The sequence below is a fragment of the Cupriavidus sp. GW821-FHT07C08 genome (assembly GCF_059419025.1).
Map to the genome: position 1 here is coordinate 55332 of NZ_JBWKQZ010000020.1, position 56491 is coordinate 111822.

Genomic DNA, 56491 nt, shown 5'->3' on the forward strand with positions numbered 1-56491 from the left:
AATCATTGGCACAGGCAATGGCCGCTTCCACGCCATCCACGCGCACCACGGCCTTGACCGGCCCGAACGATTCCTCGCGATAGATCTCCATGTCCGGCGTCACGTGATCCAGCACCGTCGCCCGCATCAGCGTGTCGGTCGCCTTGCCGCCGCAGACCAGCCGCGCGCCCTTGGCCAGCGCGTCGTCGATCATCGCGTTGCAGCGCTCGACCGTGCTCATGTCGACCACCGAGCCCAGCACCGCCGGGCCGGTGCGCGGATCCGCCAGCGGCAAGGCGCCGGCACGCGCGGCAAAGCGTGCCACGAAGGCGTCCGCGATGCTGGCATCCACCACGATGCGCTCGGTGGACATGCAGATCTGGCCCGAGTTGGCGAAGGCGCCGAAGATGGCACCGTCCACCGCGGCGTCCAGGTCCGCATCGTCGAGCACCACCAGCGGCGCCTTGCCGCCCAGCTCCAGCACCGCGGGCTTCAGGTAGCGCGCGCAGGTCTGCGCGATCAGCCGCCCCACGCGCGTGGAGCCGGTGAAGTTGATGCGGCGCACGGCCGGGTGGGCGATGATGGTCTCGACTACCGCGGCGGCATCGGCCGGGGCGTTGGTGACAAAGTTGACCACGCCCGCCGGGAAGCCCGCCTCCGCCAGCGCATCGACGATCAGGCCATGCGTGGCCGGACAGATCTCCGAACCCTTCAGGATGACCGTATTGCCGCACGCCAGCGCCGTGGCCACGGCGCGCACGCCCAGGATCACCGGTGCGTTCCACGGCGCGATGCCCAGCACCACGCCCGCGCCCTGCCGCACCGCCATGGCCAGGCTGCCCGGCACGTCGGAGGGGATCACCTCGCCGTTGATCTGCGTGGTCAGCGCGGCGGCCTCCTGCAGCATGCCGACGGCAAGGTGCACATTGAAGCCGGCCCACATCGCCGACGCACCGGTCTCTGCCGCCATCGCGGCGGTGAGCGCCCCGGCCTTGCCTTCGAGTGCCTGCGCGGCGCGCATGAGCAAGGCGCGCCGTTCGCCCGGACCGGTGTCGCGCCAGGCCGGGAAGGCGCGCCCGGCAGCGTCGGCCGCGGCCAGCGCATCGGCGCTCGTGGCTGCCGGCGCTCGCGTGGCCACGCTGTGGTCAAGCGGGTTGCGGCGCTCGAAGGTGGCACCGCTGGCGGCCTGCGTGCGCTCGCCGTTGATCAGCATGGTGATGCTTTGCATCCTGGAGTCTCCTGGAAGGGGTACTTCGTCTGTCGTCTGTCGTCTGGCGCTGCGGCTCAGGCCACCTCGATCTCCACCACGGTCGGTACACGCATCCGCAGGGCTGTCGCCAGGGCTTCGCGCAATGCAGCAGGATGAGTCACCCGCACTGCCTCGCAACCATGCCCGAGCGCGATCGACACGAAACCCAGGTCGGGCAAGGCCGTGCCGACCAGCGGATCATCGCTGCCAAAGCCGAAGGTCGGCGCAAACTCCTGCAGGGCGGCGTAGCGCCGGTTGTTGAGCACGATGAACGTGATCGGCAGGCCCAGTTGCGCGGCGCTCCACAGCGCCTGGATCGAATACATGCTGGAGCCGTCGCCGACCAGGCCGATCACCTTGCGCCCCGGCTTGCCCAGCGCGACGCCCACTGCCGCGGGCAGGCCGTAGCCAAGCCCGCCGCTGCACATCGTATAGAAGGTCTCGCTGCGCAGGATGGGCAGGTGGCGATGCATCACCGGGCGCGCGCTGGGCGCTTCCTCGACCACGATGGAATCGGGGTCGCGCAGCTCCGCCAGCGTCTGCAGGACATAGGCGACGCTCATCGGCGTGCCGGGCTCGGCGCGCGGTGCCGGCACGCGCGGGCGCGGGGCTTCGCGCCGCGGCGGCGCCGGGCGCGCCAGCAGGTCGGCCACGCCCTGGCGGATGCTGCCGACTGCGGCAGTGCCCACCGGCGCCCATGCGGCGATATTCGGATCGTCGATCAGCTGCACCACCTGCGCCCCGGGCGGCGCATGAGGGCCAACCCCCTCGACGTGATAGGTGAAGGCTGCCGCCCCCAGCGCGAACACAAGGTCGTGGCCCGTGAGCAGCCCGACGATCTTCTCGCGCATCGCCGGCAGGAAGCCGGCAAACAGCGGATGGTCTTCCGGAAAGCCGCAGCGCCCCGACATCGGCGCCACCCACACCGCCGCCTGGTGCCGTTCCGCCAGCCGCACCACATCGTCCCAGGCGCCATCGCGGTCCACGGCCGCGCCCACCACGAACGCCGGCCGGCGGCTGGCATCGAGAGCGTCGCCGATCTGCGCCAGCAGTGCCGGCTGCACGCGGCTTTCAGTGCTGACCGTGCGCGGCAGCACCGGCTCGCACGGCCGGGCCCAGTCATCGGCGGGAATCGAGATCAGCACCGGCCCGCGCGGCGGCTGCATGGCGATGTAGTAGCCGCGCGCAATCGCCAGCGGCACGTCTTCGGCCCGCGCCGGCTCGCAACTCCACTTCACGTAGGGCTTGGGCAGTTCGGTGGCCTGGGCCGAGAACAGGAAGGGCTCGAACGGCAGGATCGAGCGCGCCTGCTGCCCGGCCGTGATCACCATCGGGGTGCGGTTCTTGTGGGCGGTGAAGATGCTGCCCATGGCATGGCCGACGCCGGCCGCCGAGTGCAGGTTGACGAAGGCCGCATTGCGGGTGGCCTGGGCATAGCCATCGGCCATGCCCACCACCACGGATTCCTGCAGGCCGAGGATGTAGCGGAAGTCGTCGGGGAAATCGAGGAACAGCGGCAGCTCGGTCGAGCCGGGATTGCCGAAGATGGTGGTCATGCCGAACGCGCGCAGCAGGTCCAGCACCGCGGTGCGCACGGTGGTGGGAGTGGCGGAGGCAGCAGGTGAGGCAGAACTGGCCATGGTCGAGGAAGCTCCAGTGCGGAATCAGAGACAAAGCTTGCCGACCAGTATGGACAATCAGGCCTTGCCCAGAAATTGCCGTTTCGGGGCAAAGTCATTACGATTCGGCATGACCCTCGATCTGCGCCAGCTACTTGCCTTCCTTGCGGTGTGCGAACACGGCAGCCTGGGCCGCGCGGCCGCACAGCTGAACGTGACCCAGCCGGCACTGAGCCGCACCATCCAGCGGCTGGAAGCCCAGCTGGACGCGCCGCTGTTCGAACGCTATGCCACCGGCATGGTGCTGACCGCCTGCGGCGAGGCCCTGCTGCCGCACGCCAACCTCTTGCGCCACGAAGCCGAGCACGCCACCGAGGCCGTGCGCGCGCTGCGCGGGCTGGCCGCCGGCACCATCCGCGTGGGCACCGTCGCCAGCGTGGCCAGCGTGGTGCTGCCGGAGGCGATCGAGGCGGTGCTGGCACGCTGGCCCGGGCTGCACGTGCGCATCGTCGAAGGCGTGGGAGATTTCCTGGCCGATGCGCTGCTGCGCCGCGAGATCGACCTGGCCATCGGCATCGCCCTGCCGGAGAACGAGGAAATCTGCGCCGTGGCGGATGTGGGCTGGAGCGACAGCAGCTTCGTGGTCGCCGCCGCCGGGCATCCGCTGACGGGCCGGCCGGCGCTGCGGCTGGCGGATACGGTCGGCTGCCGCTGGGTCATGCCGCCGCGCGGCACGGCGCCATTCGACGAACTGCAGCGGCTGTTTGCACGGGCCGGGCTGCCGCCGCCGGACATCGTCGCCGAAACCCGCTCGATCATTGCACTCAAGGCGCTGGTGGCACGCGCGGGCTTCCTCAGCTGGATGGCCGCGCCGATGTACGAGGCCGAGCAAAAGGCGGGCATGATCCAGCCGCTGTCCATTGAAGGCGCCCAGGCGCCGCGCCGGCTGGCGGTGTACCGGCGCCGCCAGGGCATCCTGCCGGCGCCGGCAGCGAAGCTGCTGGAGCAGTTGCGCCAGTTGACATCGGACGTGGCCTGAACGTCAGGCGGGCCGCGCCAGGTCGGCCCCTTCCATCACCCATGCGCGGAACGTGCGCAGCGCCGGCAGGTGCTGCTTCTGCTCCGGATAGCACAGGTAATAGCCCTTCCTGGCCAGCACCTGGGCCGGATGCGCCACCACCAGCGCCCCGGTGGCCAGTTCTTCCTCGATCAGGCAGCGCGGTATCAGCGCAATGCCCAGACCCGACAGCGCGGCCTGCGTGAGCAGCGAAAACTGGTCGAAGCGCGCGCCGCTCCAGGCCTCGCGGGTCGGCACGCCCAGCGTGGCGAACCAGTCGGGCCAGGCTTCGGGAACGGTGGTGTGGTGCAGCAGCGGATAGCGCAGCAGCGCGGCGGGCGTGGGCGCCACGCCGCCGGGCTCGGACGCCAGCAGGCCCGGGCGGCACACCGGCAGCACCTCGCGCCCGGTCATGTAGTCGGCCAGGCTGCCGGGCCAGACGCCGTCGCCGAAACGGATCGCGGCGTCCAGGTCCGGCTCGGAAAAATCGTAGCCCTGCGCGTGCGGCACGAATTCCAGCGTCACCTCCGGATGGCGCGCAAAAAACTGCGGCAGGCGCGGGATCAGCCACTTGGCGCCCAGCGTCGGCATGCTGGCGATATGCAGCACGCCGCCCCGCCCCTGCCGTGCCATCAGCTCGACGGTGGCGGCCTCCAGCTCGTTCAGGCTGGGGCCGATGCGCTCCAGGTAGCGCTCGCCCGCCTTGGTCAGCATCAGGCGCTGGCGCACGCGCTGGAACAGCTCCACGCCCAGGTAAGCCTCCAGGCTGCGCACCTGCTTGCTGACCGCGCCTTGCGTGACATGCAGCTCACGCGCGGCTACGGTAAAACTGTTATGACGCGCCGCAGCCTCGAAGGCCTGCAACTCGGTCAGCGACGGACATAGGCGTCGCATAAATCACCTCTACTTTACGACCAAATGGAATGAGCTAAGGATTTTATTTCGTTTGCGGCACGCTTGCCCGGGCGCGCAGAATCGTGAAATCCACTTTATTCCTCCCCTTCCCCTGGACCCCGTCATGCAACGTCGCCATCTTCTCCGACTCCTGGCCGCCGCTTCGGCCGCCGCCGCTGCCGGCATCTCCTTCAGCGCTTTCGCCCAGGCCGGCTACCCGACCAAGCCGATCACGCTGGTGGTGCCCTTCCCCGCCGGCGGCACCACCGACATCGTCGCGCGCATCGTCGCCGACAAGCTCGGCCAGCAACTGGGCCAGGCCGTGGTGGTGGACAACCGCGGCGGCGCCGGCGGCAGCATCGGCACCGCTTTCCTGTCCAAGGCGGCGCCGGACGGCTACACGCTGGGCATTGCCACGGCCTCGACCCATGGCATCAATCCGGCGGTCTACCCGCGCCTGTCCTACGATGCAACCAAGGACTTCACCACCATCACCAACCTGGCCTCGGTGCCGAACGTGATGAGCATCAACCCGGCGGTCAAGGCCACCGACATGAAGTCCTTCATCGCGCTGGCGCAGTCGCAGCCCAACAAGCTGGCCTATGGCTCGGCGGGCAACGGCAGCGTCTCGCACATGATGGGGGAACTGTTCAAGATGAGCAGCAAGACCGAACTGCTGCACGTGCCCTACAAGGGCGTGGGCCCGGCGCTGAACGACGCGCTGGCCGGCCAGGTGCAGGTGCTGTTCGACAACCTGCCGTCGTCGCTGCCGTTCATCGAAGGCGGCAAGTTGCGTGCGCTCGCCGTGGCAGCGCCCAAGCGCGTGGCCGCGCTGCCCAACGTGCCGACCTTTGCCGAGCTGGGCCTGGGCGAAGTCAACGACGCCGCCTGGTTCGGCCTGATCGCACCGGCCAACCTGCCGGCGGATATCCAGACCAGGCTCCACACCGCCGCGGTCAAGGTGCTGGCACTGCCGGAAGTGAAGGCCAAGCTCGAGAAGCTGGGCGCGACCCCGGTGGGCGATACGCCGGCGCACTTTGCCGCCCAGATCAAGAGCGAAGTGGCCAAGAACAAGCGCGTGGCCGCCGCCGCCAAGATCTCGCTCGACTGATTCCACAGCAACACCATGACCGACACCGACCGAACCACCGCGGACAGTCCGTTCTACCTGTACCAGCCCGAGGGCGAGCCCGCGGCGCTGTTCCTGGACTCGCCGCACAGCGCGACGACCTACCCGACGGACTTCCGCCCCGACCCCGCGCTGCCGCTGGAACTGCTGCGCCAGGCCGAAGACACCTTTGTCGACGAGCTCTACGCCGGCGCCCCGGCGCGCGGCATCCCGCTGCTGTGCGCGGGCTTCCCGCGCAGCTACCTGGACGCCAACCGCGCGCTGGAAGAAATCGACGAAGCCCTGCTCGACACACCATGGCCTGGCGCCAGGCAGGAGACCTCCAAGACCCGGCTGGGCAAGGGCCTGGTCTGGCGCGTGCTGGACACCGGCGAGGCCATCTACGACCGCAAGCTGAGCGTGGAAGAAGTGCAGGCGCGCATCAACCGCTGCTACCTGCCCTATTACGCGCAGCTGCAGAAGCTGGCCGACCGTGCCGTCGCCAGCCACGGCAGCGCCTGGCATATCAACTGCCATTCGATGCCGAGCCACGCCGCGCCATTCGCCACCGAGTTCCCGGGGCTGGAGCATCCGGACTTCGTGGTGGGCGACCGCGACGGCACTACCTGCGACAAGCGCTTCACCGACCGGGTCGAGGGCGTGCTCAAGGAGATGGGCTACGACGTCTGGCGCAACCACCCGTACAAGGGCGTGGAGATCGTGCGCGTGGTGGGACAGCCCCAGGCCGGCTGCCACAGCCTGCAGCTGGAGGTCAACCGCAAGCTCTATATGGACGAGGTGGGCCTGACGCATACCGCGGGCTTTGCCAGCCTGCGCCATGACCTGAACCTGCTGCTCGACGAGCTGCTGCGCTTTACGCGCTCGATGCCGTCGCGCGTGGCCTGACCCGGGCCGGGGCTGCGCCACGCAGCCCCGCATACGCTGCGGGTTCACCGCAGTTGTGCGAGAGAGGGGATTCCTGCTAGTGCACAAGTCACTTGCTGCACGACATCAAGCGTTGGAAGAATGGGTAACAAGATTTAGGAACTTTGTCAGATAGGTTTCCTCTATCATGGCATTCCTTTGCGAACCCATCTTGCCTGCCGGCCCCTGCGGCCCCGCGGGCAAAACCCAAGAACGCACACACCGCTCACACCGTGATCCGACGAATCTCCGAACTGCTCGGCAGCCGGCTCCGCATGGTGGCTGCCGCAGTGGCCGGTGCGATCGCGCTGGCAGGCTGCGCCAATATGCCGGCCGATGATGCCAGCGCCGGCCCTGCCCCGGCACCCGCCGCCGCGCCCGCCCGACCTGCCGCCACCCCGGCACCCGCCACTTCCACTCCGCCCACCAAGACCGTCACCCTGCCCGACCGTGGCCGCGTCAGCCTGTCCGAGTACCGGACCCGCATGCGCGAACAACTGATGAAGACCGAGAACGCCACCAGCGACGTGGCGGACTGCGCCGCCCACGCCAGCTGGGTGGTGCCGCGCTCGGCCAGCTACGATGCATTGAAGATCCCCACCGGCGCACTCGCCGCGGGACAGGCCACGACCGAGCCATGGAGCGGACGCTTCTCGCCCGGCAAGCAGGCCGTGCCGGTCAGCTCGGTGGTCACCTTCGCCGCCACCGCGCACAAGCGCCGCGGCAACGACGACTGGCAGCCGGTGAAGGTGCGCTGCGGTTATGACGACGGCATGATGCTGGCGTATGAGCTGCTGGACAGCGGCGGCGCCACCATCAGCGAACCGGCTGCCGAGCCGGCCGTGCCTGCTGCTACGCAAACTTCGGCAAGCAAGAGCCGCGGGGGGGCCAAGGGCAAGAGCACGGCTTCGAAGTCGGGCAAGGCGTCGGCGTCCAAGTCGTCGAAGTCAACGACCGCCAAGTCCACCTCCGGCCCGGCCAAGACGAGCAGCAAGACCAAGAAGAAGCAATAGGCGCAAAGCGGGCGCACCGCGTCCGCGCCAAGGCCGTTCCGGCCCACCCGGTTTGGTCCGGTTGGGCCGTTTGCGTTGGCTCAGCCCAGGTAGTCCAGGATCGCCTGCAGCATCGCGGTCCCCAGCAGCGCACTGCGCGCGCCGTTCCAGCCGACCGCCGGATCCGGCAGATCGGCATTGTCCTTGAACGGCATCTCCAGCGTCAGCGCCAGGCAACCGAAGGTATGCCCGATGTACTTGGACGCCAGCTTGAGCGCATCCGCGTTGTACTTGCTGGCCGCGTAGCCGTGCACATCCTGGAAATCCGGCGAGACCCGCTTGAAGGCCTCGATAAAGCGCTGCTGCTCGCGCCGGCGCGCCTCGGTAAAGCCCGGCAGCATCTCGCTGCCGGCGACGAAGTTGTACGGCAGTCCCTCGTCGCCATGGATGTCGAAGAACATGTCACAGCCGCTGGCCTCGATGGCGCGGCGCACGTGGTAGACCTCGGGGCTGGTATCCGGGCTCGGCGCCATCCACTCGCGGTTCAGGTTGGCGCCGGCGGCGTTGGTGCGCAGGTTGCCGCGCGCCGAGCCGTCCGGGTTCATGTTCGGCACGATATGGAAGACCGCGCGCTCCAACAGCTTGCGCGCGACCGGGTCGCCCGCCCACATGCCGGTGCCGGTCAGGCGCTGCAGCACGCCTTCGACAAACCATTCGGCCATGCTCTCGCCCGGGTGCTGGCGCGCGATCATCCAGACGGTCTTCTTGCCGGGGCCGGGCTGGCCCAGCGTGACGCGGGTCATGTCGCGCCCGTCCACAGTGCTGCCCAGGTGCGACAGCCGCGCCAGCGGCGAGCGCTGGCAACTAGCCAGCAGCGACAGGTGGCGCTCATCCGGATACGGCTCGAAATACGCAAACCAGATGCTGTCGTGCTCGGGCGTGCATTCCACCGTCATCACCTGGCCGTCGAAGCGCGTCGGCACGCGGAACCAGTTGGCGCGGTCGTACGAGGCCACCGCGCGGTAGTCGCGCCATCCATCCGGATAGGTGCAGTCGCCGGCGTTCAGGAAGTGCATCCGGCACGCCTGCCCCGCCGCGCCCTGCAGGCGGAAATGGAACCACTGGCGGAAGTCGGCGTGCGAGTCGGCGCGGATGCGCAGGCGGATATCGTCGGCGCGGTCGAGCGCCTCGACCTCGATGGCGCCGGAGTCGAATTGCGAAGAGATATGCATGGCGGCAGGCATGGCGGGCAGTCTCGTGGCGATGGGTTTCAGTCTTCCAGGCGGCGGCGGAACACCCAGCGGGTGGCATCCGAGGCCGCGGCGTCGAAGGCGTAGCCGTCCTCGGCAAAGCGCTTGAGCTTTTCCGGCTCGGTCACGCGCTGCGTCACCGCGTAGCGCGCCATGGTGCCGCGCGCGCGCTTGGCGTGGAACGAAATGATCTTGTAGCGGCCGCCCTTCCAGTCCTCGAACACCGGCGTGACGATGCGCGCCTGCAGCACCTTGGGCCGCACCACCTTGAAGTACTCTTCCGAGGCCAGGTTGACCAGCACCGGCGCACCTTCCTGCTTGAGCGCGGCCATGTCGGCGTTGATCATCTGCGTGACATCGTCGCCCCAGAACGCGTACAGGTCCTTGCCGGCAACGTTGTCGAGGCGCGTGCCCATCTCCAGCCGGTAGGGCTGCATCCAGTCCAGCGGGCGCAGCACGCCGTAGAGGCCGGACAGGATGCGGATGTGCTTCTGCGCAAATCCGAGGTCATCTGCCGACAGCGTCTTCGCGTCCAGGCCGTCGTAGACGTCGCCATTGAAGGCCAGCACCGCCTGCTTGCTGTTGGCCGCGGTGAACTCCGGCGACCAGTCGCCGTAGCGCGTCACATTGAGCACCGCGAGCTTGTCGGAGATGTCCATCAGCGCGCCCACATCCTGCGGCGCCAGCTTGCGCAGGCGCTCGATCAGCGTGGCGGAACGGTCGATAAAGCGCGGCAGCGTATGGGTCTTGAGGCGCGGGGGAGTCTCGTAATCCAGCGACTTGGCGGGAGACAAAACGATGAGCATGGCAAAATCGCGGCAGTAGCCAAGGACAAACAAGCCAAGATTGTAGCGAATGCGCCTCGACACCACCCGAACCACCCTCTTCGCCAGCCCCGCCGGCGTCACATCAGCGCCGCGCGTGGTGCTCGACTCCAACATCTGGGTGGACCTGCTGGTCTTCCGCGACCCCCATGTGGAGCCGATCCGCACCGCGCTGGAGGCCGGCACCATCGCCCCGGTGATCCGCGCCGACTGCCGCGAGGAACTGCGCCGGGTGCTGGCCTATCCGCAATTTGCCCGCTTTGACGTCGATATCGATGCCGCGCTGGCCACCGTCGACCGCCTCGCCAGCCTGGAAGCCGCGCCGCCGCAGGCCGACTACGACGCCATCAGCCTGCCGCGCTGCAAGGACACCGACGACCAGAAGTTCATCGAGCTGGCCCACTTTGCCGGCGCCGCCTGCCTGGTATCGAAGGACAAGGCCGTGCTCAAGCTGCGCAGCCGCCTGCGCCGCAGCAGCGGCGTGGAAGTGATGACGCCACCGGCCTTTGGCGCCTGGCTGGCCGCGCTTGGCGCCGCCAGCGCCGCCGATCCGCTTTAGAATGTCGGCTCCCGGCGCCGCCTATTCGGTGGCGCCGCACGCCTGATCGCACCCCGTCCCTACCGCATCGACACGTTCGCATCATGTCCGCAGACACCACCCACACCCAGTTGACGCCGCTGACCCCGCCGCCCTCGCGCCTGCCCGCCGTCGGCACCACCATCTTCACCGTGATGTCGGCGCTGGCCACCGAGAAGAACGCCGTCAACCTGGGCCAGGGCTTCCCGGACTTCGACTGCGACCCCAGGATCGTCGATGCCGTGACCGCCGCCATGCGCGCCGGCCATAACCAGTACCCGCCGATGGCGGGCGTGCCGCGCCTGCGCCAGGCCATCGCCGCCAAGATCGCCAGCCTCTATGGCCACCAGTACAGCTGGGACACCGAGATCACCGTCACCGCCGGCGCCACCCAGGGCATCCTGACCGCGATTCTGTGCGCGGTGCATCCGGGCGACGAGGTGATCGTGCTGGAGCCGTGCTACGACAGCTACCTGCCCGCGATCGAGCTGGCCGGCGCCACCGCCGTGCCGGTCACGCTGGAAGCGCCGGAATTCCGCGTGCCCTTCGACAAGCTGGCCGCCGCGATCACGCCGCGCACGCGCATGATCCTGATCAACACGCCGCACAACCCCACCGGCACGATCTTGCGCGCGGCCGACATGGGCCAGCTGGCGCAGATCCTGGCCGGCACCGACATCCTGCTGCTCTCGGACGAGGTCTACGAGCACATGGTCTACGACGGCCAGCAGCACGCCTCGGTCTCGCGCCATCCTGAGCTTGCGCGCCGCAGCTTCGTGATCTCCAGCTTCGGCAAGACCTATCACGTGACCGGCTGGAAGGTCGGCTACGTGGCCGCGCCGGCCGCGCTGATGGCCGAGTTCCGCAAGGTGCACCAGTTCAACGTGTTCACCGTGAACACGCCGGTGCAGCACGGCCTGGCCGACTACATGGCCGATCCCGCGCCCTACCTGCAGCTGCCGGCGTTCTACCAGGCCAAGCGCGACTTCTTCCGCGCCGGGCTGGCCAACAGCCGCTTCAAGCTGCTGCCGTCGGACGGCACCTACTTCCAGTGCGTCGACTACTCGGCCATTTCCGACCTGAGCGAGGCCGACTTCGCCATGTGGCTGACGCGCGAGATCGGCGTGGCCGCGATCCCGGTCTCGGCCTTCTACACGCAGCCGCGTGAATCGGGCGTGGTGCGTTTCTGCTTTGCGAAGAAGGAAGAGACGCTGGCGCTGGCGCTGGAGCGGCTGGGCAAGCTGTAGGCGCAGGCCTGGCCTCTGCGCCAACGAAAAACGCCCGCGATCCAATCGCGGGCGTTTTACCTTGTGCCGCCGGTTTTGTGGCCGGCTTGTTGCCGGTTACTTGTTGCTGCGGCTCGCCATCAGCTCAAGATTGGCCTTGCGGTCGGCATTGACCTTCTGCACCGATTCACGCGCCGACAGTGTCTTCAGGTAGTCCTTGACCGGCAGGTCGGCCAGCAGGTCTGTGCCGTAGATGATCTTGGTGCACGACGACACCAGCGGCAGGTGCGCGGCGGCGGCGCAGTCGGCCAGCGTGAAGGTGTCGCCGGCGATATACGGCGAGAACTTCGCCAGCTTGGCGAAGGCGGGGACATAGCGCGTCAGCAGCTTGTGCTGGCGGTCCTTGACGCCATCGCTGACCTTGCCGCCGAAGAACGCCTCGGGGTACAGCTCGCGCGCGGTCAGCTCCAGGTACAGTTCCATGAAGACGACGATCTCGCGCACCTTGGCGGCCTGGTACGGGTCGCCCGGCAGCAGCGGCGTCTGCGGATAGGCCGCCTCTACGTAGTCGACGATGGCTTCGGACTCGCACATCGGGCCGGATTCGGTGATGATGTAGGGCACCTTCCCCGCGGGCGTGGCCGCCAGGTCAGTCTGGCCGATCCAGGCCAGCACCTCCTCGAACGGCACGTTCTTTTCCAGCAGCGCCAGCTTCACTTTGTTGTAGTAGTTGCTGGCGGCAAAACCGCAGAGCTTCAGCATGTCGTCTCTCTCCGTTATTGGAATGATCCCCGCATCGCACGGTGCGGATGTCGGGTGATTGTGGACCATCCGGGGTCTGCAGTGTACCGGCTGGCCGATCAGCGCACGCCGCCTGCCCCACCGGACTGTTGCGGAAGGTGCAAAAAACGTACGATCGTGCTAATTTAACCACAACTTTTGGGACGAATGATGAGCACTTTCACCATCGATACGCTGGGTATCGTCGGCACCGGCGCCATGGGCCGGGGCATCGCGCAGATCGCCGCGCAGGCGGGCCTGACCGTCAACCTGTACGACGCCAACCCGCAAGCGGTGGCCGCCGCGCGCCAGTACCTGCAGGACACGCTGGCCAAGCTCGCCGACAAGGGCAAGATCAGCGCCGCCGACGCCGAGGCCACGCTGGCCCGCGTCAAGCCCTGCGGCACGCTGGAAGACCTGGCCGGCTGCGACATGGTGCTGGAAGCCATCGTCGAGAAGCTGGAGGTCAAGCGCGACCTGATCGCCAAGCTCGAAGCGGTCCTGCGTGAAGACGCCGTCATTGCCTCCAACACGTCGTCGCTGTCGATCACCGCGATCGCCGTGGGTTCAAAGCACCCGGGCCGCATCGCCGGCTACCACTTCTTCAACCCGGTGCCGCTGATGAAGGTGGTCGAAGTCATCGACGGCCTGTCGGGCAACCCCGCGGTGGGCGACGCGCTGATGGCATTGTCGCGCCGCATGGGCCATACGCCGGTGCGCTGCAAGGACATGCCGGGCTTTATCGTCAACCATGCCGGCCGCGGCATGAATATCGAAGGCCTGAAGGTCGCGCAGGAAGGCGTGGCCGGGTTTTCCGACATCGACAACATCATGCGCGAGCAGGCCGGCTTCCGCATGGGCCCGTTCGAGCTGATGGACCTGACCGGGCTGGACGTGTCGCACCCGGTGATGGAATCGATCTACAACCAGTTCTACCAGGAGCCGCGCTACCGCCCCTCGCCGATCACCGCGATCCGCGCGGTCGGCGGGCTGATCGGCCGCAAGGCGGGTGCTGGCTTCTATTCGTACGCCGATGGCCAGAAGCAGGTGCCGGCCGCTGCCGCGGTGCCGGGCGCGCGCCCGTCGAGCGTGTGGGTCAGCCACGCCAGCGAGCGCGGCCACGCGATGGTGAGCAAGCTGCTGGGCGCGCTGGGCGTGACCCCGGAAGGCGGCAACAAGCCGTCGGCCGATGCACTGATCATCGTCACCCCGCTGGGCCTGGACGCCACCACCAGCGCGCTGCAACAGGGCCTGGACCCGGCCCGCACCGTCGCCATCGACACGCTGCTGCCGTTCGAGGCCACCAAGCGCCGCACGCTGATGACCACGCCGGCCACCAGCGCCGCCGCCCGTGATGCCGCGCACGGCCTGTTTGGCAGCGACGGCGTGCCGGTCACGGTGATCCGTGATTCGGCCGGCTTTGTCGCACAGCGCGTGCTCTGCTGCATCATCAATATCGCCAGCGATATCGCGCAGCAGCGCATCGCCACGCCGTCGGACATCGACCTCGCCGTCAACCTGGGCCTGGGCTATCCCAAGGGCCCGCTGGCGCTGGGCGATGCGGTCGGCCCGCAACTGGTGCTGGAGACGCTGCGCAACATGGAAGCGCTGACCGGCGACATGCGCTACCGCCCGAGCCCGTGGCTGTGGCGCCGTGCCGGCCTGGGCCTGTCGCTGCTGGCCGAAGAGCAGTAAGCGCGCCACCGCCCCACCGACCGAGCCACGCCCATGCCCGCACAGTTGCTTTCCCACCGCGTCGATTCGACGCTGGTGCTGACCATCTCGAACCCCGAGGCACGCAATGCGCTGCACCCGGACATCTACGCGGCCTCGCAGCAGGCGCTGGATCAGGCCGCGGCCGATGACTCGGTGCGCGCGGTCATCATCACCGGCGCCGACGGCATTTTCTGCGCCGGCGGCAACCTGAACCGGCTGCTCGGCAACCGCAGCCAGCCGCAGGAGGTGCAGGCCGCCAGCATCGCCCTGCTGAACGGCTGGGTCGAGTCGCTGCACGCCTTTCCCAAGCCGATCATCGCGGCGGTGGAAGGCGCGGCCGCGGGCGCGGGCTTCTCGGTGGTGCTGGCGTGCGACTTTGTCGTGGCGGCCAGCAATGCCAAGTTCGTGATGGCCTATGTTTCCGTGGGGCTCACGCCCGACGGCGGCGGCTCGTATGAGATCGCACGCGCGCTGCCGCGCCCGCTGGCCAGCGAGCTGATGATGGAAGGAAAGCCGGTGGACGCAGCGCGGCTGGCGCAGTTCGGGCTGGTCAACCGCGTCACCGAGCCGGGCCAGGCCATGGACGAGGCCCTGCGCCTGGCCGCCGGCCTTGCCCACCAGTCGCCGCACGCCGTGGGCCGCATCAAGGACCTGATCAACCACGCGGCCACCGCATCGCGCGCCGAACACCTGCTGGCCGAGCGCGACAGCTTCGTCGCCGCGCTGCATCACCCCGACGGCGGCGAAGGCATCAGCGCCTTCCTGGAAAAGCGCAAGCCGCAGTACCGCTGAAGCCGGGCGCCGGGCGCCTGGCTTTACCCGAACGGCCAGCCCGCGGCAGACGGGCATGCCGCTACAAAGCAAGGAGACAACGCATGGAATTGCCGCCGTCCTCGCGTCGCCGCATCTACCTGATGCGGCATGGTGCCGTTTCGTACTTCGATGAAGCCGGGCGCCCTGCCCTGCCCGAGATGGTGCCCCTGAACGAGACCGGCCGCATGCAGGCCACCGCCGCCGGGCGCGCCTTTGCCGCCGAACAGATCCGCTTCGACCGCGTCATCGTCAGCGGGCTGCCGCGCACCGTCGAGACGGCTGAGCGTGTGTTGGCCGAACTGCCCGGGATGGACGACGTGGTGCCGGAAGTCTGGCCCGCGCTGCAGGAAATCCGCGGCGGCGACCTGTCCGCCATCGCCGAGCAGGACCTGCGCGACGCCTTCGTCGGCGCCTTCGAAGGCGAAGTCCCGGAAGACAAGCGCTTCCTCAACGGCGAGACCATCGGCCAGTTCCTCGACCGCGTGCTGCCCGCGCTGGAGCGCCTGCGCACCGATCCCGACTGGGACACTGCGCTGATGGTGCTGCACGGCGGCACCAACCGCGCCATCCTGTCGCAGGCCATCACCTGCGGGCGGCGCGTGTTCTTCGGCTCGCTGCTGCAGACCGCGGGCTGCATCAATGTGCTCGACATGGGCGACGGCCCGCTCGACTGGGTGGTGCGCATGACCAACTACTCGCCGCCCACGCCCGTTCACAGCGGCACGCGCCACACCACCATGGAAGTGCTGCTGCACCAGTATTTGCGCGGACGCCAGCCGCAGGGCTGAGTGCGCCGCGGACTTGATCGAATCCCAACCGATACCGAACAGAAAACCAACGGAGACAGCATGACCAGCAACGTATCGCACTTCGAGGGCACGCGCCCGGTGGCGGACCAGCAGCGCTTCGACACCGACGCGCTGGAAGCCTGGATGCGCCAGCATGTGGAGGGCTTTGCCGGCCCGCTGACCGTGGAGCAGTTCAAGGGCGGCCAGTCCAACCCGACCTTCAAGCTGGTCACGCCGGGCCAGACCTACGTGATGCGCGCCAAGCCCGGCCCCAAGAGCAAGCTGCTGCCGTCGGCGCACGCGATCGAGCGCGAATACCGCGTGATGGCCGCGCTGGCCGGCAGCGACGTGCCGGTGGCGCGCATGTACGCGCTGTGCGAGGACGAGTCCGTGATCGGCCGCGCCTTCTACATCATGGAGTTCGTCGCCGGCCGCGTGCTGTGGGACCAGTCGCTGCCGGGCATGAGCACCGCCGAGCGCAGCGCCATCTACGACGAGATGAACCGCGTCATCGCCGCGCTGCACACGGTCGACTACAACGCCATCGGCCTTGGCGACTATGGCAAGCCCGGCAACTACTTCCAGCGCCAGATCGAGCGCTGGACCAAGCAGTACAAGCTGTCCGAGACCGAATCGATCCCGTCGATGGACGCGCTGATGGACTGGCTGCCGCAGCATATCCCGCAGGAAGACGCTGACCTGACCTCGATCGTGCATGGCGACTACCGGCTGGACAACCTGATGTTCCACCCGACCGAGCCGCGCGTGCTGGCGGTGCTGGACTGGGAACTGTCCACGCTGGGCCACCCGATGGCCGACTTCAGCTACCACTGCATGAGCTGGCATATCGCCCCGGGCCAGTTCCGCGGCATTGCAGGCGTGGACTTCGCCGCGCTGGGCATCCCCGACGAAGCCAGCTACCGCCGCCTGTACGAGCAGCGCACCGGCCGCCCGATCACCGGCGACTGGAACTTCTACCTGGCCTTCAGCATGTTCCGCATCGCCGGCATCCTGCAGGGGATCATGAAGCGCGTGGTGGACGGCACCGCGTCGTCGGCGCAGGCGCTGGACGCGGGCAAGCGCGCGCGGCCGATGGCGGAGATGGGGTGGCAGTACGCGCAGAAGGCCAAGGGCTGACGCGGCAACGGCTGCGGCAAGAAAACGGGCGCCGAGGCGCCCGTTTTTCATCCGCGTCGCGTGGCGCTCAATCCCCCAGCGCCACCCCTTCCCGCCGCGGGTCCGCACCACCCGCCCACACCGCCTTGCCGTCAGGCCCCTGCTTGCGCATGATGGCCTGCGTGCCGCTGGTCATCTCGATCTCGGCCACCTGGTGGCCGCGCTGCTGCAGTGCCTGCACCAGGCCCGGCGACACCAGCCCCTTCTCCACCTCGGTCGGGCCGTTGCGGCTGCCGAAGTTGCCCATGCCGATGGCAGCCTGCACGTCCATGTTCCAGTCCAGCATGCCGACCAGGGTCTTGGACACGTACTCGATGATCTGCGAGCCGCCCGGCGAACCGACCGTGGCGACCAGCTGGCCGCTCTCGCGGTCGAACACCAGCGTCGGCGCCATCGACGAGCGCGGGCGCTTGCCCGGCTCCACGCGGTTGGCCACCGGCTTGCCGTTCTCGCTCGGCACGAAGGAGAAGTCGGTCAGCTGGTTGTTCAGCATGAAGCCGCGCACCATCAGATGCGAGCCGAAGTACGACTCGATCGTGGTGGTCATCGAAATCGCCCCGCCGCGGTCATCGACCGCGACGATCTGCGAGGTGGAAACGCGCGGCGGTGAACGGTCGGGCGCGTAAGCCATCGCCGTGCCCGGCGGCACCCCTGGCTGGGCCTTGCCCATGCTCTTGTCGCCGATCAGCTCCGCGCGCGTGGCAAGGTAGGACGGGCTGACCAGGCCGGTCACGTTGACCGGCACGAAGTCGGCATCGGCCACGTACAGGCCACGGTCGGCGTACGCCAGGCGGTCGGCTTCGGAGATCGCGTGGACCGCATCGGGATTGGCCTCCATCACCGCCGGCGTGTTCACGCCCTGCGGCTTGAGCGCGGCCAGCGCGTACTTGGGATTCTTGGTTTCGAGCGCCTGCAGCGTGCCCAGGATCTGCGCGATGGCGATGCCGCCCGACGACGGCGGCGGCATGCCGCAGATCTTCCAGCGCTTGTAGTCGGTGCAGACCGGCACGCGCTGCTTGGCCCGGTAGCTGCCCAGGTCAGCCAGCGACAGCGAGCCGGCATTGCTGCCACCGTTCACCTTGGCGACGATATCGCGCGCGATCGGCCCGCTGTAGAGCACGCCGGCACCGCGCCGGGCGACATCGCGCAGGGTCTGCGCCAGCTTCGGGTTCTTCAGCACCGTGCCGGCCGGCTTGGGCTTGCCCTGTGCATCCAGGAAGTACGCGGCCATCTCCGGCGAATTGGCCAGGAACTTGTCGGCCGCCACCTGCGTGTACAGCCGCTCCGAGATCGGGAAGCCCTTCTCCGCCAGGTCGATGGCGGGCTGGAACAGCTTGGCCCAGGGTAGGCGGCCGTGCTTCCGGTGTGCCATTTCCAGCGCGCGCATCACGCCGGGCGTGCCGACGGAGCGGCCGCCGATCTGGGCCTCGCTGAACTCCATGGGCTTGCCGTCGGAACGCAGGAACAGGTTTTCGGTGGCGCCGGCAGGGGCGGTCTCGCGGCCGTCGAAGGCCTGAACGTTCTTGCCGTCCCAGTACATGATGAAGGCGCCGCCGCCGATGCCGGTGGCCTGCGGCTCGACCAGCGTCAGTACGGCCTGCATCGCGATGGCGGCATCGATGGCCGAGCCGCCCTGGCGCAGGATGGCGCGCCCGGCCTCGCTCGCGAGCGGGTTGGCCGCGGCCGCCATATGGCGCTGCGCATAGGCCGTGGACATGTCGGGGCGATAGCCGGACGACACTTCCGGTGCCGGCGGCATCGCGGCCGGTGGCGTGGTCGCGACCGGAGCGGCAGGCGCGGCCGGCGTGGCGGTCCCTCCGCCCTGGGTACCACAAGCACCGAGCAGCGCCGTCAGGGCAAGGGCCAGCGCGCCGCGCCAAGCCATCGAAGAGAGGTCAGGGTGAGCCATGCGATATCTCCTGGGGGAAGGATCAGGCGATTGTAGTGGCGATCGGGGCATCCTGGGGCGAGAAAGTCTGACTGCCGCCACATGCGGGGGCCTCATGAAGGTCCAGCAAAAAAATTCTCCCGATTTAACCCCGATCACCCGCCTGCGCCGTTTCATCGACAGGCCGTCATGACCGGGGACCCGCCCCGCGGCCGCTCAGGAGAACAACATGCAACTTCGCGCACCGGCCATCATTGCAAGTCTTGCCGCCGCACTGGCGCTGTCGGCCTGCGGCGGGCATTCGCCGTCGCTTCCCCAGGAAGTGGCCCAGCCGGTGCCGCCACCCGCAGCGCCGGCGCCCACGCACGACCACGCCGCCAAGGCTGGCCAGGCAGCGCCCGCCATGGAAATGCACGCCATCGCCCCGCGCGCCGCGCTGGCCATGCCCTACCACCTGCCGCCGCCTGCGCCGGCCGAGCGCGAACGCTACGGCGCCATCGAGGAAAACGGCGTCAGGCTGGTGGCGCAGGCGCCGGTATCCACCTTCAGCATCGATGTCGATACCGGCAGCTACAGCAATATGCGCCGCATGCTCAATGCCGGGCGCGTGCCGCCGGCCGATGCGGTGCGCGTGGAAGAGCTGCTGAACTACTTCCCCTATGACTATGCCCAGCCCGCCGATGGCCGCCCGTTCGCCGTGCATGCCGCGCTGGCGCCCGCGCCCTGGCACCCGGCCAATGTGCTGCTGCGCATCGGCATCAAGGGCAAGGACATGGCCAGCGGCGCGCTGCCGCCCGCCAACCTGGTATTCCTGGTGGATGTATCGGGTTCGATGAACTCGCCGGACAAGCTGCCGCTGCTGAAGTCTTCGCTCAAGCTGCTGGTGAACAAGCTGCGCCCGCAGGACCGCATCACGCTGGTCACCTATGCCAGCGGCACGCGCGTGGCGCTGCCGCCCACGCCGGGCAGCGACAAGACCGCCATCAGCGCCGCCATCGACCAGCTCGTGGCCGGGGGCAGCACCGCCGGCGCCAGTGGCATCGCGCTGGCCTACCAGGCCGCGCAGCAGAGCTTTATCGCCGGCGGCATCAACCGCGTGCTGCTGGCCACCGACGGCGACTTCAACGTGGGCGTGACCGACTTCCGGCAGCTCAAGAGCATGGTGGAAGAGAAGCGCAAGTCCGGTGTGTCGCTGTCCACGCTCGGCTTCGGCACCGGCAACTACAACGAGCAGCTGATGGAGCAGCTGGCCGATGCCGGCGATGGCGCCTATTCGTATATCGACAACCTGATGGAAGGTAACAAGGTGCTGGTCAGCGAGATCAGCTCGACGCTGGCCACCATCGCGCGCGACGTGAAGATCCAGGTGGAATTCAATCCGGCCACGGTGAAGGAGTATCGCCTGATCGGCTACGAGAACCGCATGCTGGCGCGCGAGGACTTCAACAACGACAAGGTCGATGCCGGCGATATCGGCGCGGGCCACACCGTGACGGCGCTGTATGAGCTGACGCTGGCCGGCCAGGCCGGGCTGGTCGATCCGCTGCGCTACCAGCCGGCCGCACCCGCGCCGGGGCGCGACGGCGAGCTCGCGCACATCAAGCTGCGCTACAAGCTGCCCGCCGCCAGCACCAGCCAGTTGATGGACATCACCGTCGCGCGGCAGGCCATCCGCCCGCTGGCGCAAGGCGATGACGACTTCCGCTTTGCCGCGGCGGTGGCCGGTTTCGGCCAGGTGCTGCGCGGCGGCAAGTTCACCGGCGACTGGCGCTACGCCGATGCCCGCGCGCTGGCCCAGGGCGCCCGCGGCACCGACCGCTTTGGCTATCGGGGCGAGTTCCTCAAGCTGGTGGACCTGGCACAGAGCCTGGCCACGGCCAGTCCGGCCGGCGCCACCAGCGACGGGCCGGCCGAGCGTGCGGCACGCTGACACCAGCCCGGGCCGCGAGCCGGCGCAAGGCGGCGCGGCGGACTGTCTCGCCGCCTTGCGCTCTCCTATACTCGGGCGCATGCAGGCACCCGACCCCGCCCCTTCCGCCACGCCCGGCGCCGCGCTGCCCGCGCTGCCCGACCATGACCTGATGCTGCTGGTGGCGGGCGGCATCATCGAGCAGCCCGTCACCGAGCTGTTCCGCCGCCATAACGCCGGCCTCTACAACTACGTGGCCTGGCTGTGCCAGGGCAACCGCGGCGAAGCGGAAGACATCGCGCAGAAGACCTGGGTCAAGCTGATGACCCGCTGCGGCGACTACCAGCCGGACGCGGCGTTCCGCACCTTCCTGTTCCAGATCGCGCGCAATACCTGGCTCGACCAGGTGCGCAGCGCCGATGCGCGCCAGCGCGAAGCCCTGGACGAGCAGCCAGCGGAGATGCCGGCCGACGACCTGTCTCCGGAGGCGGAGCTGCAGTTGCGCCAGCACGCGCACCACGTGCATCGCGCGCTGCTGCAGTTGCCCGTCGCCCAGCGCGAGGTGGTGGTGCTGCGCTTCTTCAGCGACATGAGCGTCGAAGAGATTGCGCAGATGCTCGGCGAGAAGTTCGAGACGGTGAAGAGCCGGCTGCGCTACGCGTTTGCGCGCCTGCGCGCAGACCTGGCCCGCAGCGTGCCGGGCTCGCAGGAGACGCCGTCGTGAACGCGGCCGACCGCTTTATCGACGGCAAGGACCGGCTTTCGGCCCTGCTGCGGGAGCTGCCCGCTTACGCGCCGTCCGCAGCGCTGGCAGCGTCGGTGCACGCGGCCGCACGTGCGGCACAACAGGAAGCGGATCGCCTGCGGGCCGGCGCGGCGGCCTTGCCCTTCGCCGCGCCGCCAACGCTTGCCACGGCGGTGCTGGAAGAAGCCGCGCGCCTGCAGGCGGCGCAGGCCGCGCGACGCGATGCGCTGCTTGCGCGCGTGGCGTCAGGCGAGCCTGCAGCGGAGATTCTGGGTGCCCCGGTCGGTGCCGCTGCCAGCGCGTGGCTGCAGGCACAGGCAGCTGAGGCGGCAACACCACGGGCAACACGGACCGCAACGCAATCCATGGCAGCGCGCGCCGCGCGCGCGCGGCGGTGGTGGCGCTCGCTGGGGCTAGTGGCCAGCGTCGCGGCGGTGGCCGGGCTGACCACCAGCATCGTGCTGCGGCAGATCGATGATGGCGCACTGCAGCCGGCGTCGGCGCCTGAACAGGTGTCCGCCCCGGCCGCTGCACCCGCCGCAGAGATGGCGGCAGCGCCCGCACCGCAAGCTGCGGCGGAGCCCGGGACGGCCACGCCGGCAAATCCGCCGCCAGCCGCGAAGGCTGCCCCGGCCCGGCGGCGGGAAGAGCGGCCTGCCCCGGCGCACGCCGGGCAGCGCAGCCGCGCGCCGGCAACGGCCGGGGGCACGGCGCCACGCGAGGCCGCCACGCCACCACGGCCGCAGGCGACCGAAAGCTTGTCCGCCCATGCGCCGGCCGTGGCCGCCGCACCGGCCGCTCCCGCGTATCCGGCCATGGCAGAAGCAGTCCCGCAGCCGGCAATGCCGGCACCCGCGGCACCGCCGGCGGCCGCGCCGCGGGCAGATTTTGCACGCAAGGCAGCGCCACCGATGGCGGCCGCGCGCGCCCCCGCGGCGCACACCGCATCCAGCATGGTCGTGTCGATCCAGGACGACCCCGCAGCCACGGGTGCGCGCGTGCCGGCGGCGGCATCGGTCACGCTGCTGGCGGCCGAACCGGACAGTGAGGCAATCAGGGAATGGGCAGGACGGCTCTGGCAGTCGATGCCGGCGGCGCAACGCCCGCCGGTGCCATTTGCCGTGCAGGCCGACCGCACGCTGGCCCCGGGCCAGGTGCGCATCGAACTGCGGCACGGCGCGCCGCAATGAGCGCGCCGGTGCGTTGGCGAGTGCTGGTCAGCGCGTGGTGAACGACCAGCTCAGGTCCACGGGCTGCGAACCCAGCCGGCCGGTAACCCGCACGCTGTAGCGCTGCTGGCTGGCCAGCGGCGCCACCGGCGTGCAGATCGCCAGGCCGCGTGCCGCGCTGGAGAGGCCCGACGAACGGCTGTCGACCTTGAGGCAGCTGACGTTGTTGCCTTGCGCGTCGGTGATGACGAAGTTGTCGGCATCGAACTGCAGCGAGGTGTTGATGGCCTGCAGCGATATCGGATAGCCCACGGTCTTGCCCTCATAGCCTGGCGCGGGGTTGGGGCTTTCCGTGTTGACCCAGCTGGCCGGCACGTCGGCCTGGCCGTTGTACGGATAGGCCACCATCTGGTTGTCGCTGCCGCCCTTCGCTGCATCGGCCAGGTCGATGGTCTGGTAGTAGCTGGCCGAGGTGCCGCTGCCGTCCGGGCCCACGCGCTCGGCAAAGCCGCTGCCGGCCGAGCCGTAGCTGCCCAGCAGCGCGGCGCGGTGGAACGGCGCGTTGACCAGGTCCGACACCAGCGCGTCCTTGGGCGACATCGACAGCTGCGCATTGGCAACCGAGGTCCAGCGGTTGGCGCCGGCCACGACTTCCGCGGTGGCGTTGGTCGGATAGGCGGCCTGGACGCGCTCGTTGGGCGTGGCGCCGGTATAGCCCGGCTTGCCGCTGGTCTCGTCGTGCGTCAGCGTGGCGTTGGCCAGCATGTAGTCAGTGTGGTTCTGCGCCACGGTATTGAGCGGATCGCGTGCCGCCAGCGGCGGCAGGCCCACCTGCTCGCGCCGATAGTTGGCGTAGCACAGGCCGGCGGTGCGCGGCTCTTCCAGCACGCGGTAATTGCCGACCGCACTGCCGCGTGCCGGCAGCAGCGAGATGCCGCCGCCCGCCGCGGGTGCCGGCGCCGTGCCGCTGACGGTATAGCAGGCACCTGCGGTGGATGGCGTGGTCGAGCCAGAGCCGGACGGCGCGCTGGCCTGCCCGTTCGCTTGCGATGCGTTCGACGAAGTACCGCCGCCGCCATCGCCACCACCGCCGCCACATGCGGACAGTGCCAGCGCCGCAGCGGCGCAAAGGGTGGTCAGGGCGAGCGTGGTGCGCCGCGCGCGTCGCGGCGGCATGGGTTGGTGATCAGCAAGCAAGCGTTTCCCGGTCATCGTTCTGAATCGTCGTGGTCATCGGAGGAAGGAACCTGCCCCGGGGGATCCGCAGGCGCGGACAGCCGGCGCGGCAACCATCGCCAGCACCGTGTGGACACGGGCTCGCGGCGGCGGCGCCGGGGGCAGAAAGACCGGACGATGGTATGGGCGCGGACCGGGAGGGTCTAGCCCATGAACAATTCCTTACGTGTGACCCGCGCGCGCCGCACCGGGGCGCCGCGCGGGGCGCTTGCGGTGCCAGCCATGCGGGCGCGGGCGCACTTAGCTGGCGGCAGCCACGTCGGCCATGCCGGTGCCGAGCGCGGCCATCACGGCCATCAGCTGCTCGCGCAGCCAGCGGTTGGCACCGTCGTTTTCGCCGCCCGCATGCCAGTACAGGTGCAGTTCCAGCGACGGCACCTTGAACGGCAGCGACAGCAGGCGGTTGGCATAGGGCTCATTGGCGATGCGCGCATAGCGCAGCGGCAGCGTGGCCAGCAGGTCGGTGCAACTGACCACGCGGCACGCGGCCGCATAGTGCTGGCAACGCAGGCGCACGCGCCGCGTCAGGCCCATGCGGTGCAGAGCCTGGTCTTCCAGCCCGGCGCCGCGGCGGCGCGACGACACATGCACATGCTCGGCCGCCAGGTAGCGCTCAAGCGTCAGTTCCTTCTTCACCAGCGGATGGTCGCGCCGCGCCAGCACCACCATCGGATCGGCCATGAAGGGTGCGTGGTGGATGGCGGGCGAGACCGGCAGCAGGATGTCCAGCGCCGCGTCCAGCGTGCCGGCCAGCAGCTCGGACTCCATCTCGCGGCGGTCGAAGCGGATCGCGGCGATCTCCACGTGCGGCGCCATTGCCGTGACACGCGCCATCAGCGGCGGCAGCAGCGTGGATTCCAGCGCGTCGCGCATGCCGATGGTGAAACGCCGCACGGTATTGGTGGGATCGAAGTGCGGCGTATCCTGCAGCGTGCGCGCGAACGATTGCAGCGCGCTGCGCACCTCGGCGGCCAGCGAGCGCGCCAGCGGCGTGGGCGCCATGCCCTGCCCGCGCCGCTCGAACAGCGGGTCGTCGAACAGCGTGCGCATCCGGCCCAGCGCATGGCTGACCGCGGGCTGCGTCAGGTTGAGCTGGCGCGCGGCCGCGGTGATGCTGCCTTCGCTGTAGATGGCGTCGAACACCACGAAGAGATTCAGGTCGATGCGGGAGAGCTGCATGCCGAAGATTCTGGCACGGAATGCAGGGAATTGATACTGACAAATCCAGAAAATTCATTTTTCTTATTACCGGCTTTCAGATAGAGTGCATTCCATCGGCCCATGCCGCACTGATGCCGGGGCCTGCCGAGGCCAACGAGGCGCCGCCACCCACCCCGGCGTCCACTGATTCCGTAGCGAGGAGACCACATGGATTTCGAATACAGCCCGAAGGTCAAGGAAATGCAGGCCAAGCTGCTGGCCTTCTTCGACCAGCACATCTACCCGAACGAAAAGCGTTTCGCGGAGGAAATCGACGCCAATCGCCGCGCGGGCAACGCCTGGGTACCGACCAAGGTGATCGAGGAACTGAAGCCGCTGGCGCGTGCAGCCGGGCTGTGGAACCTGTTCCTGCCGCGCTCGCCGCGTGCGCCGCAAGGCCTGTCGAACCTGGAGTACGCCACGCTGTGCGAAATCATGGGCCGGGTGCCCTGGTCGGCCGAGGTCTTCAATTGCGCGGCCCCCGACACCGGCAACATGGAGACGCTGGAGCGCTATGCCTCCGAGGAACTGAAGGACAAGTGGCTCGAGCCGCTGCTGGCCGGCGAGATCCGCTCGGCCTTCCTGATGACCGAGCCGGCCGTGGCCTCGTCGGACGCGACCAATATCGAATGCCGCATCGAGCGCGACGGTGACCACTACGTGATCAACGGCACCAAGTGGTGGTCGTCGGGCGCGGGCGACCCGCGCTGCAAGGTCTACATCGTGATGGGCAAGACCAATCCCGACGCCGGCCGCCATGAGCAGCAGTCGATGATCGTGGTGCCGGCCGATACCCCGGGCATCACCATCAAGCGCTTCCTGCCGGTGTTCGGCTACGACGACGCGCCGCACGGCCATATGGAGATCGAGCTGAAGAACGTGCGCGTGCCGGCTTCGAACATCCTGCTGGGCGAAGGCCGCGGCTTCGAGATCGCGCAGGGCCGCCTGGGCCCGGGCCGCATCCACCACTGCATGCGCAGCATCGGCGTGGCCGAGCGCGCGCTGGAACTGATGTGCAAGCGCGCGCTGTCGCGCGTGGCCTTCGGCAAGCCGGTGTCCAGCCAGGGCGTGACGCAGGAACGCATCGCCGAAGCCCGCTGCGAGATCGAGATGGCGCGCCTGTTGACGCTCAAGGCCGCGTACATGATGGACACCGTGGGCAACAAGGTGGCCAAGGCCGAGATCGCCATGATCAAGGTGATCGCACCGAACGTGGCACTGAAGGTGATCGACTGGGCCATCCAGGTCCATGGCGCCGCCGGCGTCTCCAGCGACTTCCCGCTGGCCAACTGGTGGGCGCACCAGCGCACGCTGCGCCTGGCCGATGGTCCGGACGAGGTGCACCGCAACGCCATCGCCAAGCTGGAGCTGGCCAAGCACATGAACCTGAACCCGGACGACATCAGGATGCCGGTGGCACGCGGGTTCTGACCGCCTGGCAACGCCGCGGGGCTTCGGCCCTGCCGGCAGTATGGAAAACGCGCAGCCAGTCTGCGCGTTTTTTTCTTCTGTGCTTAAATCGCCCGGTTCGCCACGTCAGTGGTTGATGTGGCCATCCCCAACGATCGCAGCCAGGAGATCTTTTGCGATGATCGACGTCTACACCTGGGCCACGCCCAACGGCCACAAAGTCCACATCATGCTGGAAGAATGCGGCCTGGAGTACAAGGTCCATCCGATCAACATCGGCGCCGGCGACCAGTTCGGCGAGGACTTCCTGAAGATCAGCCCCAACAACAAGATCCCCGCCATCGTCGACCCCGACGGCCCGGACGGCAAGCCGATCTCGCTGTTCGAATCGGGCGCCATCCTGCTCTACCTGGCCGGCAAGACCGGCAAGTTCCTGCCCGAGGACGTGCGCGGCAAGTACGAGGCGCTGCAGTGGCTGATGTTCCAGATGGGCGGCGTGGGCCCGATGCTGGGCCAGGCGCACCACTTCCGCATGTACGCGCCCGAGAAGATCGAGTACGCGGTCAATCGCTACACCAACGAGGCCAGGCGCCTGTACGGCGTGATCGACACACAGTTGTCAAAGCACGCCTACCTGGCCGGCGAGCAGTACACCATCGCCGACATCGCCACCTTCCCGTGGCTGCGCAGCTGGCAGAACCAGGGCGTGGACCTGAACGACTACCCGCACCTGAAGCGCTGGTTCAACGAGATCGCCGAGCGCCCCGCGGTCAAGCGCGGCGTGGAAGTGCTGGCCAGCGCGCGCAAGGCGCTGCAGGACGACAAGGCACGCGAGGTCCTGTTCGGCGCCACGCAATACAAGCGGCACTGAGCCTGGTATTGCAGCAGCCGGGACCCTGGCCCCGGCTGCCCCGCCTGGCATCAGGCCGGCGCCAGCGCGTGGCACGCAACGGCATACCCGTCCGCGCGCCGGCCGCCGCGGGCCGCAACGCCAAGGTCCGCGTCATCGCCCGGTCCGAAGCAGCACAGCAGGCCGGTGCCCGGCAACAGCACATCGAGCCGGCATGACTCGTGCGGGTCCGGCGCGTAGAGCGTGCCGGGCTGCAGGAAGGCCATGTCCCCGCCGGCCCGCACCAGCGCGCCATGCCAGTGCAGGCCGATGGCGCCGCGGTAGCACAGCGCCCAGCGCAGCCCGCGCGCCTGCAGCCGCTGCGCCCAGTCTTCGCCTGACTGGTCGAGCTGGATGAACTCCGGCCGCATGCCCTGCTCCGGCTGCGGGCCCTGTGCCCGCAAAACCTCGGACGGCAACACGTGCATGCCGGCCATCCCCTCTGCGCCATTGGCCTCGACCGCGGCAATGCCGCCCAGCGCGCAGTGCCATCCGCCCGCAGGCAGCGCCACCGGCCGCGAGGCATCGGCAGGCCCTTGCGGCACGGTGCGCACCAGGATGGTGTCGACCATCGCCTGCACCTGCATCGGCACGCCTGGCGCCGGCGCAAACAGCTCGCCGCCGCCCATCAGCAGGCAGCCGCGCCCGGGCGACCACAGCCGCAGGCCCCCGCGCAGGCAGCCCCACCATTCATGGCGGTCCGCGGCAAATTCAGCCTGGGTCTCGCCGGCGCAGAGAAAGACGTAGTCGCAGGTGCTACCGAGGCCGGCAGCAGCGGCAAGCAAGCGTGACTGGAACCCGGGAATGAAGTCCGACGGCGCGTGGCGGTCGGCATGGAGGGCGCGCATCCGCGCCTCGAACAGCGTGAAGATCTGCATGGCAATCCCCCTGCAGGGCGACAGGCCGCAAGGCGGCTGTCCGCGCAGCGCGGCGCACGCATGACAGCGATGCGCGCGGCATTGCGCAGTGGCCCGTTTGGCTCGGCCATGCAGGCCGTCCGGTTGATGCCATCGTGTCGCGCCATTTTGCCTGGCGCACCCCTCAATTTGCGGATCGGACACCGATAGTGAGGAGGAGGATAAGTGTCGTGGCCTCAAGGTCAAACCCTTAGCCTCAGACCACTCCGAACCTTTCACGACCCCATGACTTCTCGAAATCTCAGACTATTCGGATTGCATCTTGCCTGGCTTCGCAAGCAGCGGGGCTGGTCCCAGGAAACCCTGTCGCTTGAAAGCGGACTGTCGCGCTCATACCTGAGCGGCATCGAAAGCGGCAAGCGCAACCTTGCGCTCGCCAACATCTGCGGGCTGGCCGAGACGCTCGCCGTGCCGACCCCGGAGATGCTCGACTTCAGCCGCCATGACGCCAGCCAGCTGCAGGTGGAACAATCGCGCGTGCCCTTCGGCAACCGCCAGCGCGCGGCGATCGAGGCCTCCGTGCGCCATATGGCGGAGCTGACCGAGCCCGAGCTGAACCTGGTGGCCGCGGTGGCACGGGCGCTGGCGGGCAAGGGCAGCTTCCGCCCGTCGCTGACTCACGCCCCTAACACCACCTCCGATGCCAAGGGCGACAACGCAGACTAGACGCCCAGCATGCCCTGCCGTTCGATAAAGCGGATCACCTCGTCCAGGCCCTGCCCGGACTTGACGCTGCCCATCACGAACGGCCGGGCGCCGCGCATCTTGCGCGCATCGCTCTCCATCACTTCCAGCGATGCCCCGACGTATGGCGCCAGGTCCGTCTTGTTGATCACCAGCAAGTCGGACTTGGTGATGCCCGGCCCACCCTTTCTCGGAATCTTCTCACCGCCGGCTACGTCAATAACGTAGATCGTCAAATCAGAAAGTTCTGGGCTGAAGGTGGCGGCGAGGTTGTCGCCGCCGGACTCGATGAAGACCACGTCAGCATCCGGGAAGCGCGCCAGCATGCGGTCCACCGCCTCCAGGTTGATCGAGGCGTCCTCGCGGATCGCGGTGTGCGGACAGCCGCCCGTTTCCACACCCATGATGCGTTCCGCCGGCAGCGCGCCGGAGATCGTCAATAGGCGCTGGTCTTCCTTGGTGTAGATGTCATTGGTGATGGCAACCAGGTCATAGCGGTCGCGCATCGCCTTGCACAGCATTTCCAGCAGCGTGGTCTTGCCGGAGCCAACCGGGCCGCCGACGCCGACGCGCAGCGGAGGGTTCTTCTTGGTACGGGCCTGGGTCATGGTGCGGTATGGATTCAGGATCGGAACAGCCGGGAGTACTGCGTTTCGTGGCGCGCGGAAAGCAGGCCCAGCATCGGGGAAAAGGTGGAGAGTTGCGGCGGCGTGGCTTCGGCGCGGCGCGCGGCTTCATCGACCGTATCGAGCACCGCGCCGTGCAGGCGCCGCAGCATGTGCTGCCCCGCCACCTGGCCCAGCGGTACCGCCTTGATCGCCCCGGCGACCTGGTTCTCGGCCCAGTTGAAGCAATAGGCGGCGAGGCCATCGCGCGCCTCGACCTGAAGCGCCACGCATGCCGCAGTGAACGCCGTCGGCAGGCAGACCGGCGACAGCGCAGCCAGCGTCTCGCGCAGCACGGGCGCGCCCCACTCCATCTGCGCAATCAGCCTGGACAGCGACCAGCCCATCTGCTCGGTCTCAAGCCGCAACTCGGAAGTCTCGCGCGTGGCGTGGAACCAGTCGTTCCACGTCCGTACCTGCGCAGCGTCGCCTGCCAGCCAGTGGCGATGCAGCAGCAGCCACAGCGGCGCTTCGCATTGCGCCTGCACATGCAGCAGGTTGTCGCGGATCCATCGTTCTGCGCTCGGCGCATCATGCACGCTGCCACAATCGATCGCAGCTTCCAGGCCTTGCGAATAGCTGAAGCCGCCGATCGGCAGGGATGGCGATGCCAGATGTAGCAGCGAGATCAGTTGGGGCAGGCCGGTCATGGCACGCAATCAATGCTTGTGTCCGCAATGCTCGTCGTGGACATGGTGCGGATCACCGTGATCGTGGGAATGACCATGTCCGTGCGAAGGTCCATGCGAATGCCCGTGGTCGTGCCCATGATGCTCATGAAACACCGCCTGCGCGGCCGCATAGTCCTCCGCAAACGTCGCATCGTGCCCATGCTTGTGCCCGCCGCCATAGGCCCCCGCCTCCGGCTCGAACGGCAACTCGGCACGCTCGGCGCGCACGCCCAGGCGCTGCAGCATGTCGGCCAGCACCGGGTCGTATTCCAGCCGCAGGTAGTCGCGCCCGATCTCCACCGGCGTATGGCGGTTGCCGAGGTGATAGGCCGCACGCATCAGCGCATGCGGGTCTTGCGCGCGCACTTCCAGCACTGCCTCGGTAGCGGCCTGCACTTCCACGAAGCTGCCGTCTTCGGCCACCAGCAAGTCACCGCCGCGCAGCACGGTGCCGCGCGGCAGGAACAGCGCGGCTTCGTCGCCGTTGTCGAGCACCGCGCGCAGGCGGCTCTTGCTGCGTTCGGCGAAGGGCAGGACCAGCTTGGGCGCGCGGCGCACCAGCACGGGCGCGATGCCGTGCGGGGCGCTCAGGAGTTTGTCGATCTTCAGCATGGGCGATGCGGGGCGCGGGCCCCGGCCAGTCAGAACAGGAAATAGCGCTGCGCCATGGGCAGCTCGGTGGCGGGCTCGCAGGTCAGCAACTGGCCGTCGGCAACGACCTGGTAGGTCTCCGGATCAACCGTGACATGCGGCTGCCAGTCATTGTGCACCATGTCGCGCTTGCTTACCGTGCGCGTGCCGCGCACCGTCGACAGCGTCTTGGCCAGCCCGTAGCGCTCGCCGATGCCGGCCGCCAGCGCCGCCTGCGACACAAAGGTCAACGACGAACGGTGCAGCGCCCCGCCGGCCGAAGCAAACATCGGCCGGTAGTGCACCGGCTGCGGCGTCGGGATCGACGCATTGGGATCGCCCATCGCGGCCGCGGCAATCATGCCGCCCTTCAGGATCAGGCTGGGCTTGACGCCGAAGAACGCCGGACGCCACAACACCAGGTCGGCCCACTTGCCGACTTCAACCGAGCCCACTTCATGGGCGATGCCGTGCGTCAGCGCCGGGTTGATGGTGTACTTGGCGACATAGCGCTTGACGCGGAAGTTGTCGTGCCCGCCGCGCGCATCGTTGGGATCGCCCGGCAGCTTGCCGCGCTGCAGCGCCATCTTGTGCGCGGTCTGCCAGGTGCGGATGATGACCTCGCCGACGCGCCCCATGGCCTGCGAGTCGCTGGAGATCATCGAGAACGCGCCCAGGTCGTGCAGGATGTCTTCGGCGGCGATGGTTTCGCGGCGGATGCGGCTTTCGGCAAAGGCAATGTCCTCGGCAATCGACGGGTCCAGGTGGTGGCACACCATCAGCATGTCGAGGTGCTCGTCCAGCGTGTTGACGGTGTACGGGCGCGTCGGGTTGGTCGACGACGGCAGCACGTTGGCCTCGCCGCACACCTTGATGATGTCGGGCGCATGGCCGCCGCCCGCGCCTTCAGTGTGGTACGTATGGATGGTGCGGCCCTTGAAGGCGGCGATGGTGGCTTCGACAAAGCCGGCTTCGTTGAGCGTGTCGGTATGGATCGCCACCTGGGTGTCGGTCGCGTCCGCCACCGACAGGCAGGTGTCGATCGCGGCCGGCGTGGTGCCCCAGTCCTCGTGCAGCTTCAGGCCGATGGCGCCGGCTTCCACCTGCTCCAGGAGCGGCCCCTGCTGGCTGGCGTTGCCCTTGCCCAGCAGGCCGATATTCATCGGGTAGGCATCGGCCGCCTGCAGCATGCGCTCCATATACCACGGCCCCGGCGTCACGGTGGTGGCGAAGGTGCCGGTGGCCGGCCCGGTGCCGCCACCGATCATGGTGGTGACGCCGCTCATCAGCGCCTCTTCGATCTGCTGCGGGCAGATAAAGTGGATATGGCTGTCGATGCCGCCGGCGGTGACGATCATGCCCTCGCCCGCGATCACCTCGGTGCCCGGCCCGACCACGATGGTCACGCCCGGCTGGATATCCGGATTGCCGGCCTTGCCGATCGCCGCGATGCGCCCGCCCTTCAGGCCGATATCGGCCTTGACGATGCCCCAGTGGTCAACGATCAGCGCATTGGTGATGACGGTGTCGACGCAATCCCTGGCCATGCGCTGGCTCTGCCCCATGCCGTCGCGGATCACCTTGCCGCCGCCGAACTTCACCTCCTCGCCGTAGATGGTGAAGTCTTTCTCGACCTCGATGATAAGCCCGGTATCGGCCAGCCGCAGGCGGTCGCCGGTGGTCGGGCCGAACATCTCGGCATAGGCCTGCCTGGAGATCTTTGCCATCACAGCGCTCCCATGATCTTGCCGTTGAAGCCGTAGACGATGCGGTCGCCGTCCAGTGCCACCAGTTCCACCGTGCGCGTCTGGCCGGGCTCGAAGCGCACCGCGGTGCCGGCGGCAATATTCAGCCGGAAGCCGCGCGCGGCTTCGCGGTCGAACGCGAGCGCGGTGTTGGTCTCGTAGAAATGGAAGTGCGAGCCGACCTGGATCGGCCGGTCGCCGGTATTGGCCACCGTCACGCTGACCGTGGCGCGGCCGGCATTCAGTTCGATCTCGCCGTCGGCGGGCATCAGTTCACCGGGGATCATGGCGATTCTCCTCAGGCCACCAGCAGGCTGGCGCCGTACAGCGCCACGCCGGCACCGGCCGCCCGGGCCAGCCAGCCGGCATGGCGGCGCAACAGCGTGCCGGCGCCGATGCCCAGCAGGTGCAGCGCCATGGTGGCGGCGGCAAACCCGCCTACGTATGCGAGTACCGCAGGCAGCGCGCCAGCGGTGGCGGGCAGTTCGGCCCCGTGGGCATAGCCGTGGAACACGGCAAAGCCGCCGACCAGCAGCGTACCGGCCCACGCCGGCAGCTTCGCGCGCAGCGCCAGCAGCAACCCGATCACCAGCAATGAGGCCGCGATCATCGGTTCGACTGCGGGCAGCGCCACACCGGACAGGCCGATTGCAGCCCCCACCAGCATCAGCGCCACGAAGGCCAGCGGCAGGCGCAGCGTATCGGCGGCCGAGCGGGCAATCAAGGCGCTCCACACGCCTACCGCCGCCATCGCCAGCAAATGGTCGGCGCCGGTGAAGGGGTGCGCCAGGCCGGCCCACAGGCTGGCACTGACGGTGGCGGCATCGTGGCCGGGATGTGCCAGGGCGGCGCCGGCGGCAACGGTCAGGGAAGTGCCCAGGGCAAGACGCAGGCAGGCGGTACGGTTCATGTCGGCTCTCGGGTTGGTCTTGTTATCGTGATCAAAATCGGGGAACGGTCAGTTTCAGACAATGGGATGGTGGACGGTCACCAGCTTGGTGCCGTCCGGAAAGGTGGCCTCCACCTGGATCTCGGGGATCATCTCGGCCACGCCATCCATCACGTCCTCGCGGCTCAGCACGGTGGTGCCCTCATGCATCAGCTCGGCCACGGTGCGGCCATCGCGCGCGCCTTCCATGATGGCGGCGGTGATCAGCGCCACCGCTTCCGGATAGTTCAGCTTCAGCCCGCGTGCCTTGCGCCGCTCGGCCAGCAGTGCGGCGGTGAAGATCAGCAGCTTGTCTTTCTCTCGCGGCGTCAGTTCCATCTCTTGTTCCTGGTTCTTGGGTTCGGTTGTCTCTGTTGGCGGCCTACGTGGCCCACAGCCGCAGCGGCCGCGCCGCGACACCGTGGATCGGCATGCGCAGCGCCTGCCAGCTGTCGACCATGACGTGGCGCACGGCTTCCATCTGCCGGCCCAGCACGCGCAGCAGCAGCATCGACTGGCCGTTGGCGGCCAGGCAGGTCACGCCGGCGCGCAGCTCCGGCCGATAGGGCAGCTGTTCGGCCAGCGCTTCGGCCAGTTCCTGCGTCGCGCCCTCGCCTACCGCCCACAGTGTGCCCAGCACATTGAGTCCGTCGAGCCCGGCCACCGCGGTGCGCAGTGGCGACGCGGCCTCAAGATGCGATTGTTCGAACCACAGCGCGCGTTCGCCGGCGCCGATGCGGGTATCCAGCCACAGCGCGCCGCTGGCCCACTGCTCGCCAGATGCCTGCCGGCCCAGCACCACCGCATCCCAGCCGATCGCGCTGCCGCCGGGCGCGACGTCGAGCACGGTCGAAATCCGCGCACGGGCGTCGTCGAAGACGATGTTCTCCTGCGGCAGCCAGTCCAGCCGCGCGCCTGCGCCCACTGTCAGGCGCACATGCTGTGCCGCCTCGCGGCCGAGCGACTTGTACCACTTGGTGGCGCCCGGCGTGGCCAGCACGGCGTGCGCGCCAGCCTCCACCGTCACGTCGATGTCCAGGCTGTCGCCGCCTGCCACGCCCGCTGGCGGATGCAGGATCACCGCATGGCAGATGCCGCCTTCCGGATACAGCGGCTTCTGCACCAGCAGCGGCCCCTGGTGGCGCCGCTCGGTCAGCGCGGTGCGTTCGCCGCGCTGCGCAAAGCGCAGCCGCAAGGTGGCCTGCCATGCGGCGGGCACGGCGAGGGCGGAAGGGAAATCGGGATGGCGCATGGCAAGGACAGCCGGCGGAGGGGGCGCACGCAATGGCGGGAGTTGCAAGCAATCATAGCGCGCTGCCCGCCTTGGCGGAAGCAGCGTATGGCCCACAAATCCCGGCGCTGCCGCGCGGCCGCCCTACACGGCGATCAGCTCCCGCACACCGTCCTGCTCCATGCTGGCGCCGGCACCCCGCGCCACCACTTCGCCGCGGCTCATCACCACGTAGTGGTCGGCAATATGCCGCGCGAACTCGTAGTACTGCTCGACCAGCAGCACTGTCATGCCGAACTCGTCAACCAGCAGGCGCAGCGCCCGGCCGATGTCCTGGATGATGGAAGGCTGGATGCCCTCGGTAGGCTCGTCCAGGATCAGCAGGCCCGGCTCGCTCATCAGCGCGCGCCCGATCGCCAGTTGCTGCTGCTGGCCGCCGGACAGGTCGCCGCCGCGGCGCAGCCGCATGGTGCGCAGCACCGGGAACAACTGGTAGATCCGGTCCGGCACGCCGGACGGCCGCGCCCGGCTGGCGGCTCCGATCAGCAGGTTTTCTTCCACCGTCAGCCGCGGGAAGATCTCCCGGCCCTGCGGCACATAGGCCAGCCCGGCAGACACGCGCTCATACGGCGCCTTCCTCTCCAGCGCCTGCCCTTCCCACTGGATGCTGCCGCTGCGCGTGGGCACCACGCCCATCAGGCACTTGAGCAGCGTGCTCTTGCCCACGCCGTTGCGGCCCAGCAGCGTGGTCAGCTTGCCGGCGGGCACGTCGAAGCTGACATTGCGCAGGATATGGCTGCCGCCGTAGAACTGGTTCAGTGCATTGACCTGCAGCATGCTTATCTTCCCAGGTAGGATTCGATCACGCGCTCATCGCGCTTGACGCTGTCGAGCGTGCCTTCGGCCAGCACGCTGCCCTCGGCCAGCACCGTGACCTGGCCGGCATCGCCCGCGAGCGCGGCGACGAACTCCATGTCGTGCTCGACCACCATCATCGAGCAGCTGCCGCGCAGGCCGTTGAGCAGCGCCGCCAGCTGCATGGTCTCTTCATCGGTCATGCCGGCCACCGGCTCGTCCAGCAACAGCAGCTGCGGCTGCTGCATCAGCAGCATGCCGATCTCCAGGCGCTGCTTCTGCCCGTGCGACAGCAGCCCGGCGGGCCGGTAGGCCTCGGCCTCCAGTCCGGTCAGCGCCAGCGTTTCCTCGATGCGGCGATGCCCCTCTGCCGTCAGCCGCGCGCGCAGCGACGACCACCAGCGCTTGTCGGCCTTCATCGCCAGTTCCAGGTTCTCCCACACCGCGTGCTGCTCGAATACCGTCGGCTTCTGGAACTTGCGGCCGATGCCCACCTGCGCGATACGCGGCTCGGTCATCCGCATCAGGTCGATGGTCTGGCCCAGGAACACGCGCCCGCTGACATTGGCATTGCGCGGCCCGGTCTTGCCGGTGATGACATCCATCATCGTGGTCTTGCCGGCACCGTTGGGGCCGATCACGCAGCGCAGCTCGCCATGGTCGATCGACAAAGTCAGCTTGTTCAGCGCGCGGAAGCCGTCGAACTGCACCGTCAGGTCTTCCAGGTACAGGATCGGCCCGTGCGAGACATCGATGGTACCGGGCTCGACGATGCGGCCCAGGCCGGTGGCATCACCGCTTTCGGCCTGGCCGTGCTGGAGTGCGGCATTCATGCTTCACCTCCGGTGCGGCCTGCCACGGCAGGCGCGGAAACGGGGTCTGCAGCGGCTGGCGGTGCGGCCGCGCGCCGCTCGCGCAGCCGGTTCCACAACCCGGTCACGCCATCGGGCAGGTACAAGGTCACCAGCACGAACATCGCGCCCAGCAGGAACAGCCAGTATTCGGCAAAGTGGGCGGTGAACAGGGTCTTGGCGCCATTGACCAGGAACGCGCCGATCACCGGCCCGATCAGCGTGCCGCGCCCGCCCACGGCAACCCACACCGCCATCTCGATCGAGTTGCCGGGCGACATCTCGCCAGGGTTGATGATGCCCACCTGCGGCACATACAGCGCACCCGCGATGCCGCACAGCACTGCCGAGAAAGTCCACACGAACAGCTTGTAGCCCAGCGGGTTGTAGCCGGAGAACATCACCCGCATCTCGGCATCGCGCACCGCGGTGACCACGCGCCCGAGCTTGGACGTGACGATGTAGCGGCAGGCGATGAAGCCCGCCAGCAGCGCCAGGAAGGTCAGCACGAACAGCGCCGTGCGCGTCTGCGGCGCCGCAATCGCAAAGCCGGCAATGCGCTTGAAGTCCGTGAAGCCGTTGTTGCCGCCGAAACCGGTCTCGTTGCGGAAGAACAGCAGCATCGCCGCATATGTCATCGCCTGCGTGATGATCGACAGGTACACGCCCTTGATGCGCGAGCGGAAGGCAAAGAAGCCGAACAGCCACGCCAGCACGCCCGGCACCAGCACCACCAGCAGCAGCGCGTAGCCCAGGTGCTCAGTGCCGTGCCAGAACCAGGGCAGCTCCTTCCAGTCGAGAAACACCATGAAGTCCGGCAGCTCGCTCTTGTACACGCCCTCGCGCCCGATCGCCCGCATCAGGTACATGCCCATGGCGTAGCCGCCCAGCGCGAAGAACAGCCCGTGGCCCAGGCTCAGGATGCCGCAGTAGCCCCACACCAGGTCCAGCGCGATCGCGGCCAGCGCAAAGCACATGATCTTGCCGACCAGCGTCAGCGCATAGGCCGACAGGTGCAGCGGATGGCCCTCCGGCAACACCAGCGCGCACACCGGCACGCCAATGCCGACGATCACCGCCAGCGCCGCCAGCGCCATCCAGCCGCGCCGCGAGAACAGCGCCTGGCGCTCAGGCACGGCAAGCCGGAACGGGGTGGCGGAAGAATTCGATTGGACTCGCTGCATCATGCCTCCGCGCTGCGCCCCTTGAGCGCGAAAAGTCCCTGCGGCCGCTTCTGGATAAACAGCACGATCAGCACCAGGACAAAGATCTTGGCCAGCACCGCGCCATAGAAGGGCTCGATGAACTTGTTGATGATGCCCAGCCCGAAGGCGCCGACGATGGTGCCCGCCAGCTGCCCCACCCCGCCCAGCACCACCACCATGAAGGAATCGATGATGTAGGCCTGGCCCAGGTCGGGACCGACATTGCCAATCTGCGACAGCGCGCAGCCGCCCAGCCCGGCAATGCCGGCGCCAAAGGCAAAGGCGTAGCTGTCGACCTTCCAGGTGCGCACGCCGACGCAGGCCGCCATGGTGCGGTTCTGCGTGGTGGCGCGCACGAACAGCCCGAGCCGCGTGCGGTTCAGCACCGCCCACGCCACCGCCACTACCGCCAGCGCGAACAGGATGATGACGATGCGGTTGTAGGGAATCACCAGGCCCGGCATCCACTCGATGCCGCCGCTCATCCACGCCGGGTTGGCCACTTCCACGTTCTGCGCGCCGAACAGCGTGCGCACTGCCTGCATCAGCAGCAGGCTCACGCCGAAGGTGGCCAGCAGCGTTTCCAGCGGGCGGCCGTACAGGTGGCGCAGCACCAGCCGCTCCAGCACGAAGCCCACCACGGCTGCCGCCAGGAACGAGGCCGGCAGCGCCGCCGGCAGGTACCAGTCGAACGCACCCGGCGCGTAGGCGCGGAACAGCGACTGCACCACGTAGGTGGCATAGGCGCCGATCATCAGGAATTCACCGTGCGCCATGTTGATGACGCCGATCAGGCCATAGGTAATGGCCAGCCCCAGCGCGGCCAGCAACAGCACGCTGCCCAGGCTCAGCCCGGCGAACAGGTTGCCGATCAGTTCGGCGCGGCGCTGGTCGCTGCGCAGCGTGTCCAGCGCCTGCTGCGCGGCCAGGCGCACGTCGGCATCGGGCTCGCGGTAGTTGCCGGCGCTGTCGCGCTCCACCAGCGGCGCCAGCTTCTGGCGGCTCTGCGGGTTGCTGTCGCTGCCGAGGATGCGGATGGCTTCAAGCCGCGCGTCATGCGCTGCCGGATCGGCCGGCTCGCCCAGCACCAGGTTGGCCCAGATCACGTCCAGGCTGGTGCGCAGGCCGGCATCGGCCTCGTTCTTGCGCGCGGCTTCGACCGCGGCGCGCGAGGCGCTTTCCGGCTGGGCGCGCAGCGTGGCGACCGCCTGCGCACGCACCGCGATGTCGGCTGACTGCAGCAGCAGGCTGCTGGCGGCGCTGTCGACCAGCGCGCGCAGGCTGTTGTTCAGGGTCAGGGATTCCAGTTCGTCGGCTTTCACCGTGACCGGCTTGCCGGTAATGGCATCGACGGTCTTGTCGCCGTCCTGGCGCACCATGCCGACCGATGGTGCATATTGCAGCGCGTCGTCCTGCAAGGCTTTCAGGATCGGGCCGGCCTGTTCGGGCGGGGCCTTGGCCAGCGCGGTCAGCGCCGCGGTCTTGGCATCGAAATCGTCTTCGGCCAGCGGCTTCAGTTCGGCCTGCGTCAGCGCCGCGGCCCACGGCGCAGTCGCCAGCAGCAGCGCCGCCAGCAGGGCGCGCAGCCATGGCATGGCCATTGTCGGAAGTAGTTTGGGCATAGTGGCTGGCGCAGTGGCGGCGCTTCAGCGCCTTGTTGTTCTGGGTGTGCGAAAGGGGGCGATGCGCTCCCTTCCCCCGCCTTGCGGGAGAAGGAAGCCATCGTCACGGAGCCGGACTGGCGTCCGCTTACATCACCTTGTCCGGCTTGCCTTCATTACCCGCGATGAACGGGCTCCACGGCTGCGCACGCACCGCCTTCGGCGTCTTCCACACCACCGAGAACTGGCCATCGCCCTTCACTTCGCCGATCATCACCGGCTTGTACAGGTGGTGGTTCTCGCCCATGGTCAGGGTGAAGCCGTCCGGAGCCTTGAAGGTCTGGCCGTACATGGCCGCACGCACCTTGTTGGTATCGGTGGTGCCGGCCTTCTTCACGGCCTGCGCCCACATGTGGATGCCGACGTAGGTGGCTTCCATCGGGTCATTGGTCACGCGCTTGTCGCCGCCGGGCAGGTTGTTGGCCTTGACCCATGCCGCCCACTGCTTGCGGAAGGCGTCGTTCTCGGGGTTCTTGACCGACATGAAGTAGTTCCATGCGGCCAGGTGGCCCACCAGCGGCTTGGTATCGATGCCGCGCAGTTCCTCTTCACCCACCGAGAACGCCACCACCGGCACGTCCTTGGCCTTCAGCCCGGCGTTGCCCAGCTCCTTGTAGAACGGCACGTTGGAGTCGCCGTTGATGGTGGAGATCACCGCGGTCTTGCCGCCCTGCGAGAACTTCTTGATATTGGCGACGATGGTCTGGTAGTCGCTGTGGCCGAACGGGGTGTAGACCTCTTCGATGTCCTTGTCGGCCACGCCCTTGCTCTTCAGGAAGGCGCGCAGGATCTTGTTGGTGGTGCGCGGGTAGACGTAGTCCGTGCCCAGCAGGTAGAAGCGCTTAGCGCCGCCGCCTTCCTTGCTCATCAGGTATTCCACCGCCGGGATCGCCTGCTGGTTGGGCGCTGCACCGGTGTAGAAGACGTTCTTCGACATCTCTTCGCCTTCATACTGCACCGGGTAGAACAGCAGCGAGTTCAGTTCCTCATAGACCGGGAGCACCGACTTGCGCGACACCGAAGTCCAGCAGCCGAAGGTCACCGCGACCTTGTCCTTGGTGATCAGCTGGCGCGCCTTTTCCGCGAACAGCGGCCAGTTCGAGGCGGGGTCCACCACCACCGGCTCCAGCTTGCGCCCCAGCACGCCGCCGCTCTTGTTGATCTCATCAATGGTCATCAGGGCCACGTCCTTCAGCGACGTCTCCGAAATGGCCATGGTCCCGGACAACGAATGCAGGATGCCGACCTTGATCGGCTCCTTGGACTGCGCCAGCGCCAGCGGGCTGGTACCGATCATCGCCGCGGCGGCTATCGCCGACAACTTCAGCATGTCACGTCGTTGCATTTTGCAGCTCCCGTTTATGGTGTTGGTCAGGGACTACGCTCCCCGGGTGATGCTTCTGCAACTAGCGTGCCATGGGGTACCGCCGGCTTTCACCCCGTCGCAGGTGGCCTGTATGGCTGATCCGGACACAGGCCGCGTATGCGCACCATGGCCGTGCACGACTGGGTAGCACTGAGACAGTGCGCCCAGGCAAACGCGCGCAGAGGCGGTGCATGGCGCCCGGCATTGGCACGCATGGGGTACCGCCATGCGCCAGAATCGATCTTGTTTGTTAAGCATGCGCTTAACTCGAATCCGGATAGCTGTAAATCGGTATATCCAGCGATTAAGGCAACAGGGCGCGCGGCTTAAGTTGCTTATCAGCCGCTGCCGATCCCGTGACGGGCGCGGCCGTCGCGAGCGGCAAGGGGGAGCGCCGGATCGACACCAAGACTTCGGGCCAACATAAGAAGAGGAATAATCATGCCGCGCACTGTCAGTCCTGCCTCGTCACAAGCTTCGTCATTTGCCGTTCCACCACAACCAACGCTATCCAATCCGTTCTCGCCGCTGCGCCTGGGCACCCTGGCGCTGGCCGCGCTGGCGCTGACGCTGGGCGCCTGCGGCGGCGACGATACGCCGGTCGCCACCAACCCGCCTCCGGTCACGCCCGCCAGCGGCTGCGAACTGGACGGCACCACCGGCGGCGAAGCCGTGGTGCTGCCGGGCGATCCCAACGCGCCGGAGCAGGCCACCGGCTATGCGCCCAAGTCCACGGCCTACAGCAAGACCTATATGGCGGTGACCAACAACCCGGTGTCCACCAAGGCAGCGTGCGACGTGCTGAAGGCCGGCGGCACCGCGGTCGATGCCGCAGTCGCAGCGCAGATGGTGCTGAACCTGGTGGAACCGCAATCATCCGGCATCGGCGGCGGCACCTTCATCATGTATTACGACGCCGCGACAAAACAGGTCACGGCCTATGACGGCCGCGAGATGGCCCCCGCGGGCGCCGACGAGAACTACCTGCGCTGGAAGTCCGCGGCGGACCAGACGACGCCCGCCCCCAACGCCGTACGCAGCGGCCGCTCCATCGGTACGCCCGGCACGCTGCGCGTGCTGGAACTGGCTCACGGCGAGCATGGCAAGACCGCGTGGAAGGACCTGTTCACCCCTGCCATCAAGCTGGCCACCGACGGCTTCGCGATCCCTCCACGCATGGCCTCCGCGATCTCGGGCACCACGACCATTGCCAACATCAAGCGCGACCCCGAGATGGCCGCCTACTTCCTGAATGCCGACGGCACGCCGCGCGCGGTCAACACCATCATCAGGAATCCCGCGCTGGCCAATGTGTTCACCGCCGTTGCCGCCGGCGGCGCGGACGCCTTCTACAAGAACGGTCCGATCGCGCAGGCCATCGTCGACAAGATCCAGACCACCTACGACGGCAACACCACGGCTGGCGTTACCACGCTGAGCGACCTGGCCAACTACCAGGCCAAGAAGCGCAAGCCGGTATGCACAACCTATCGCCAGTACGAGGTGTGCGGCATGCCGCCGCCATCGTCCGGCGGCATCGCGGTGGCGCAGATCCTGGGCATCGTCGAGAACTACGAGATGTCGCGCTATGCGCCCACCCTGGTCGACAAGAACGGCGGCCGGCCCAGCGTGCTGGGCGCGCACCTGCTGGGCGAAGCCGGCCACCTGGCCTATGCCGACCGCAACAAGTACGTGGCCGACACCGACTTCATCGGCCTGCCGGGCGGCAGCTGGGAAAGCATGGTGAACAAGCCCTACCTGCGCCAGCGCGCCGACCTGATCAGCACGGTCGGCTCGATGACCACGCCGGTGGCGGCGGGCAACCTTGGCGACGTGCCGCTGACGCCTTCCATGGTGGAAGAGCACGGCACCACCCACCTGTCGCTGCATGACAAGTACGGCAACGTGGTGTCGATGACCACCACCATCGAGGCTGGCCTGGGCTCGTACCACATGACCAACGGCTTCCTGCTCAACAACCAGCTGACCGACTTCAATGCCGATCCCGCCCCCGGCGGCGTGCTGGTGGCCAACCGCCTGCAGCCGGGCAAGCGCCCGCGCAGCTCGATGGCGCCGACGCTGGTGTTCAAGCGCAATGCCGACGGCTCGCGCGGGGACTTCTACATGACCACCGGTTCGCCGGGCGGCGCCACCATCATCCAGTACGTGGCCAAGACCCTGGTGGCGTCGCTGGACTGGGGCATGGACGCGCAGCAGGCGGTATCGATGATCGACTTCGGCGGCTCCAACGGCGCCGGCTCGGCCATGATCGTCGGCGGCGAACATCCCAATGTCGACACCAGCACGCCGGCCGGCGGCCTGCCGGGCGACAACGACCCGCTGGTCAAGGGCCTGCGCAACCTGGGCCACACCGTGAACACCGCGGCGCAGTCCAGCGGACTGAGCGCGATCATCCGCACCACCGTCGGCGGCTCGACCGCGCTGGTGGGCGGCGCCGATCCGCGCCGTGAAGGCGTGGTGCTGGGGGATACGTTCAAGCCCTGATCCGGAAATCAATCGGTCACGCCAATGAAAAAAGGGGCCCCGCGAGGGGCCCCTTTTGCGATGCCAGGACGCCAGTCCTTACATCACCATCATGTTGGCGTTCAGGTTGTGCATGATCCACAGCGAACCCGCCACCACGATCACCAGGATCAGCGCGGTGAACAGCAGCGCGATCACGTTGCTGCGCTGCCCGGACGACGTGTCCAGGTGCAGGAAGTACTTCAGGTGGACCAGCATCTGGACCACGGCCATGCCGAGGATGATCCAGAGGATGGTGCCCTTGTCCATGCTGCCGTCCATCACGAGCTTGAACGGGATCACGGTCAGGATCACCGCCAGGATGAAGCCGATCGCGTACGACTTGAAGCTGGCGTGGGTGTCGTGGCCCGCGTGCGAATCGTGCGAGTCGTGGGCGCCGTGCGCCGCCGGTGCGTTGTGTTGTGCCATCACAGATGTCCCATCAGGTAGACCACGGTAAACACGCCGATCCAGACCACGTCCAGGAAGTGCCAGAACAGCGACAGGCAGGTCAGGCGCTTGGTCAGGGTCGGGGTGATGCCCTTCTTCGACAGTTGCCACATCAGCACGATCATCCACAGCATGCCGCTGGCAACGTGCAGGCCGTGGGTGCCGACCAGGGTGAAGAACGACGACAGGAACGCGCTGCGGCCCGGGCCGGCACCTTCGGCGATCAGGTGATGAAACTCGTTGATTTCCATCGCCATGAAGGCCAGGCCCAGCAGGAACGTGACGCCGAGCCATACCTGCACGCGGCTCAGGCTGCGGTTCTGCAGCGAGATCATTGCCATGCCGTACGTGATCGAGGAGAACAGCAGGATGAAGGTCTCCACCAGCACGTAATTGAGCTCGAACAGCTCCTTCGCCGACGGGCCGCCTGCCAGTTCGCCGCGCAGCACGGCGAAGGCCGCGAACAGTCCGGCGAAGATGATGCAGTCGCTCATCAGATAGATCCAGAAGCCATACACCGTATTGGCACTGGTATCGTGGTGCGCATGGTCATGGCCGTGCGCGTCGGCGTGAGCCGAGGCGCCTGCCTGCGCGGGGATGCGGTCTAGGACTTGAGTCGACATGGTTCTCAGGCTTGCGAAGCAATGCGCTGCAGTTGGCGCGTTTCGATCTGCTCGACCTCGGTGGCCGGCACGTAGTAGTCGATGTGGTCGTCGTTGCTGCGGTGGATGAACGCCCAGATCATGCCCACCAGGCCAACCGCGGCCATCCACCAGATATGCCAGGTCAGGGCAAAGCCGAACACCAGGCTGAAGGCGCCGATGATGAAGCCCGCGCCCGTGTTCTTGGGCATGTGGATCTTCTCGTAGCCTTCGGTCGGCAGGGTCTCGCCACGGGCCTTCATGTCGGCAAACGCGTCCAGGTCACGCACCACCGGGGTGTGCGCGAAGTTGTAGAACGGCGGCGGCGACGAAGTGGCCCACTCCAGGGTGCGGCCGCCCCACGGGTCGCCGGTCACGTCGGCCAGCTTCTTGCGGTCGCGGATCGACACCACGATCTGCAGCACCTGGAAGAAGATGCCCAGCGCCACGAACACCACGCCGACCACGGCCAGGTACAGCCACGGCGTCCAGGCCGGGTTGTCGGTGTGGTTCAGGCGGCGGGTCATGCCCATCAGGCCCAGCACGTACAGCGGCATGAAGGCGAAGTAGAAGCCCACCAGCCAGCACCAGAAGGCGTACTTGCCCAGGCGCTCGTTCAGCTTGAAGCCGAACGCCTTCGGCCACCAGTAGGTGATGCCGGCCAGGTAGCCGAACAGCACGCCGCCGATGATCACGTTGTGGAAGTGGGCGATCAGGAACAGGCTGTTGTGCAGCACGAAGTCAGCAGCCGGCACGGCCATCAGCACGCCGGTCATGCCGCCGATCACGAAGGTGATCATGAAGCCCAGCGTCCACAGCACCGGCGTGGTCATCTGGACCCGGCCGCGGTACATGGTGAACAGCCAGTTGAAGATCTTCACCCCGGTCGGGATGGAGATGATCATGGTGGTGATGCCGAAGAACGCGTTGACGTTGGCGCCCGAACCCATCGTGAAGAAGTGGTGCAGCCACACGATGAACGACAGCACCATGATGGCGGCGGTCGCGTACACCATGCCCTTGTAGCCGAACAGCTTCTTGCCCGAGAACGTGGCGATCACTTCAGAGAAGATGCCGAACGCCGGCAGGATCAGGATGTACACCTCGGGGTGGCCCCAGATCCAGATCAGGTTCACGTACATCATGGCGTTGCCGCCACCATCGTTCGTGAAGAAGTGCATGCCGAAGTAGCGGTCCAGGCCCAGCAGCGCCAGGGTCACGGTCAGCACCGGGAAGGCGGCCACGATCAGCACGTTGGTGCACAGCGCGGTCCAGGTGAACACCGGCATGCGCATCAGGGTCATGCCCGGGGCGCGCATGCGCAGGATCGTCACCAGGAAGTTCACGCCGGTCAGCAGCGTGCCCAGGCCTGAGATCTGCAAGCTCCACAGGTAGTAGTCCACGCCCACGCCCGGGCTGAAGTCCAGGCCCGACAGCGGCGGGTAGGCCAGCCAGCCGGTCTTGGCGAATTCACCGACGCCCAGCGAGATATTGACCAGCATGGCGCCCGCCACGAACAGCCAGAACGAGAGCGTGTTCAGGAACGGGAAGGCCACGTCGCGCGCGCCGATCTGCAGCGGCACGACCAGGTTCATCAGGCCGGTCATGAGCGGCATGGCCACGAAGAAGATCATGATCACGCCGTGGGCGGTGAAGATCTGGTCGTAGTGCTCAGGCGGCAGCACGCCGGTCGCGCCATTGGTGGCGAGCGCCAGCTGGGCGCGCATCATGATCGCGTCGGAAAAGCCGCGCAGCAGCATGATCAGGGCGACCAGGCAGTACATCACGCCGATCTTCTTGTGGTCGACCGAGGTGAACCACTCGTTCCAGAGGTAGCCCCACTTCTTGAAATAGGTGATCGCGCCTAGCAGCGCGGCACCGCCCAGGGCGACGCCGGCCAGAACGACCATGATGATCGGCTCATGAAACGGAATCGCCGACAAACTCAACTTGCCAAACATCATTGCTCCTAGGATTGCGCGCCCAGCGCCAGCTTGGCCGGCGTGGTCATCGACAGCTGCTCTTCACCGAGGGTGTTGCGCGACGTGCAGATCGGGCCGCCCTTGAACCCGTCGGCGGCGACAGCCGTGCCGCTGTGGTCCATGTACTTGTGCAGGATGTTGCGGAAGAGCTGGTCTTCCACCTTGCCGTAGTACGTGACCGGCTCCTTCTCGCTGGGTTGTGCCAGCGTCTTGTAGCCTTCAACGCCCAGTTCGGTGGACGAGGCGCGAACCTTGGCGACCCACTGGTCGAACTCGTAGTTCGACATGGCCATCGCCTTGAACTTCATGCCCGAAAAGCCGCCGCCGCTGTAGTTGGCGGACACGCCGTCGTAAGAGCCGGCTTCGTTGGCGATCAGGTGGAGCTTGGTCTCCATCCCTGCCATGGCGTACACCTGGCTGCCCAGTTGCGGGATGAAGAACGAATTCATGATCGAATCCGAGGTGATCTTGAAGTTCACCGGGGTGTCGACCGGGAAGGCGATCTGGTTGACCGTGGCGATCTTCAGTTCCGGATAGATGAACAGCCACTTCCAGTTCAGCGCCACCACCTCGACGGTGACCGGCTTCTTGCTGGATTCAAGCGGCTTGTACGGGTCCAGATCGTGCGAGGACTTCCAGGTGATGATGCCCAGCGCAATGATGATCAGGCAGGGGATCAGCCATACCACCACTTCGATCGCGGTGGAGTGCGACCAGTCCGGCTCATAGCGCGCCGTGGTATTGGACGCGCGGTACTTCCAGGCGAACACCAGCGTGAGCACGATCACCGGCAGCACCACCAGCAGCATGAGCCACGTAGCGATCAGGATGATGTTCTTGATGTCGACGCCGACCTGCCCTTTCGGGTCGAGTAGCGTCATGTTGCAGCCGGCGAGCAGGAGCAGGCCAAGGCAAGGCAGGAACCGCGTCCAACGCGGCAGTATGGGTTTCTTCATGTCACGACTGGTTTGGTTACACCGCGCTTCGGGCAAAAGCGTGGCTAAACCGCCTGATGCTCGCGCAAGAGGCGTGGGGCTGAGGGAAAACCGGAAGGACGTGTCCTTAGCTGGCGTTGCGGTCGGGCGGCGGATCGATCGCCGAGGGACCATGCGGCCTTGCAACGCCATGAACACGGAAGGACAACTGACTGCGTGCGCTGCAGGCCCTGTAGGACCTTGCCGGCGCTGCGGCACCTGGCCGAAACCGCGAACGGTCCCGGCTCAGTACAGCGGCCGGGTAGCGTTGGAATACGAGGTTTTTGCACTTCCCGACGGACTTGCCTTTATGGCAAGCGCGGTTTTCGGCCGGGGAGCGCAACACGTAAAACATCGTGGGCGCGACTGTACCGCAACGCAACATTAGGGGTAAACCCAACGGCACAAAACACAGTGTCCGTTTTATCGGACAATCGACCTCGAGAATGGCTTTCCGTGCATTGACCGGCGTCAAGCGCACAAATTCGGCTTTGAATATGCAGAAAGCCGCGCATGCGCGGCTTTTCGGGGTGCGACAACACTATGTGGCATATTGTCGCACTGCATCAGAACCCTTGGCGAGTATCAAGCCGCAGTTCATCCATATCGGCGCGAAATCGACTCCGCCACGCACACCGGACGGTCGCTGCCCTCGCGCTCGATCGTCACTTCCCAGGTGGACTGAGCGCCCACCAGTTCAGGAGACTTCGGCAGCGGATCGAGCCGATCGACCTTGAGCAGCTTGATTCGTGCCCGCAGTTTGCTGCCTACCGGCACAGGTGCCGTGAAGCGCACGCGGTTCAGGCCGTAGTTGACGCCGATCTTCGATGGCATATGCAGCGCGTTGTGCATGAACTTGGGCAGCAGCGACAGCGTCAGGAAGCCGTGGGCGATCGGGCCGCCATAGGGCGACTCCTTCTTTGCGCGCTCCACGTCGATGTGGATCCACTGGTGGTCGCCGGTGGCATCGGCAAACTGGTTGACCTGCTGCTGCGTCACCTCGATCCAGTCGCTGACCGCGACTTCCTGGCCCTGCAGGCCTTCCAGTTCTTCAAGCGATGCGATGGTGCGCATGTCGGTTGTCTCCTCGATGGTGGGTTGAGTGTTCTCAGGCGGGCCGGCGGCCGTACATGCCCATGCCCTTGACGGTGCAGACCAGTTCACCGCGCTGGTTGGTGGCTTCCCACTGGGTGTGGACCACGCCGCGGTCCGGCTTGGACTGCGACGGCCGGGTATCGAGCACATTCAGCACGACGCTGAGCGTGTCGCCGGCATAGACGGGCTTGAGCCAGCGAATCTCATCCACACCAGGCGAGCCCATGCTGGCTGACTTGCCGGTGCTGCTCAGCACCAGCAGCCGCATCATGATCGAGCACGTCATCCAGCCGCTCGAGATCAGGCCGCCATAGATGCTCCTGGCAGCGGCCTCCTTGTCGATATGGAACGGCTGCGGATCGTACTGGCGTGCAAAAGCCAGGATCTCTTCCTCGGTGACGAGGTACGAACCCAGTTCGCGGCGGCTGCCGACTTCAAAGTCCTCGAAATACAGCATCGGTTGTCTCTCTGTAGTGATTGGCGCCAGGGCACTTTGTCCAGGCAATGATCGCATGGCCGCCGGGGGCTGGCGTCCGTATTTGCCGAACCCGCCCCTAACGGTCTCCAAAGAAAAAAACCGCGCCTGGACTACAGCGCGGTTTTGACTGGACGGGCAGGATCAGGCAGCTTCCTGGAACCCGGGCTGGGCAGCAAACCTGCCAAGGTGGTGATCCACGTCACCGAAGGTGGTGTTGATCAGCGTCAGCCGCTTGAACATGTGCGCGGCCGGCAGTTCGTTGGTCACGCCCATGCCGCCATGGATCTGCACTGCCTCCTGGCCGACCGTGCGCGCTGCCTGCCCCACGCGTGCCTTGGCGGCGGAGACATAGCGGCGGCGCTCTTCCGGCGACGCTTCCTCGAAGCGGGCAGCGGCGAGCAGCGTGATCGAGCGCGACTGCTCGGCATGGATGAACATCTCCACCATGCGGTGCTGCAGCGCCTGGAAGCGCGCGATCGGCTGGCCGAACTGCTGGCGCGTCTTGGCGTATTCCAGCGTGGCGGCGTTGAGCGTATCCATCACGCCCACAGCCTCGGCGCACAGCAGCACGGCGGCGTAGTCGGCCACTTGCTCGATCACCGGGAAGGCCTTCCCGGCTTCGCCCAGCAGTTGCGCGGGGGCATCCTGGAAGGTGATGTCGGCCGCGCGCAGGTTGTCGATGGTACGGTAGTCCTTGATGCTGACGCCGGCGCCCTTCGCATCCACCAGGAACAGCGAGATGCCGTCCCGGTCGGCTTCAGCACCGCTGCTGCGGGCCGACACGATCAGCTTGTCGGCCTGGCCGCCATGCACCACCACGACCTTGCGGCCGCTGAGCTTGCCGTCGCGGGCGGTGACGCGCACGTTGTTCAGCTCATAGCGCGCCTGCGGCTCGTTGAAGGCCACGGCCAGCTTCAGCTCGCCGCCGGCGACCTGTTCCAGCAGTGCGTCCTGGCCACCGGCCAGGCCCAGGGCGTAGGCGCCGACCACCGTGGCCAGGTACGGCTCCACGATCAGGCCGCGGCCCAGTTCCTGTTGCACCACCATCATGTCCAGGGCCTTGCCCGCGAACCCGCCCTGCGCTTCCGGCACCGGCAGCGCGGTCAGGCCGAGCTCGACCAGCGAGCCCCAGGCGGCGTCGCCGTAGCCGGCGGCGCTTTCGTAGTTCTTCTTGCGGGACTCGAAGCCGTAGTCCTTGTCGATGAAACGGCGGACGGCGTCGGCCAGCTGCTTCTGTTCGTCGCTGAGATTGAAGTTCATGTTGCGTGTCTCCTCACAGCCCCAGAATCATCTGGCTGATGATGTTCTTCTGAATTTCGTTGGACCCGCCATAGATGGAGGTCTTGCGATAGTTGAAGTAGTACGCGGCCAGCGGCGCGGCGTCGTCGTAGCCGGTCACGGCGTGCTCGGTCTCGCACTCCAGGTAGGCGGTGTCGAACGGCTGGGCGTACGGGCCGACGGCCTCGACCATCAGCTCGGTCAGCATCTGCTGGATCTCGGTGCCCTTGATCTTGAGCATCGAGGCCTCGGGGCCGGGGCCCTTGCCTGCCGCTTCGCTCGAAACCACGCGTAGCACGGTGATTTCGAGCGCCATCAGTTCGATTTCCAGCGCGGCCACCTTGGCGCCGAACACCGGGTCTTCCAGCAGCGGCTTGCCGTTCTTCTGCTGCTGGCGCGCCACGCGCTTGAGGAAGCCCAGCTCGCGCTTGGAGTTGCCCACGCGGGCGATGCCGGTGCGCTCGTGGCCCAGCAGGTACTTGGCGTAGGTCCAGCCCTTATTCTCATCGCCGACGCGGTTCTCGACCGGCACCTTGACGTTGTCGAAGAAGACTTCGTTCACTTCATGCTCTTCGTCGAGCATGATGATCGGGCGCACGGTGATGCCCGGGGTCTTCATGTCGATCAGCAGGAACGAAATGCCCTCTTGCTTCTTGGCTTCGGGATCGGTGCGCACCAGGCAGAAGATCATGTCGGCGTGCTGGCCGAGCGTGGTCCAGGTCTTCTGGCCGTTGACGATGTAGTGCTTGCCGTCCGAAGTCAGCTCGGCACGGGTCTTCACCGACGCCAGGTCCGAACCCGAGCCCGGCTCCGAATAGCCCTGGCACCACCAGTCGGTGCAGTCCAGGATGCGCGGCAGGTAGTATGACTTTTGCGCCTCGCTGCCGTACTTCATGATCACGGGCGCGACCATCGCCACGCCGAACGGCAGCACGCCGGGCGCGCCGACGCGGGCATTCTCTTCATCCCAGATATGGCGCTGGGTGGCGTTCCAGCCGGTGCCGCCGTACTGGACGGGCCAGTGCGGTGCCGACCAGCCCTTGCCGGCCAGGATCTTGTGCCAGCGCACCAGGTCGTCGCGGTTCGGACGGCGGTGGTTGAGAATCTTGCTGCGGATGTCCGCCGGCAAGTTGGCTTCGAGCCAGCTACGCACTTCCTCGCGGAAGGCGTTGTCGGACGCCGAGTAATTGAGATCCATGCCCGTCTCCAGTGGTGCCGGCTTGGCGTGGGGCCGCCGGCGGTTGTTCTGCCTGCACGTCAAGCGCCGACAGCAACGGGCACAAGACGCAATTCAGTGAGCCGTCTGCTTCAGCGCATCCGGCACCACGAGCGGGAAAGTCTCGATGCCCTCTTCGGCCAGCGCCTGCACCTCCTCCGCCGAGGCCGAACCGCGAATGCCGCGTTCCGGCGCCTCGTCATAGTGCATGCGCCTTGCCTCTTCGGCAAAGCGATCGCCAACGTCCTCGGTCTGTGCCAGCACCTGCTTCACCGCCTTCATATAGAGCGCTTGCAGTGTCGCCGGTGCGGCAGCCGGCTGCGCCGGCCTGGCGCCGCCTTCGCGCGCGGTCGCGCCCGACAGGTTCAGGCGCGGCGCGCTGGGCAGCCGCGTCACGGCGTGGTCGCCACAGACCGGGCATTGGACGAGGTCACGCGAGATTTGCGACTGCGCATCTTCTTCCGAGGCAAACCAGCCCTCGAAACCATGGTCATGCGCGCAGCGCAGGTCGAGCACCTTCATGATCTTTCCAGCCCGTCAAAAGCTATATTATCCGCGAATCGAAATTTTGTGAACGGTCGTGCTAAATTTTTTAGAACGACCGTTCGTGAACAACCGCATGGCGCAGAATCCACGCGGCTCACCACTCACTATACGGCGTAATGCGGCAGGGGCTGTTCGCCCGGTTGCCAGGCACCCGAGATCACTTTTTCCAGCCAGAACGCGCCGATAATGGTTTTTACGTCGGTGATGCGGCCGCTGCGGACCCAGTCGATCACCTGCCCCACCGGCGCGATGAAGGTTTCGATGAACTCGCCGTCGTCGAGCTGCGCCTCGCCATGCGTCAGGTCGCGCGCCAGGAAGACGTCGATGAACTCGGTGGAATAAGAGATAACCGGGTGGATGCGCGTCAGGTAGTCCCAGCGCGCCGCGCTGTAGCCAGTCTCCTCCAGCAGCTCGCGTTCGCCGCAGCGCTGCGCGCCCTCTTCCGGATCGAGCTTGCCGGCAGGGAATTCCAGCATCACTTCGCCGATCGGATAGCGGAACTGGCGCTCCATCAGCACGGTGCCGTCATTGAACAGCGGGATCATCATCACCGCGCCCGGATGGACCACGTACTCGCGCCCGGTCTGCTTGCCGTCCGGCAGCCTGACGATGTCTTGCTTGAGGGTAAGGAACTTGCCGCGATGGACCGTGGCCGAGGCGACGCACACTTCCTTCAGTGCGTCGTCGTTCCCGGTAGGTTCATCGGTAGACGGGGTGCCGCGTTGGATCTTGTCGGTCATGGACGCTCCGGATCAGGCAGGGCCCGGCGCCGACAAGACCGGCTTCAGGCCGTGCGGTGTTTGACGAGGTATTGCCAGGTGAAGCCCGGGAAGGCAAACACCAGCATCATGCAGGCGGTGATGGCGTAGAACTGCCAGCCCTGCGGGAAGGCATTGCCAAGGCTTGCCTCTACCGCAAAGCCGGCGGCGCCCGCTACCGCGAACCATATGATCAGTTCCAGCAGGCGCAGCCACAGCGGCTTGCGCGCCTGCCGCAGCGGGATCACCGCGAACAGGCGCTGGTTCACAAACGGCAGGTTCGCACTGATCAGTGCCAGCAGGATGACAAACCAGCCGCTTGCGGATGCGCTCATGGCGTGTGGCGGATCAGGAACCCAGGGTCGAGCGGATGGCCTGGTAGCACAGGTTCATCAGCGCGGCCGGGAAAATACCCAGCAGGATCACTGCGGCACCGTTCACGCTCAGCATCGAGCGCAGGCCAAAGGTCGCTTCCAGCTGCTCTTCGCCCACGGGTGCATCGAAGTACATCAGCTTGACGATGCGCAGGTAGTAGAACGCGCCGATCAGCGAGAACATCACGGCCACCACGGCCAGCCAGGTCATGCCTGACTTGACCACCGCATCCAGCACCGCCAGCTTGGCATAGAAGCCCACGGTCGGCGGGATGCCGGCCAGCGAGAACATCATCACCAGCATCAGGAAGGCAAACCACGGGTTGCGGCGCGACATGCCCTTCAGGTCTTCCAGGGTCTCGGCCTCGAAGCCCTTGCTGGTGCGCAGCAGGATGATGCCGAAGGTGCCCAGCGTGGTCAGCAGGTAGGTCACCGAGTAGAACATCGCCGAGCTGTACGCATCGGCCGCGCCGTCAGCCTTGTTGGCGACCACGCCCGACAGCAGGCCCAGCAGCACGAAGCCCATGTGCGAGATGGTCGAATACGCCAGCATCCGCTTCAGGTTGCTCTGCACGATGGCGGTCAGGTTGCCGATGGCCAGCGAGATGATCGACAGCACCACCAGCATCATCTGCCAGTCGCTCGCCAGCGGCAGCAGGCCTTCCACCAGCACGCGAATGAACAGCGCGAAAGCAGCAACCTTCGGGCCGCCGGCGATCAGCAGCGTCACCGCGGTCGGCGAACCCTGGTAGATGTCCGGAATCCACATGTGGAACGGCGCAGCGCCCAGCTTGAACGACAGGCCGGCAACGATAAAGACCACGCCAAAGGCCAGCATGGTGGTGTTGACGCGGCCCGACTCGACCACGCGGAACACTTCGCCCAGGTTCAGCGAACCGGTGGCGCCGTACATCATCGAGATGCCGTATAGCAGGAAGCCCGAAGCCAGCGCGCCCAGCACGAAGTACTTCATCGCCGATTCAGAGGTCACGCGCGATTCGCGGCGCAGTGCCACCAGTGCGTACGACGACAGCGACAGCAGTTCCAGGCCCAGGTACAGGGTCAGGAAGTTGTTGCCGGTGATCATCACGATCTGGCCGCCCAGCGTGAACAGCGCGAGCTGGTAGAACTCGCCGGCAAACATGTCGCGATCCGCCAGATAGCGGCGCGTGTAGACCAGCGTCACGAACAGGCCGGCAGAGCAGAACGCGGACAGCACGTTTGCCATCGGATCGATCACGACCAGGTTGGCGAACGCGTAGTGCGTCTCGCCGGCGGCAGCATTCAGGCCAAACCAGACGGTCAGCACCAGCGTGGCCAGCAGCGACAGCGGATAGGCCACGCTTTGCTTGCCCTTGCCACGCGCAAGGTCGATCCAGTTGACCGCGCCGATGGCGATCGCCAGGAAAATAATCGGCGCCACGGGGCCGAGTGTCGAGGACGTTTGCATATTGATTTCTCTCCCCGATTACAGCTTGGACTGTGCCGCGTGGGACAGCAGGTTCACCACGGACGCGTGCATCACGTCGGTAAAGGGCTTCGGGTGCAGGCCCATGTACAGCGTCATGATGGCCAGCAGGCCGAGCATGACGAACTCACGCTTGTTCAGGTCGACCAGCTCGCGCACGTGCTGGTGGACCATGTCGCCAAAGATCACGCGCTTGACCATCCACAGCGAGTAGGCGGCGCCGAAGATCAGGGCGGTGGCCGCCAGCAGGCCGATCCAGAAGTCGAACTTGACCGCGCCCAGGATCACCATGAATTCGCCGACGAAGCCCGAGGTTGCCGGCAGGCCGCAGTTGGCCATGGCGAAGAACACTGCCAGCGCGGCGAACTTGGGCATGGTGTTGACCACGCCGCCGTAGTCGGCGATCTGGCGCGAGTGCACGCGGTCATACAGCACGCCGATGCAAAGGAACATCGCGCCGGAGATAAAGCCGTGCGAGATCATCTGCACGATGCCGCCTTCCACGCCGATGTCGCTGAAGATAAAGAAGCCCAGCGTGACGAAGCCCATGTGGGCGATCGACGAATACGCCACCAGCTTCTTCATGTCGGCCTGCACCAGGGCGACCAGGCCGATGTAGATCACCGCGATCAGCGAGATGGTGATGATGAACGGGGCCAGGTAGTGGCTGGCGTCAGGCGCGATCGGCAGCGAGAACCGCAGGAAACCGTAGGCGCCCAGCTTCAGCATGATGGCGGCCAGCACCACCGAACCGCCGGTCGGCGCTTCCACGTGGGCGTCCGGCAGCCAGGTGTGCACCGGCCACATCGGCACCTTGACCGCGAAGGCGACGAAGAAGGCAATGAACAGCGCGATCTGCTCGTTCATCGACAGCTTGGCCTGGTGCCATTGCAGGATGTCGAAGGTGCCGGTCTTGTTGTACAGGTACAGCAGCGCGATCAGCGTCAGCAGCGAGCCCGCCAGCGTGTACAGGAAGAACTTGAACGCGGCATAGACACGGTTCGGGCCGCCCCAGACACCGATGATGATGTACATCGGGATCAGCGTGGCTTCGAAGAACACGTAGAACAGCATGCCGTCCAGCGTGCAGAACACGCCGACCATCAGGCCCGACAGGATCAGGAACGAGGCCATGTATTCCGCCACACGCTCGGTGATCACTTCCCAGGCCGAGATCACCACGATCACCGTGATGAAGGCGGTCAGCACCACGAACCACATCGAGAGGCCGTCAACCCCAAGCAGGTAGTTGATATTGAAGCGCTCGATCCAGTTCGCCTTCTCGACGAACTGCATGGCCGCGGTGGTGCGGTCGAAGTGGAAGACCAGCGGCAGCGTGACGACAAAGCTCGCGATCGAGCCGAACAGCGACATCCACCGCACGAAGCCAGGACTCCGGTCCGAGCCGAAGGCGAGGATCAGCAGGCCGAAAAAGATAGGCAGCCAGATTGAGAAAGACAGAACCATTTCTATGTTTTCCTTACTTGGTGCCTATCACTTGGTGCCGATCACGCCCGTGACCGTCAGCGTCAGCAGCACCAGCATGCCGACGATCATCGCGAATGCGTAGTGGTAGATATAGCCCGACTGCAGGTAGCGGCTTGCCGAAGCAAACGAAGCCACCACGCGCGCCGCGCCGTTGACGAACAGGCCGTCGATCAGGCTCTGGTCGCCGCCCTTCCACAGGCCGGTACCGAGCAGGCGTGCGCCGCGGGCGAATACGGCCTGGTTGATGGCGTCCATGTAGTACTTGTTGTCGAGCAGCGTGTACAGGCCCGAGAAGCGGTTCTTGATGGCCTCGGGGATGTCCGGGCGCTTCATGTAGAAGAACCACGACAGCACGACACCGGCGATGGCCAGCCACAGCACGGGCGTGGTCAG

Annotated in this window: 54 protein-coding genes (2 of these 54 only partly in view); 17 read left to right on the forward strand and 37 right to left on the reverse strand. The window is 67.1% G+C overall.

Annotated features, from left to right (window positions below; all coding sequences use genetic code 11):
• Together AC07UK_RS23520 and mdlC are read right to left on the reverse strand one after the other, a co-directional pair.
• Positions 1-1207, reverse strand: the 5' portion of a protein-coding gene (locus AC07UK_RS23520; RefSeq protein WP_494686329.1) for an aldehyde dehydrogenase. The gene continues 245 nt to the left of window position 1, outside the view; only the first 1207 of its 1452 coding nucleotides appear in the window; its start codon is at positions 1205-1207; its stop codon lies off the left edge, out of view.
• Positions 1208-1263: 56 nt separating this feature from the next.
• A complete protein-coding gene (gene mdlC, locus AC07UK_RS23525; protein WP_436221176.1) occupies positions 1264-2868 on the reverse strand; it encodes a benzoylformate decarboxylase in 1605 nt (534 codons plus the stop codon).
• A 109-nt stretch (positions 2869-2977) separates the two neighbouring features.
• Between mdlC and AC07UK_RS23530 the strand changes: the two genes are divergently transcribed.
• Entirely contained in the window at positions 2978-3886 is a 909-nt protein-coding gene (locus tag AC07UK_RS23530) for a LysR family transcriptional regulator (RefSeq protein ID WP_436221175.1), read from the forward strand.
• Positions 3887-3889: 3 nt separating this feature from the next.
• Here AC07UK_RS23530 and AC07UK_RS23535 read toward each other — a convergent pair whose 3' ends face one another.
• Positions 3890-4798, reverse strand: coding sequence for a LysR substrate-binding domain-containing protein (locus AC07UK_RS23535; protein ID WP_026201107.1), 909 nt, complete (start codon positions 4796-4798; stop codon positions 3890-3892).
• Between the two features lie 124 nt (positions 4799-4922).
• Between AC07UK_RS23535 and AC07UK_RS23540 the strand changes: the two genes are divergently transcribed.
• The 3 genes from AC07UK_RS23540 (at position 4923) to AC07UK_RS23550 (ending at position 7843) form a co-directional block, all read left to right on the forward strand.
• Positions 4923-5909, forward strand: coding sequence for a Bug family tripartite tricarboxylate transporter substrate binding protein (locus AC07UK_RS23540; protein ID WP_013956070.1), 987 nt, complete (start codon positions 4923-4925; stop codon positions 5907-5909).
• 15 nt (positions 5910-5924) lie between these two features.
• Entirely contained in the window at positions 5925-6812 is an 888-nt protein-coding gene (locus AC07UK_RS23545; RefSeq protein WP_494686330.1) for an N-formylglutamate amidohydrolase, read from the forward strand.
• Positions 6813-7063: 251 nt separating this feature from the next.
• Complete coding sequence (locus AC07UK_RS23550) at positions 7064-7843, forward strand: BspC domain-containing protein (protein ID WP_436221174.1); 780 nt, start codon at positions 7064-7066, stop codon at positions 7841-7843.
• 80 nt (positions 7844-7923) lie between these two features.
• On the opposite strand, the gene AC07UK_RS23555 is transcribed toward AC07UK_RS23550, so the two are convergent.
• Positions 7924-9066, reverse strand: coding sequence for a M14 family metallopeptidase (locus AC07UK_RS23555; RefSeq protein ID WP_436221173.1), 1143 nt, complete (start codon positions 9064-9066; stop codon positions 7924-7926).
• 26 nt (positions 9067-9092) lie between these two features.
• Positions 9093-9878, reverse strand: coding sequence for a peroxide stress protein YaaA (gene yaaA / locus AC07UK_RS23560; RefSeq protein ID WP_436221172.1), 786 nt, complete (start codon positions 9876-9878; stop codon positions 9093-9095).
• Between the two features lie 49 nt (positions 9879-9927).
• Here yaaA and AC07UK_RS23565 point away from each other — a divergent pair, with 49 nt between their 5' ends.
• Both AC07UK_RS23565 and AC07UK_RS23570 read left to right on the forward strand, forming a co-directional pair.
• Positions 9928-10455 (forward strand): PIN domain-containing protein, encoded by a 528-nt coding sequence (locus tag AC07UK_RS23565; RefSeq protein ID WP_436221171.1) that lies wholly within the window; start codon positions 9928-9930, stop codon positions 10453-10455.
• An 83-nt stretch (positions 10456-10538) separates the two neighbouring features.
• The gene (locus tag AC07UK_RS23570) at positions 10539-11720 is read left to right on the forward strand and encodes a pyridoxal phosphate-dependent aminotransferase (RefSeq protein ID WP_436221170.1); all 1182 of its coding nucleotides are present in this window, start codon (positions 10539-10541) and stop codon (positions 11718-11720) included.
• Between the two features lie 96 nt (positions 11721-11816).
• On the opposite strand, the gene AC07UK_RS23575 is transcribed toward AC07UK_RS23570, so the two are convergent.
• On the reverse strand, positions 11817-12461 hold the full coding sequence (locus AC07UK_RS23575; RefSeq protein ID WP_436221169.1) for a glutathione S-transferase: 645 nt from the start codon (positions 12459-12461) through the stop codon (positions 11817-11819).
• Between the two features lie 189 nt (positions 12462-12650).
• On the opposite strand from AC07UK_RS23575, the gene AC07UK_RS23580 reads away from it, so the two are divergent.
• The 4 genes from AC07UK_RS23580 to AC07UK_RS23595 all read left to right on the forward strand — a co-directional run bounded on the left by AC07UK_RS23580 (position 12651) and on the right by AC07UK_RS23595 (position 16933).
• Positions 12651-14174, forward strand: a complete 1524-nt coding sequence (locus AC07UK_RS23580; protein WP_436223052.1) for a 3-hydroxyacyl-CoA dehydrogenase — start codon at positions 12651-12653, stop codon at positions 14172-14174.
• Positions 14175-14207: 33 nt separating this feature from the next.
• A complete protein-coding gene (locus AC07UK_RS23585; protein ID WP_436221168.1) occupies positions 14208-14987 on the forward strand; it encodes an oxepin-CoA hydrolase, alternative type in 780 nt (259 codons plus the stop codon).
• Between the two features lie 83 nt (positions 14988-15070).
• Positions 15071-15796 carry a histidine phosphatase family protein gene (locus tag AC07UK_RS23590; RefSeq protein ID WP_494686331.1) on the forward strand — a complete coding sequence of 242 codons (726 nt, stop codon included), beginning with the start codon at positions 15071-15073 and terminating at the stop codon, positions 15794-15796.
• Positions 15797-15856: 60 nt separating this feature from the next.
• Complete coding sequence (locus AC07UK_RS23595; RefSeq protein ID WP_010809084.1) at positions 15857-16933, forward strand: phosphotransferase; 1077 nt, start codon at positions 15857-15859, stop codon at positions 16931-16933.
• Between the two features lie 67 nt (positions 16934-17000).
• Here AC07UK_RS23595 and ggt read toward each other — a convergent pair whose 3' ends face one another.
• The gene (gene ggt / locus AC07UK_RS23600; RefSeq protein WP_436221166.1) at positions 17001-18881 is read right to left on the reverse strand and encodes a gamma-glutamyltransferase; all 1881 of its coding nucleotides are present in this window, start codon (positions 18879-18881) and stop codon (positions 17001-17003) included.
• A gap of 208 nt (positions 18882-19089) precedes the next feature.
• On the opposite strand from ggt, the gene AC07UK_RS23605 reads away from it, so the two are divergent.
• The 3 genes from AC07UK_RS23605 to AC07UK_RS23615 all read left to right on the forward strand — a co-directional run bounded on the left by AC07UK_RS23605 (position 19090) and on the right by AC07UK_RS23615 (position 22704).
• Positions 19090-20790 (forward strand): vWA domain-containing protein, encoded by a 1701-nt coding sequence (locus AC07UK_RS23605; protein WP_436221165.1) that lies wholly within the window; start codon positions 19090-19092, stop codon positions 20788-20790.
• 79 nt (positions 20791-20869) lie between these two features.
• A complete protein-coding gene (locus AC07UK_RS23610; protein ID WP_436221164.1) occupies positions 20870-21493 on the forward strand; it encodes an RNA polymerase sigma factor in 624 nt (207 codons plus the stop codon).
• Entirely contained in the window at positions 21490-22704 is a 1215-nt protein-coding gene (locus tag AC07UK_RS23615; protein ID WP_494686332.1) for a hypothetical protein, read from the forward strand. The genes AC07UK_RS23610 and AC07UK_RS23615 overlap by 4 nt, the downstream gene beginning before the upstream one ends.
• Positions 22705-22731: 27 nt before the next feature.
• Here the strand turns inward: AC07UK_RS23615 and AC07UK_RS23620 are convergent, their stop codons facing one another.
• Both AC07UK_RS23620 and AC07UK_RS23625 read right to left on the reverse strand, forming a co-directional pair.
• Positions 22732-23895, reverse strand: coding sequence for a CAP domain-containing protein (locus AC07UK_RS23620; RefSeq protein ID WP_436221162.1), 1164 nt, complete (start codon positions 23893-23895; stop codon positions 22732-22734).
• 264 nt (positions 23896-24159) lie between these two features.
• Positions 24160-25098: a LysR family transcriptional regulator gene (locus tag AC07UK_RS23625; protein WP_114134019.1), complete on the reverse strand. Its 939-nt coding sequence runs from the start codon at positions 25096-25098 to the stop codon at positions 24160-24162.
• Positions 25099-25287: 189 nt separating this feature from the next.
• Between AC07UK_RS23625 and AC07UK_RS23630 the strand changes: the two genes are divergently transcribed.
• Both AC07UK_RS23630 and AC07UK_RS23635 read left to right on the forward strand, forming a co-directional pair.
• Positions 25288-26550 carry an acyl-CoA dehydrogenase family protein gene (locus AC07UK_RS23630; protein WP_494686333.1) on the forward strand — a complete coding sequence of 421 codons (1263 nt, stop codon included), beginning with the start codon at positions 25288-25290 and terminating at the stop codon, positions 26548-26550.
• A 157-nt stretch (positions 26551-26707) separates the two neighbouring features.
• Entirely contained in the window at positions 26708-27400 is a 693-nt protein-coding gene (locus AC07UK_RS23635; protein ID WP_436221160.1) for a glutathione binding-like protein, read from the forward strand.
• A 50-nt stretch (positions 27401-27450) separates the two neighbouring features.
• Here AC07UK_RS23635 and AC07UK_RS23640 read toward each other — a convergent pair whose 3' ends face one another.
• A complete protein-coding gene (locus tag AC07UK_RS23640) occupies positions 27451-28296 on the reverse strand; it encodes a hypothetical protein (RefSeq protein ID WP_494686334.1) in 846 nt (281 codons plus the stop codon).
• Between the two features lie 264 nt (positions 28297-28560).
• Here AC07UK_RS23640 and AC07UK_RS23645 point away from each other — a divergent pair, with 264 nt between their 5' ends.
• A complete protein-coding gene (locus tag AC07UK_RS23645; RefSeq protein WP_436221158.1) occupies positions 28561-29001 on the forward strand; it encodes a helix-turn-helix domain-containing protein in 441 nt (146 codons plus the stop codon).
• On the opposite strand, the gene ureG is transcribed toward AC07UK_RS23645, so the two are convergent.
• From ureG to urtA, 13 genes are all read right to left on the reverse strand, one after another.
• Entirely contained in the window at positions 28998-29627 is a 630-nt protein-coding gene (ureG, locus tag AC07UK_RS23650) for an urease accessory protein UreG (protein ID WP_013956047.1), read from the reverse strand. The genes AC07UK_RS23645 and ureG overlap by 4 nt on opposite strands.
• A 14-nt stretch (positions 29628-29641) precedes the next feature.
• Positions 29642-30334: an urease accessory protein UreF gene (locus AC07UK_RS23655; protein ID WP_436221157.1), complete on the reverse strand. Its 693-nt coding sequence runs from the start codon at positions 30332-30334 to the stop codon at positions 29642-29644.
• 9 nt (positions 30335-30343) lie between these two features.
• Positions 30344-30967 (reverse strand): urease accessory protein UreE, encoded by a 624-nt coding sequence (ureE, locus tag AC07UK_RS23660; RefSeq protein WP_436221156.1) that lies wholly within the window; start codon positions 30965-30967, stop codon positions 30344-30346.
• Between the two features lie 29 nt (positions 30968-30996).
• Positions 30997-32715, reverse strand: a complete 1719-nt coding sequence (gene ureC, locus AC07UK_RS23665) for an urease subunit alpha (protein WP_436221155.1) — start codon at positions 32713-32715, stop codon at positions 30997-30999.
• Positions 32712-33017, reverse strand: a complete 306-nt coding sequence (locus tag AC07UK_RS23670) for an urease subunit beta (RefSeq protein ID WP_018313224.1) — start codon at positions 33015-33017, stop codon at positions 32712-32714. The genes ureC and AC07UK_RS23670 overlap by 4 nt, the downstream gene beginning before the upstream one ends.
• An 11-nt stretch (positions 33018-33028) precedes the next feature.
• The gene (locus AC07UK_RS23675) at positions 33029-33640 is read right to left on the reverse strand and encodes a HupE/UreJ family protein (protein ID WP_153955102.1); all 612 of its coding nucleotides are present in this window, start codon (positions 33638-33640) and stop codon (positions 33029-33031) included.
• A gap of 54 nt (positions 33641-33694) precedes the next feature.
• On the reverse strand, positions 33695-33997 hold the full coding sequence (locus AC07UK_RS23680) for an urease subunit gamma (RefSeq protein ID WP_013956041.1): 303 nt from the start codon (positions 33995-33997) through the stop codon (positions 33695-33697).
• 43 nt (positions 33998-34040) lie between these two features.
• Positions 34041-34910, reverse strand: coding sequence for an urease accessory protein UreD (locus AC07UK_RS23685; protein ID WP_436221154.1), 870 nt, complete (start codon positions 34908-34910; stop codon positions 34041-34043).
• Between the two features lie 123 nt (positions 34911-35033).
• Entirely contained in the window at positions 35034-35726 is a 693-nt protein-coding gene (urtE, locus tag AC07UK_RS23690) for an urea ABC transporter ATP-binding subunit UrtE (RefSeq protein WP_436221153.1), read from the reverse strand.
• A 2-nt stretch (positions 35727-35728) separates the two neighbouring features.
• A complete protein-coding gene (urtD, locus tag AC07UK_RS23695; RefSeq protein WP_010809104.1) occupies positions 35729-36577 on the reverse strand; it encodes an urea ABC transporter ATP-binding protein UrtD in 849 nt (282 codons plus the stop codon).
• On the reverse strand, positions 36574-37779 hold the full coding sequence (gene urtC, locus AC07UK_RS23700; protein WP_436223051.1) for an urea ABC transporter permease subunit UrtC: 1206 nt from the start codon (positions 37777-37779) through the stop codon (positions 36574-36576). The genes urtD and urtC overlap by 4 nt, the downstream gene beginning before the upstream one ends.
• Positions 37779-39401 carry an urea ABC transporter permease subunit UrtB gene (gene urtB, locus AC07UK_RS23705; RefSeq protein WP_494686343.1) on the reverse strand — a complete coding sequence of 541 codons (1623 nt, stop codon included), beginning with the start codon at positions 39399-39401 and terminating at the stop codon, positions 37779-37781. Before urtB ends, urtC begins: the two co-directional genes overlap by 1 nt.
• 148 nt (positions 39402-39549) lie before the next feature.
• Positions 39550-40806: an urea ABC transporter substrate-binding protein gene (urtA, locus tag AC07UK_RS23710; RefSeq protein WP_436221152.1), complete on the reverse strand. Its 1257-nt coding sequence runs from the start codon at positions 40804-40806 to the stop codon at positions 39550-39552.
• A gap of 462 nt (positions 40807-41268) precedes the next feature.
• Here urtA and AC07UK_RS23715 point away from each other — a divergent pair, with 462 nt between their 5' ends.
• Complete coding sequence (locus AC07UK_RS23715) at positions 41269-43332, forward strand: gamma-glutamyltransferase family protein (protein ID WP_494686335.1); 2064 nt, start codon at positions 41269-41271, stop codon at positions 43330-43332.
• A 78-nt stretch (positions 43333-43410) separates the two neighbouring features.
• Here AC07UK_RS23715 and cyoD read toward each other — a convergent pair whose 3' ends face one another.
• The 14 genes from cyoD to nuoL form a co-directional block, all read right to left on the reverse strand.
• Positions 43411-43779 (reverse strand): cytochrome o ubiquinol oxidase subunit IV, encoded by a 369-nt coding sequence (gene cyoD, locus AC07UK_RS23720; RefSeq protein WP_114134029.1) that lies wholly within the window; start codon positions 43777-43779, stop codon positions 43411-43413.
• Entirely contained in the window at positions 43779-44423 is a 645-nt protein-coding gene (cyoC, locus tag AC07UK_RS23725; RefSeq protein ID WP_013956034.1) for a cytochrome o ubiquinol oxidase subunit III, read from the reverse strand. The genes cyoD and cyoC overlap by 1 nt, the downstream gene beginning before the upstream one ends.
• A gap of 5 nt (positions 44424-44428) precedes the next feature.
• On the reverse strand, positions 44429-46402 hold the full coding sequence (gene cyoB / locus AC07UK_RS23730) for a cytochrome o ubiquinol oxidase subunit I (RefSeq protein ID WP_494686344.1): 1974 nt from the start codon (positions 46400-46402) through the stop codon (positions 44429-44431).
• Positions 46403-46410: 8 nt separating this feature from the next.
• Positions 46411-47379 carry a ubiquinol oxidase subunit II gene (gene cyoA / locus AC07UK_RS23735; RefSeq protein WP_436221150.1) on the reverse strand — a complete coding sequence of 323 codons (969 nt, stop codon included), beginning with the start codon at positions 47377-47379 and terminating at the stop codon, positions 46411-46413.
• 615 nt (positions 47380-47994) lie between these two features.
• Entirely contained in the window at positions 47995-48471 is a 477-nt protein-coding gene (locus AC07UK_RS23740) for a MaoC family dehydratase (protein ID WP_013956031.1), read from the reverse strand.
• 34 nt (positions 48472-48505) lie between these two features.
• Entirely contained in the window at positions 48506-48949 is a 444-nt protein-coding gene (locus AC07UK_RS23745; protein ID WP_436221149.1) for a MaoC family dehydratase, read from the reverse strand.
• A 162-nt stretch (positions 48950-49111) separates the two neighbouring features.
• The gene (locus AC07UK_RS23750) at positions 49112-50230 is read right to left on the reverse strand and encodes an acyl-CoA dehydrogenase family protein (RefSeq protein ID WP_494686336.1); all 1119 of its coding nucleotides are present in this window, start codon (positions 50228-50230) and stop codon (positions 49112-49114) included.
• Between the two features lie 13 nt (positions 50231-50243).
• The gene (locus AC07UK_RS23755) at positions 50244-51446 is read right to left on the reverse strand and encodes an acyl-CoA dehydrogenase family protein (protein ID WP_494686337.1); all 1203 of its coding nucleotides are present in this window, start codon (positions 51444-51446) and stop codon (positions 50244-50246) included.
• 93 nt (positions 51447-51539) lie between these two features.
• Complete coding sequence (locus AC07UK_RS23760; protein WP_436221146.1) at positions 51540-51986, reverse strand: DUF1178 family protein; 447 nt, start codon at positions 51984-51986, stop codon at positions 51540-51542.
• 128 nt (positions 51987-52114) lie between these two features.
• Positions 52115-52750 (reverse strand): NUDIX domain-containing protein, encoded by a 636-nt coding sequence (locus tag AC07UK_RS23765; RefSeq protein ID WP_436221145.1) that lies wholly within the window; start codon positions 52748-52750, stop codon positions 52115-52117.
• Between the two features lie 44 nt (positions 52751-52794).
• Positions 52795-53103 (reverse strand): DUF2818 family protein, encoded by a 309-nt coding sequence (locus AC07UK_RS23770; RefSeq protein ID WP_436221144.1) that lies wholly within the window; start codon positions 53101-53103, stop codon positions 52795-52797.
• Between the two features lie 13 nt (positions 53104-53116).
• Positions 53117-54592 (reverse strand): NADH-quinone oxidoreductase subunit NuoN, encoded by a 1476-nt coding sequence (nuoN, locus tag AC07UK_RS23775; RefSeq protein ID WP_436221143.1) that lies wholly within the window; start codon positions 54590-54592, stop codon positions 53117-53119.
• A gap of 18 nt (positions 54593-54610) precedes the next feature.
• Positions 54611-56077 carry an NADH-quinone oxidoreductase subunit M gene (locus AC07UK_RS23780; protein WP_114134038.1) on the reverse strand — a complete coding sequence of 489 codons (1467 nt, stop codon included), beginning with the start codon at positions 56075-56077 and terminating at the stop codon, positions 54611-54613.
• Positions 56078-56104: 27 nt separating this feature from the next.
• Positions 56105-56491 carry the 3' end of an NADH-quinone oxidoreductase subunit L gene (gene nuoL / locus AC07UK_RS23785; RefSeq protein WP_436221142.1) on the reverse strand. Its footprint extends 1701 nt past the window's final position, so the window shows 387 of its 2088 coding nt (coding positions 1702-2088); its start codon lies beyond the right edge, outside the window — the gene reads right to left on this strand; the stop codon is at positions 56105-56107.

Bases quoted from the DNA above. Each gene is read 5' to 3' on its own strand.
- AC07UK_RS23770 (WP_436221144.1), bottom strand. From the start codon at position 53,103: ATGAGCGCATCCGCAAGCGGCTGGTTTGTCATCCTGCTGGCACTGATC.
- AC07UK_RS23640 (WP_494686334.1), bottom strand. From the start codon at position 28,296: ATGCAGATCTTCACGCTGTTCGAGGCGCGGATGCGCGCCCTCCATGCC.
- AC07UK_RS23715 (WP_494686335.1), top strand. From the start codon at position 41,269: ATGCCGCGCACTGTCAGTCCTGCCTCGTCACAAGCTTCGTCATTTGCC.
- AC07UK_RS23545 (WP_494686330.1), top strand. From the start codon at position 5,925: ATGACCGACACCGACCGAACCACCGCGGACAGTCCGTTCTACCTGTAC.
- urtB (WP_494686343.1), bottom strand. From the start codon at position 39,401: ATGGCCATGCCATGGCTGCGCGCCCTGCTGGCGGCGCTGCTGCTGGCG.
- AC07UK_RS23605 (WP_436221165.1), top strand. From the start codon at position 19,090: ATGCAACTTCGCGCACCGGCCATCATTGCAAGTCTTGCCGCCGCACTG.
- urtA (WP_436221152.1), bottom strand. From the start codon at position 40,806: ATGCAACGACGTGACATGCTGAAGTTGTCGGCGATAGCCGCCGCGGCG.
- ggt (WP_436221166.1), bottom strand. From the start codon at position 18,881: ATGGCTCACCCTGACCTCTCTTCGATGGCTTGGCGCGGCGCGCTGGCC.
- AC07UK_RS23540 (WP_013956070.1), top strand. From the start codon at position 4,923: ATGCAACGTCGCCATCTTCTCCGACTCCTGGCCGCCGCTTCGGCCGCC.
- AC07UK_RS23760 (WP_436221146.1), bottom strand. From the start codon at position 51,986: ATGAAGGTGCTCGACCTGCGCTGCGCGCATGACCATGGTTTCGAGGGC.
- ureG (WP_013956047.1), bottom strand. From the start codon at position 29,627: ATGACCCAGGCCCGTACCAAGAAGAACCCTCCGCTGCGCGTCGGCGTC.
- AC07UK_RS23645 (WP_436221158.1), top strand. From the start codon at position 28,561: ATGACTTCTCGAAATCTCAGACTATTCGGATTGCATCTTGCCTGGCTT.
- urtC (WP_436223051.1), bottom strand. From the start codon at position 37,779: ATGCAGCGAGTCCAATCGAATTCTTCCGCCACCCCGTTCCGGCTTGCC.
- AC07UK_RS23635 (WP_436221160.1), top strand. From the start codon at position 26,708: ATGATCGACGTCTACACCTGGGCCACGCCCAACGGCCACAAAGTCCAC.
- AC07UK_RS23780 (WP_114134038.1), bottom strand. From the start codon at position 56,077: ATGGTTCTGTCTTTCTCAATCTGGCTGCCTATCTTTTTCGGCCTGCTG.
- AC07UK_RS23530 (WP_436221175.1), top strand. From the start codon at position 2,978: ATGACCCTCGATCTGCGCCAGCTACTTGCCTTCCTTGCGGTGTGCGAA.
- AC07UK_RS23675 (WP_153955102.1), bottom strand. From the start codon at position 33,640: ATGAACCGTACCGCCTGCCTGCGTCTTGCCCTGGGCACTTCCCTGACC.
- AC07UK_RS23670 (WP_018313224.1), bottom strand. From the start codon at position 33,017: ATGATCCCCGGTGAACTGATGCCCGCCGACGGCGAGATCGAACTGAAT.
- AC07UK_RS23585 (WP_436221168.1), top strand. From the start codon at position 14,208: ATGCCCGCACAGTTGCTTTCCCACCGCGTCGATTCGACGCTGGTGCTG.
- AC07UK_RS23575 (WP_436221169.1), bottom strand. From the start codon at position 12,461: ATGCTGAAGCTCTGCGGTTTTGCCGCCAGCAACTACTACAACAAAGTG.
- nuoN (WP_436221143.1), bottom strand. From the start codon at position 54,592: ATGCAAACGTCCTCGACACTCGGCCCCGTGGCGCCGATTATTTTCCTG.
- AC07UK_RS23680 (WP_013956041.1), bottom strand. From the start codon at position 33,997: ATGGAACTGACGCCGCGAGAGAAAGACAAGCTGCTGATCTTCACCGCC.
- AC07UK_RS23655 (WP_436221157.1), bottom strand. From the start codon at position 30,334: ATGACCGGCCTGCCCCAACTGATCTCGCTGCTACATCTGGCATCGCCA.
- AC07UK_RS23745 (WP_436221149.1), bottom strand. From the start codon at position 48,949: ATGCTGTATTTCGAGGACTTTGAAGTCGGCAGCCGCCGCGAACTGGGT.
- urtE (WP_436221153.1), bottom strand. From the start codon at position 35,726: ATGCTGCAGGTCAATGCACTGAACCAGTTCTACGGCGGCAGCCATATC.
- AC07UK_RS23535 (WP_026201107.1), bottom strand. From the start codon at position 4,798: ATGCGACGCCTATGTCCGTCGCTGACCGAGTTGCAGGCCTTCGAGGCT.
- ureE (WP_436221156.1), bottom strand. From the start codon at position 30,967: ATGCTGAAGATCGACAAACTCCTGAGCGCCCCGCACGGCATCGCGCCC.
- cyoC (WP_013956034.1), bottom strand. From the start codon at position 44,423: ATGTCGACTCAAGTCCTAGACCGCATCCCCGCGCAGGCAGGCGCCTCG.
- AC07UK_RS23765 (WP_436221145.1), bottom strand. From the start codon at position 52,750: ATGACCGACAAGATCCAACGCGGCACCCCGTCTACCGATGAACCTACC.
- AC07UK_RS23685 (WP_436221154.1), bottom strand. From the start codon at position 34,910: ATGCGCCATCCCGATTTCCCTTCCGCCCTCGCCGTGCCCGCCGCATGG.
- cyoB (WP_494686344.1), bottom strand. From the start codon at position 46,402: ATGTTTGGCAAGTTGAGTTTGTCGGCGATTCCGTTTCATGAGCCGATC.
- AC07UK_RS23610 (WP_436221164.1), top strand. From the start codon at position 20,870: ATGCAGGCACCCGACCCCGCCCCTTCCGCCACGCCCGGCGCCGCGCTG.
- cyoA (WP_436221150.1), bottom strand. From the start codon at position 47,379: ATGAAGAAACCCATACTGCCGCGTTGGACGCGGTTCCTGCCTTGCCTT.
- cyoD (WP_114134029.1), bottom strand. From the start codon at position 43,779: ATGGCACAACACAACGCACCGGCGGCGCACGGCGCCCACGACTCGCAC.
- AC07UK_RS23625 (WP_114134019.1), bottom strand. From the start codon at position 25,098: ATGCAGCTCTCCCGCATCGACCTGAATCTCTTCGTGGTGTTCGACGCC.
- mdlC (WP_436221176.1), bottom strand. From the start codon at position 2,868: ATGGCCAGTTCTGCCTCACCTGCTGCCTCCGCCACTCCCACCACCGTG.
- urtD (WP_010809104.1), bottom strand. From the start codon at position 36,577: ATGAATGCCGCACTCCAGCACGGCCAGGCCGAAAGCGGTGATGCCACC.
- AC07UK_RS23555 (WP_436221173.1), bottom strand. From the start codon at position 9,066: ATGCCTGCCGCCATGCATATCTCTTCGCAATTCGACTCCGGCGCCATC.
- AC07UK_RS23755 (WP_494686337.1), bottom strand. From the start codon at position 51,446: ATGGATCTCAATTACTCGGCGTCCGACAACGCCTTCCGCGAGGAAGTG.
- AC07UK_RS23740 (WP_013956031.1), bottom strand. From the start codon at position 48,471: ATGCGCACCATCGCATCGCTTGAAGAACTGGAAGGCCTGCAGGGCCAG.
- AC07UK_RS23595 (WP_010809084.1), top strand. From the start codon at position 15,857: ATGACCAGCAACGTATCGCACTTCGAGGGCACGCGCCCGGTGGCGGAC.
- AC07UK_RS23580 (WP_436223052.1), top strand. From the start codon at position 12,651: ATGAGCACTTTCACCATCGATACGCTGGGTATCGTCGGCACCGGCGCC.
- AC07UK_RS23620 (WP_436221162.1), bottom strand. From the start codon at position 23,895: ATGACCGGGAAACGCTTGCTTGCTGATCACCAACCCATGCCGCCGCGA.
- yaaA (WP_436221172.1), bottom strand. From the start codon at position 9,878: ATGCTCATCGTTTTGTCTCCCGCCAAGTCGCTGGATTACGAGACTCCC.
- AC07UK_RS23570 (WP_436221170.1), top strand. From the start codon at position 10,539: ATGTCCGCAGACACCACCCACACCCAGTTGACGCCGCTGACCCCGCCG.
- AC07UK_RS23590 (WP_494686331.1), top strand. From the start codon at position 15,071: ATGGAATTGCCGCCGTCCTCGCGTCGCCGCATCTACCTGATGCGGCAT.
- AC07UK_RS23565 (WP_436221171.1), top strand. From the start codon at position 9,928: ATGCGCCTCGACACCACCCGAACCACCCTCTTCGCCAGCCCCGCCGGC.
- AC07UK_RS23750 (WP_494686336.1), bottom strand. From the start codon at position 50,230: ATGAACTTCAATCTCAGCGACGAACAGAAGCAGCTGGCCGACGCCGTC.
- AC07UK_RS23630 (WP_494686333.1), top strand. From the start codon at position 25,288: ATGGATTTCGAATACAGCCCGAAGGTCAAGGAAATGCAGGCCAAGCTG.